General features: G+C 68.9%; 51 protein-coding genes and 1 tRNA gene (2 of these 52 cut by a window edge). 29 read left to right on the top strand and 23 right to left on the bottom strand.

Annotation, left to right across the window (positions count from 1 at the left end; all coding sequences use genetic code 11):
- From CCR79_RS06455 to CCR79_RS06445, 3 genes are all read right to left on the bottom strand, one after another.
- Positions 1-399, bottom strand: the 5' portion of a protein-coding gene (locus tag CCR79_RS06455) for an alpha/beta hydrolase (RefSeq protein ID WP_201170019.1). Its footprint begins 273 nt before the window's first position; the window shows 399 of its 672 coding nt (coding positions 1-399); its start codon is at positions 397-399; the stop codon falls past the left edge of the window.
- Positions 396-749, bottom strand: coding sequence for a metalloregulator ArsR/SmtB family transcription factor (locus CCR79_RS06450; RefSeq protein ID WP_201170016.1), 354 nt, complete (start codon positions 747-749; stop codon positions 396-398). Before CCR79_RS06450 ends, CCR79_RS06455 begins: the two co-directional genes overlap by 4 nt.
- Positions 750-855: 106 nt before the next feature.
- Positions 856-1,224, bottom strand: coding sequence for a phasin family protein (locus tag CCR79_RS06445; RefSeq protein WP_201170014.1), 369 nt, complete (start codon positions 1,222-1,224; stop codon positions 856-858).
- A 224-nt stretch (positions 1,225-1,448) separates the two neighbouring features.
- Here CCR79_RS06445 and CCR79_RS06440 point away from each other — a divergent pair, with 224 nt between their 5' ends.
- Both CCR79_RS06440 and glgP read left to right on the top strand, forming a co-directional pair.
- On the top strand, positions 1,449-1,658 hold the full coding sequence (locus CCR79_RS06440; protein ID WP_201170011.1) for a cold-shock protein: 210 nt from the start codon (positions 1,449-1,451) through the stop codon (positions 1,656-1,658).
- Between the two features lie 137 nt (positions 1,659-1,795).
- Positions 1,796-4,351: an alpha-glucan family phosphorylase gene (gene glgP / locus CCR79_RS06435; RefSeq protein ID WP_201170008.1), complete on the top strand. Its 2,556-nt coding sequence runs from the start codon at positions 1,796-1,798 to the stop codon at positions 4,349-4,351.
- 14 nt (positions 4,352-4,365) lie between these two features.
- Here the strand turns inward: glgP and malQ are convergent, their stop codons facing one another.
- The 3 genes from malQ to glgC are packed head-to-tail and all read right to left on the bottom strand — an operon-like array spanning position 4,366 to position 8,844.
- Positions 4,366-5,859, bottom strand: coding sequence for a 4-alpha-glucanotransferase (gene malQ / locus CCR79_RS06430; RefSeq protein WP_201170006.1), 1,494 nt, complete (start codon positions 5,857-5,859; stop codon positions 4,366-4,368).
- Complete coding sequence (locus tag CCR79_RS06425) at positions 5,856-7,520, bottom strand: glycoside hydrolase (RefSeq protein WP_370641507.1); 1,665 nt, start codon at positions 7,518-7,520, stop codon at positions 5,856-5,858. The genes malQ and CCR79_RS06425 overlap by 4 nt, the downstream gene beginning before the upstream one ends.
- Before the next feature lie 58 nt (positions 7,521-7,578).
- Positions 7,579-8,844: a glucose-1-phosphate adenylyltransferase gene (gene glgC, locus CCR79_RS06420; RefSeq protein ID WP_201170002.1), complete on the bottom strand. Its 1,266-nt coding sequence runs from the start codon at positions 8,842-8,844 to the stop codon at positions 7,579-7,581.
- A 126-nt stretch (positions 8,845-8,970) separates the two neighbouring features.
- Here glgC and glgB point away from each other — a divergent pair, with 126 nt between their 5' ends.
- The gene (glgB, locus tag CCR79_RS06415; protein ID WP_201170000.1) at positions 8,971-11,160 is read left to right on the top strand and encodes a 1,4-alpha-glucan branching protein GlgB; all 2,190 of its coding nucleotides are present in this window, start codon (positions 8,971-8,973) and stop codon (positions 11,158-11,160) included.
- Positions 11,157-12,590 carry a glycogen synthase GlgA gene (gene glgA, locus CCR79_RS06410; RefSeq protein ID WP_201169998.1) on the top strand — a complete coding sequence of 478 codons (1,434 nt, stop codon included), beginning with the start codon at positions 11,157-11,159 and terminating at the stop codon, positions 12,588-12,590. Before glgB ends, glgA begins: the two co-directional genes overlap by 4 nt.
- A gap of 30 nt (positions 12,591-12,620) precedes the next feature.
- On the opposite strand, the gene CCR79_RS06405 is transcribed toward glgA, so the two are convergent.
- Positions 12,621-14,642, bottom strand: a complete 2,022-nt coding sequence (locus CCR79_RS06405; RefSeq protein ID WP_201169996.1) for a YgiQ family radical SAM protein — start codon at positions 14,640-14,642, stop codon at positions 12,621-12,623.
- Between the two features lie 127 nt (positions 14,643-14,769).
- Here CCR79_RS06405 and CCR79_RS06400 point away from each other — a divergent pair, with 127 nt between their 5' ends.
- Positions 14,770-15,189 carry a secondary thiamine-phosphate synthase enzyme YjbQ gene (locus CCR79_RS06400; RefSeq protein WP_201169994.1) on the top strand — a complete coding sequence of 140 codons (420 nt, stop codon included), beginning with the start codon at positions 14,770-14,772 and terminating at the stop codon, positions 15,187-15,189.
- A gap of 91 nt (positions 15,190-15,280) precedes the next feature.
- Here CCR79_RS06400 and CCR79_RS06395 read toward each other — a convergent pair.
- From CCR79_RS06395 to CCR79_RS06370, 6 genes are all read right to left on the bottom strand, one after another.
- Positions 15,281-15,356: transfer RNA gene (locus CCR79_RS06395), tRNA-Ile, on the bottom strand.
- A gap of 86 nt (positions 15,357-15,442) precedes the next feature.
- Positions 15,443-17,254 (bottom strand): RNA polymerase sigma factor RpoD, encoded by a 1,812-nt coding sequence (rpoD, locus tag CCR79_RS06390; RefSeq protein ID WP_201169992.1) that lies wholly within the window; start codon positions 17,252-17,254, stop codon positions 15,443-15,445.
- 101 nt (positions 17,255-17,355) lie between these two features.
- The gene (dnaG, locus tag CCR79_RS06385) at positions 17,356-19,200 is read right to left on the bottom strand and encodes a DNA primase (protein WP_201169991.1); all 1,845 of its coding nucleotides are present in this window, start codon (positions 19,198-19,200) and stop codon (positions 17,356-17,358) included.
- Positions 19,201-19,254: 54 nt separating this feature from the next.
- Positions 19,255-19,719, bottom strand: coding sequence for a GatB/YqeY domain-containing protein (locus CCR79_RS06380; protein WP_201169990.1), 465 nt, complete (start codon positions 19,717-19,719; stop codon positions 19,255-19,257).
- 19 nt (positions 19,720-19,738) lie between these two features.
- A complete protein-coding gene (gene rpsU / locus CCR79_RS06375) occupies positions 19,739-19,954 on the bottom strand; it encodes a 30S ribosomal protein S21 (protein WP_011813897.1) in 216 nt (71 codons plus the stop codon).
- 99 nt (positions 19,955-20,053) lie between these two features.
- Entirely contained in the window at positions 20,054-20,965 is a 912-nt protein-coding gene (locus CCR79_RS06370; RefSeq protein WP_201169989.1) for a lysophospholipid acyltransferase family protein, read from the bottom strand.
- Between the two features lie 166 nt (positions 20,966-21,131).
- Between CCR79_RS06370 and CCR79_RS06365 the strand changes: the two genes are divergently transcribed.
- From CCR79_RS06365 to CCR79_RS06285, 17 genes are all read left to right on the top strand, one after another.
- A complete protein-coding gene (locus CCR79_RS06365; RefSeq protein ID WP_201169988.1) occupies positions 21,132-21,674 on the top strand; it encodes a hypothetical protein in 543 nt (180 codons plus the stop codon).
- 269 nt (positions 21,675-21,943) lie between these two features.
- On the top strand, positions 21,944-22,408 hold the full coding sequence (gene dtd, locus CCR79_RS06360; RefSeq protein ID WP_201169987.1) for a D-aminoacyl-tRNA deacylase: 465 nt from the start codon (positions 21,944-21,946) through the stop codon (positions 22,406-22,408).
- 64 nt (positions 22,409-22,472) lie between these two features.
- Complete coding sequence (hisB, locus tag CCR79_RS06355) at positions 22,473-23,066, top strand: imidazoleglycerol-phosphate dehydratase HisB (RefSeq protein WP_201169986.1); 594 nt, start codon at positions 22,473-22,475, stop codon at positions 23,064-23,066.
- Between the two features lie 2 nt (positions 23,067-23,068).
- A complete protein-coding gene (gene hisH / locus CCR79_RS06350; protein WP_201169984.1) occupies positions 23,069-23,719 on the top strand; it encodes an imidazole glycerol phosphate synthase subunit HisH in 651 nt (216 codons plus the stop codon).
- Entirely contained in the window at positions 23,716-24,456 is a 741-nt protein-coding gene (gene hisA, locus CCR79_RS06345; protein WP_201169982.1) for a 1-(5-phosphoribosyl)-5-[(5-phosphoribosylamino)methylideneamino]imidazole-4-carboxamide isomerase, read from the top strand. The genes hisH and hisA overlap by 4 nt, the downstream gene beginning before the upstream one ends.
- Positions 24,446-25,210: an imidazole glycerol phosphate synthase subunit HisF gene (hisF, locus tag CCR79_RS06340; RefSeq protein ID WP_201169980.1), complete on the top strand. Its 765-nt coding sequence runs from the start codon at positions 24,446-24,448 to the stop codon at positions 25,208-25,210. Before hisA ends, hisF begins: the two co-directional genes overlap by 11 nt.
- Positions 25,207-25,551, top strand: coding sequence for a phosphoribosyl-ATP diphosphatase (locus CCR79_RS06335; protein ID WP_201169978.1), 345 nt, complete (start codon positions 25,207-25,209; stop codon positions 25,549-25,551). The genes hisF and CCR79_RS06335 overlap by 4 nt, the downstream gene beginning before the upstream one ends.
- Positions 25,552-25,596: 45 nt before the next feature.
- A complete protein-coding gene (tatA, locus tag CCR79_RS06330; protein ID WP_201169976.1) occupies positions 25,597-25,887 on the top strand; it encodes a Sec-independent protein translocase subunit TatA in 291 nt (96 codons plus the stop codon).
- A 44-nt stretch (positions 25,888-25,931) separates the two neighbouring features.
- Positions 25,932-26,285 (top strand): Sec-independent protein translocase protein TatB, encoded by a 354-nt coding sequence (tatB, locus tag CCR79_RS06325; RefSeq protein ID WP_201169974.1) that lies wholly within the window; start codon positions 25,932-25,934, stop codon positions 26,283-26,285.
- The gene (tatC, locus tag CCR79_RS06320) at positions 26,282-27,076 is read left to right on the top strand and encodes a twin-arginine translocase subunit TatC (protein WP_201169972.1); all 795 of its coding nucleotides are present in this window, start codon (positions 26,282-26,284) and stop codon (positions 27,074-27,076) included. Before tatB ends, tatC begins: the two co-directional genes overlap by 4 nt.
- 91 nt (positions 27,077-27,167) lie before the next feature.
- Entirely contained in the window at positions 27,168-30,005 is a 2,838-nt protein-coding gene (locus CCR79_RS06315) for a 2-oxoglutarate dehydrogenase E1 component (protein WP_201169970.1), read from the top strand.
- Between the two features lie 51 nt (positions 30,006-30,056).
- Positions 30,057-31,364 (top strand): 2-oxoglutarate dehydrogenase complex dihydrolipoyllysine-residue succinyltransferase, encoded by a 1,308-nt coding sequence (gene odhB / locus CCR79_RS06310; RefSeq protein WP_201169967.1) that lies wholly within the window; start codon positions 30,057-30,059, stop codon positions 31,362-31,364.
- Between the two features lie 73 nt (positions 31,365-31,437).
- Positions 31,438-32,859: a dihydrolipoyl dehydrogenase gene (lpdA, locus tag CCR79_RS06305; protein ID WP_201169965.1), complete on the top strand. Its 1,422-nt coding sequence runs from the start codon at positions 31,438-31,440 to the stop codon at positions 32,857-32,859.
- 113 nt (positions 32,860-32,972) lie between these two features.
- Positions 32,973-33,818 (top strand): META domain-containing protein, encoded by an 846-nt coding sequence (locus CCR79_RS06300; RefSeq protein WP_201169964.1) that lies wholly within the window; start codon positions 32,973-32,975, stop codon positions 33,816-33,818.
- Positions 33,815-34,468, top strand: a complete 654-nt coding sequence (locus CCR79_RS06295; RefSeq protein WP_201169963.1) for a methyltransferase domain-containing protein — start codon at positions 33,815-33,817, stop codon at positions 34,466-34,468. The genes CCR79_RS06300 and CCR79_RS06295 overlap by 4 nt, the downstream gene beginning before the upstream one ends.
- A gap of 125 nt (positions 34,469-34,593) precedes the next feature.
- On the top strand, positions 34,594-35,520 hold the full coding sequence (locus tag CCR79_RS06290; RefSeq protein WP_242510846.1) for a patatin-like phospholipase family protein: 927 nt from the start codon (positions 34,594-34,596) through the stop codon (positions 35,518-35,520).
- A gap of 8 nt (positions 35,521-35,528) precedes the next feature.
- Positions 35,529-35,798, top strand: coding sequence for a hypothetical protein (locus CCR79_RS06285; RefSeq protein WP_201169961.1), 270 nt, complete (start codon positions 35,529-35,531; stop codon positions 35,796-35,798).
- 3 nt (positions 35,799-35,801) lie between these two features.
- Here the strand turns inward: CCR79_RS06285 and CCR79_RS06280 are convergent, their stop codons facing one another.
- Genes CCR79_RS06280 through CCR79_RS06255 form a run of 6 tightly spaced genes read right to left on the bottom strand, consistent with a single transcriptional unit; the run spans position 35,802 to position 43,362 of the window.
- Positions 35,802-36,383, bottom strand: a complete 582-nt coding sequence (locus CCR79_RS06280) for a methyltransferase domain-containing protein (RefSeq protein ID WP_201170306.1) — start codon at positions 36,381-36,383, stop codon at positions 35,802-35,804.
- A gap of 5 nt (positions 36,384-36,388) precedes the next feature.
- Positions 36,389-37,411 (bottom strand): ABC transporter ATP-binding protein, encoded by a 1,023-nt coding sequence (locus tag CCR79_RS06275; RefSeq protein ID WP_238634687.1) that lies wholly within the window; start codon positions 37,409-37,411, stop codon positions 36,389-36,391.
- Positions 37,408-38,385 carry an ABC transporter ATP-binding protein gene (locus CCR79_RS06270; protein ID WP_201169959.1) on the bottom strand — a complete coding sequence of 326 codons (978 nt, stop codon included), beginning with the start codon at positions 38,383-38,385 and terminating at the stop codon, positions 37,408-37,410. The genes CCR79_RS06275 and CCR79_RS06270 overlap by 4 nt, the downstream gene beginning before the upstream one ends.
- Entirely contained in the window at positions 38,385-39,719 is a 1,335-nt protein-coding gene (locus CCR79_RS06265) for an ABC transporter permease (RefSeq protein WP_201169957.1), read from the bottom strand. The genes CCR79_RS06270 and CCR79_RS06265 overlap by 1 nt, the downstream gene beginning before the upstream one ends.
- Positions 39,716-40,828 carry an ABC transporter permease subunit gene (locus CCR79_RS06260; protein WP_201169953.1) on the bottom strand — a complete coding sequence of 371 codons (1,113 nt, stop codon included), beginning with the start codon at positions 40,826-40,828 and terminating at the stop codon, positions 39,716-39,718. Before CCR79_RS06260 ends, CCR79_RS06265 begins: the two co-directional genes overlap by 4 nt.
- A 2-nt stretch (positions 40,829-40,830) precedes the next feature.
- Positions 40,831-43,362: an ABC transporter substrate-binding protein gene (locus tag CCR79_RS06255; RefSeq protein ID WP_201169950.1), complete on the bottom strand. Its 2,532-nt coding sequence runs from the start codon at positions 43,360-43,362 to the stop codon at positions 40,831-40,833.
- 277 nt (positions 43,363-43,639) lie between these two features.
- On the opposite strand from CCR79_RS06255, the gene CCR79_RS06250 reads away from it, so the two are divergent.
- The 4 genes from CCR79_RS06250 (at position 43,640) to CCR79_RS06235 (ending at position 48,257) form a co-directional block, all read left to right on the top strand.
- The gene (locus CCR79_RS06250; protein ID WP_201169948.1) at positions 43,640-44,644 is read left to right on the top strand and encodes a YhdH/YhfP family quinone oxidoreductase; all 1,005 of its coding nucleotides are present in this window, start codon (positions 43,640-43,642) and stop codon (positions 44,642-44,644) included.
- A 46-nt stretch (positions 44,645-44,690) separates the two neighbouring features.
- Positions 44,691-45,596, top strand: coding sequence for a methylisocitrate lyase (gene prpB / locus CCR79_RS06245; protein ID WP_201169946.1), 906 nt, complete (start codon positions 44,691-44,693; stop codon positions 45,594-45,596).
- Complete coding sequence (gene prpC / locus CCR79_RS06240; protein WP_201169944.1) at positions 45,593-46,714, top strand: bifunctional 2-methylcitrate synthase/citrate synthase; 1,122 nt, start codon at positions 45,593-45,595, stop codon at positions 46,712-46,714. Before prpB ends, prpC begins: the two co-directional genes overlap by 4 nt.
- A gap of 97 nt (positions 46,715-46,811) precedes the next feature.
- Complete coding sequence (locus CCR79_RS06235) at positions 46,812-48,257, top strand: bifunctional 2-methylcitrate dehydratase/aconitate hydratase (protein WP_201169942.1); 1,446 nt, start codon at positions 46,812-46,814, stop codon at positions 48,255-48,257.
- Between the two features lie 49 nt (positions 48,258-48,306).
- On the opposite strand, the gene CCR79_RS06230 is transcribed toward CCR79_RS06235, so the two are convergent.
- Both CCR79_RS06230 and CCR79_RS06225 read right to left on the bottom strand, forming a co-directional pair.
- Positions 48,307-48,672 carry a hypothetical protein gene (locus CCR79_RS06230; protein ID WP_201169940.1) on the bottom strand — a complete coding sequence of 122 codons (366 nt, stop codon included), beginning with the start codon at positions 48,670-48,672 and terminating at the stop codon, positions 48,307-48,309.
- Positions 48,673-48,866: 194 nt separating this feature from the next.
- Positions 48,867-49,643: a class I SAM-dependent methyltransferase gene (locus CCR79_RS06225; RefSeq protein WP_201169938.1), complete on the bottom strand. Its 777-nt coding sequence runs from the start codon at positions 49,641-49,643 to the stop codon at positions 48,867-48,869.
- 118 nt (positions 49,644-49,761) lie between these two features.
- On the opposite strand from CCR79_RS06225, the gene CCR79_RS06220 reads away from it, so the two are divergent.
- The 3 genes from CCR79_RS06220 to CCR79_RS06210 are packed head-to-tail and all read left to right on the top strand — an operon-like array spanning position 49,762 to position 53,597.
- The gene (locus tag CCR79_RS06220; protein ID WP_201169936.1) at positions 49,762-51,198 is read left to right on the top strand and encodes a PLP-dependent aminotransferase family protein; all 1,437 of its coding nucleotides are present in this window, start codon (positions 49,762-49,764) and stop codon (positions 51,196-51,198) included.
- Between the two features lie 49 nt (positions 51,199-51,247).
- A complete protein-coding gene (locus CCR79_RS06215; protein ID WP_201169934.1) occupies positions 51,248-52,915 on the top strand; it encodes an ABC-ATPase domain-containing protein in 1,668 nt (555 codons plus the stop codon).
- A 37-nt stretch (positions 52,916-52,952) separates the two neighbouring features.
- Entirely contained in the window at positions 52,953-53,597 is a 645-nt protein-coding gene (locus CCR79_RS06210; RefSeq protein WP_201169931.1) for an SDR family oxidoreductase, read from the top strand.
- 9 nt (positions 53,598-53,606) lie between these two features.
- On the opposite strand, the gene CCR79_RS06205 is transcribed toward CCR79_RS06210, so the two are convergent.
- Together CCR79_RS06205 and CCR79_RS06200 are read right to left on the bottom strand one after the other, a co-directional pair.
- The gene (locus CCR79_RS06205) at positions 53,607-53,798 is read right to left on the bottom strand and encodes a YgaP family membrane protein (protein ID WP_201169928.1); all 192 of its coding nucleotides are present in this window, start codon (positions 53,796-53,798) and stop codon (positions 53,607-53,609) included.
- A 54-nt stretch (positions 53,799-53,852) separates the two neighbouring features.
- Positions 53,853-55,643: the 3' portion of an FAD-dependent oxidoreductase gene (locus CCR79_RS06200; RefSeq protein WP_201169925.1), read on the bottom strand. 1,704 nt of this gene lie beyond the right edge of the window; the window shows 1,791 of its 3,495 coding nt (coding positions 1,705-3,495); its start codon lies beyond the right edge, outside the window — the gene reads right to left on this strand; the stop codon is at positions 53,853-53,855.

Raw genomic sequence — 55,643 nt, 5'->3', positions numbered from 1 at the left:
GTTGAGCGCCGTGTAGAGGGCGGTGGCGGCGCCCTGCGAGAAGCCTGCGAGGAACAGGCGCTCGGCGGGGGTGCCGCGTTCCACCTCCCGGCGCATCAGCGCCTCGATCTGCAGTCGTGCTCGCTCGAGCCCCGGCGTATCCTCATCGATGCCGCCGCCGCCAAGGCCCCGGATGTCGTACCACGCCGGCATGGACATGCCGCCGTTGACCGTGACCGGCTGGACCGGGGCGTGGGGGAAGATCAAGCGCACGCCGTAACCGGCGCTCTGGCGGAGTTCATCGACGATGGGCGCGAAATCGTGGCCGTCGGCGCCCAGGCCGTGGAGCCAGATGATGCTGGCGGAAACGTTCTCGCCGGTGCGCTTCTCCACGCACTCGAGCAGGGAGGTCTCGTTCATGCTTGATCCTTGGTGGTGACTCGGTTGGCCATACGCTCCAGCCGTTCACGATCCTCCTGGTGCCAGGCCAGGGCGTCGCTGGCCTGGACGGCGGCGTCGAGGATCGGCGCCACCCACGGGGGCTGCTCGGGGCTGATGCGGTAGTGGACCCATTGCCCGCGGCGTCGACACTCGACCAGCCCGGCCTCGCGGAGCATGGCCAGATGGCGGGAGATCTTGGGCTGAATAATGCCCAGTGCTTCAGTGAGCTCGCAGACGCATAACCAGCCCTCGCGGCGCAGCAGAAGCAGGCAACGCAGCCGCGTGGGGTCGCCGAAGAGTCGGAACAGGTGGTCGGGCGTCAGGGGCATGCGCTCAGGGTAGGGGGCGCGCGGTATTCGTTCAAGCGAATAGCTATGGCGCCACGCGCCGCCTCTGCCCGGCAGAGGCGGCGCGTGGCGCCGTCTTAGCGTCCGCTCACGCGGCCTTGGTGGTCTTCGCGGCCAGGCTACTGGTGCTCTCGCGGACCGACTGCTGCAGGTCCTCGGTCATCGCCTGGCTGAGCTGGGCCAGAGTCCGGGCGTCCTTGGCGAGGCTGTCCGAGGTCTCGCGGGCCGCCTCCACGCTCTTCTGCAGGTAGTTCTGCAGCTGCTCCGGCGACTGGACCTCGCTTGCCTCGCGCAGGTTGCCGAGGGTGGCGTCGGTGTAGCGCCGGGCCATGTCCAGCTGGTAATCGGTCATCTTCTCCCAGTGCTCGAGCATCTTGCTGTTCACACCGTGGAAGGGCTCGGCATAGGGCCCGAACTGGGTCTGCATCTGCTTGATCATCTCTTGGTAGTTCATCATTGCCACCGCTCCTTTCGCGCCGTTCCGGGCTTTGTCTCGATTGTTGCCATGCAGCATAGCAGCGGCCATGTTGCGTCGCAACAAAATCGGTTGAAAAAAACTCGTGGGTGGCAGGTTGCGAGGCCCCCAACTTGTGCCAATATATGGGGTGCGACCGACAGCAAGACCTGACCCTGGTCCTCATGGAGGTCGCGTCACGATGATTAATACAGAGGTTGTTTGAGATGTCAGAGCGTCAACAAGGTACGGTTAAGTGGTTCGACAACGCCAAGGGCTACGGCTTCATCAGCCGCGAGGGGGGTGAAGACGTGTTCGTCCACTTCCGTGCCATCCGGGGCGACGGTTTCCGCTCCCTGGACGAGGGTCAAGCGGTCGAGTTCAGCGTGACCCGCAGCCCCAAGGGCCTGCAGGCCGAGGACGTCGCAGCGCTTTAAACCGCCGCCAGAGCGGCAGTAAGCTGCCATTGAGAGAAAGGCCCGCCCCTGGCGGGCCTTTCTCGTTGTGGGACGTGCGTGTGCGCCCCGGCGACATGTGCTAAACAGAGGGGTCCACAGAGGGAGTTGCCCCACCCATGTCCGAACGCGTCTTCACCCTGGAAGTCCACCCCTGCCTCCCGCCGTCACTCGCCCGCCTGCGCGAGCTGGACGATGACCTCTACTATTCCTGGGACCGGCGAGTCCGGGGGCTGTTCTACCAGATTGACCCCGAGTGCTGGGAGGCCAGCGGCCACAACCCCAAGGTTTTCCTGCGCCGGGTTCCCCAGGAGGCGTTAGAGCGTGCCGCCGAGGACCCGACCTTCCTGGAAGACTACAACCGGACCCTTTCCGCCTACGACACCTATCTGGAGCAGGACACGTCGCCGGAGGTTGCCCCGCACCTGGATCCGGACCAGGACCTGGTGGCCTACTTCTGCGCCGAGTTCGGCCTGCACGAGAGCCTGCCCCTTTACTCTGGCGGCCTCGGCATCCTCGCCGGTGACCACTGCAAGGCGGCCAGCGATCTGCGCGTGCCGCTGATCGCGGTCGGGTTGCTCTATCGCCAGGGCTACTTCATCCAGAGCATCGATCACGAAGGGCGCCAGGTGGCGCACTACGTGCCCACCGAGGTGGCGCAGCTGCCCGCCTACCCACGCCAGGATGGTGACGGCGAGGAGCTGCGGGTGGCTGTCGACTTCCCCGGACGATCGGTGCAGCTGCGCATCTGGTCGGTGCGGGCCGGCCACGTGCGTCTGTACATGCTCGACAGCGATGTGCCCGAGAACACCCCCGAGGATCGCTCGATCACCTATCAGCTCTACGGCGGCGGCACCGAGATGCGCATCAAGCAGGAGCTCTGCCTCGGCATCGGGGGCGTACGGGCGCTGCGCAAGCTTGGCGTGGCGCCGACGGTCTGGCACTTGAACGAGGGGCACTCGGCCTTCCAGCTCGTCGAGCGCTGCCGCGAGTGGGTGGCGGCCGGCGTCGATTTCGTCACGGCGATGGAGGCCGTCGCCGGGGGCTCGGTGTTTACGACGCACACGCCGGTGGCGGCGGGTCACGACATCTTCGATCCGGAGATGGTCCGCGAATACCTGGGGGCTGCGCTCGGGGACTCCGGGCTCGATATCGATGCCCTGCTGGCGCTGGGCAACGGGCGGGCTGAGCAGCCGGGTTTCAACATGACCAGCCTGGCCCTGCGCGGATCGCGCTTCCACAACGGGGTCAGCCGAATCCACGGCCGCGTGGCCTCGGAGATGGAGGCGCGCATCTGGCCTGATGTGCCGGCTCAGGAGAACCCCATCCACGCCATCACCAACGGCGTGCACGTGCCGACCTTCCTGGCCCAGGAGTGGGGCAATCTCTTCGATCAGCGCTGGCCGGCCTGGCGCAGCGAGCTGAGCAACGAGGCGTTCTGGAGCGTGGTCGACGAGCTGCCCGATCACCGCTACTGGAGCATGCGCCAGAGCCTGAAGTCGCAGATGCTCCGCGACGTCTGTGCCCGGGTCGAGGCGCGGTGCAAGCGCAACGGCATGGCCGAGGCGATGATCCGGCGCATGACCCGCTTCATCCGCGACCCCGAGGCCGATGTCCTCGTGCTCGGTTTTGCCCGCCGCTTTGCCACCTACAAGCGCGCTCTGCTGATCTTCCGCGACCTCGAGCGTCTCAAGCAGCTGCTCAACGATCCCGAGCGGCCGATGATCCTGATCTTCGCCGGCAAGGCCCACCCGCACGATGAGCAGGGCCAGGAGATGATTCGGCGGATCCACGAGCTGACCCTCGATCCCGATCTGATCGGGCGGCTTCTGCTGCTGGAGAACTACGACATGGCGCTGGCGCGCAAGCTGGTGACCGGTGTCGACGTGTGGCTGAACAATCCGGAGTACCCCCTGGAGGCGTGCGGCACCTCCGGTCAGAAGGCGGCCATCAACGGGGTGGTCAATCTCTCGGTTCTGGATGGCTGGTGGGATGAGGGCTACGCCGGGGACAACGGCTGGGCGATCTACCCCCACGCGCCGGGCTTCGATCCGGAGTACCGTGACGGCGAGGAGGCCCGCGACCTGCTCGATACCCTTGCCGGTGAGGTGGCGCCGCTCTACTTCGATCGCGGTGAGCGCGGCTACTCGGCCGGCTGGGTGCAGATGTCCAAGGCCTCGATGCGCAGTACGCTGCCCCGGTTCAATGCGCAGCGCATGGTGATGGACTATGTGCGCGATCTCTATGGCCCGGCCGCCCGACATCATCGGCGCCTGACCGACGAGGAGTTGGCCGGCGCCGCTGGTCTGGCCGCCTGGAAGGAGCATGTGCGGGCCTGCTGGGACGGGACGGCCCTGGAGCTGATCGACGAGGCCCCGGACGCCCTGCGCCACGGAGAGCCGCTGCGTCTGCGGGTGAAGGCGCAGCTCAACGGGCTGGGTGCCGATGATGTCACCGTCGAGTGCCGCTTCAGCCCGGTGCCCCACCCCCGGGATCCGGGCCAGACCCAGCGTTTCGTGTTCTCGCCCACTGGCGGTGATGACGACGGGGATCCGCTGTTCTCCCTGGACATTCAACCCCGCCTCAACGGCTTGCAGTACTTCCGTATCTGCATGTACCCGAGCCACCCGCTGCTCGGTCACCCGCTGGAGCTGGGGCGGATGCGCTGGCTCTAGGCGGCGACCGCCGCCTAGAGCCGGCCGTAGAGTTCGTTGAGGGCGCGCAGCTGCCCGGCCAGGGGGCCGGGCAGCCACTCCCATTCAAAACGCCAGCGCCAGTTGCCCTCGGCAACCCCGGGCACGTTCATGCGGTGCTCGCCGCCCAGCGCCAGCAGATCCTGCAACGGGATCACGGCCAGTCCTGCCACCGACGCCAGCGCTGCCCGGATCAGCGGCCACGGCATCGGTTCGCCGGGGTGGCCCAGGTAGGCGTGGAGCCGCTGCGCCGTCGCCTCCGGTAGGTCGGCGTACCAGCCCAGGGTGGTGTCGTTGTCGTGGGTACCGGTGTAGACGACGCAGTGCCGGTGGTGCTGGTGGGGTAGGTAGGGGTTGGCGGCGTCGCTGTCGAAGGCGAAGTGCAGCACCTTCATCCCCGGCAGGGCGAAGCGCTCGCGGAGCCGCTCCACGTCCTCGGTGATCACGCCCAGATCCTCGGCCACCAGCGGGACCCGACCGAAGCGCTCCTCCACCGCCTCGAGTAGGGCGTCCCCGGGGGCTGCCTCCCAGTATCCGTCCCGGGCGGTGGGCGCCTCGGCCGGGATCGCCCAGCAGGCGCTCAGCCCCCGGAAGTGATCGATGCGCACGAAGTCGAACAGGGCCAGCTGGGTGGCCAGCCGCTCGAGCCACCACGCGAAGCCGTCGCCCTGCAGGCGCTGCCAGTCGTAGAGCGGGTTGCCCCAGCGCTGGCCCTCGGCGGAGAAATAGTCCGGTGGCACGCCGGCGACGAGGGCCGCATGCCCCTCGTCGTCGAGTCGGAAGTACCGCCGGTGGGCCCAGGTATCGGCGCTGTCGTGGGCGACGAAAATGGGGACGTCGCCGAAGAACTGGACACCGCGCTCGGCGGCGTAGTCGCGCAACGCCTGCCACTGGCTGAAGAAGAGGTACTGTTCAAAGATGTGGCGGTCGATCCGCCCGGCCAGCCGGTGGGTGGCTGCCTCCAGCGCCGCCGGTTCGCGGTCCCGCTCGGCGGCGGGCCACGTCCACCAGGCCGCGTCGCCGTGCTCCTCGCGCAGGGCGGCGTAGAGGGCGTAGTCCTCCAGCCAGTGGCCCTGCTCGCGCCGGAAGGCGTCGATCTGCGCCTCGGTCGGTGCGTCACCTTGTTCGCGCAGCCGCTGGTGGGCGCGGTGCAGGCAGGAGCGGCGCCAGGCCCGCAGCGCGACAGGATCGTCTCCGGTCTCTGGGGGGTGAAGCTCCTCCGGCGTCAGCCACCCCCGCTCGGCCAGTGCGTTTAGGTCGATGTAGCACGGCTCGCCCGCGTGAACCGACAACCCCTGGTAGGGGCTGAGGTCGTCGTGGGTGGGGCCGAGCGGCAGCATCTGCCAGATGGTGAAGCCGCTTGCCGCCAGCCAGTCCACGAAGCGGTAGGCGTGCTGCCCCAGGTCGCCGTTGCCTGCGGGCCCAGGCAGGGCGCTGAGGTGAACCAGCACCCCAGCCCGGCGCCGCTCGGCCAGCTCCGCGCCGCTCACGGCTCGGCGCGTCCGTGGCGCATCACGCCGCCGCGCTCGGGCGAGCCCCGGCCCTGGCGCGCGAAGGCGTGGCTCAGGTGCTCCGGCGGCTCCTGGCCCAGGGCGTGGTACAGCGCGGCGAGTTGGATCCGATAGAGGTGGTCGAAGTCGCGGATCACGTCGGCGGGGTTGTAGTCGCCGAACCACCAGAACCAGTCCGAACTCTCGCAGATGGCCAGCTGCGCCTCGGCGCGTTCCCGGGCGGCTTCGTCGAGCGCGCCGATACGCTGATCGAACGCCTGCTTGGCCTCGGCAAGCAGCTCCCAGGCCCGATCCTTGTCCACCTCGCCGATCCAGGTGGAGAGGGTGCCGTAGACCCAGCTGCCGGCCACCAGTCGTGACAGGGGGCGCGGCTCGAGTTCCTCGGCCGCCTCGGCGAAGGTGGTCAGCACCAGTCCCGGGTGATCGCCGAGCCGCTGATACAAGCCGTTGAGAAAATGGAAACCGTTGGCGGGGTAGTGCTCCCAGGCGTTCTCGCCGTCCATGATGATCGGGATGACCGTCTGTTCCGGTGCCTCGCAGCCGGCGGCGATGGCCTCCATGCGGCTGATTAGATTGGCGACGGCGTCGTCGCCGTGCCAGTCGGAGAACTCGAAGCCGATGGCGTCGGACAGCCCGTCGTCGCGGAAGAAGCAGCGGGTTCCGTCGCCGCTGTCGCCCTCGGCGTCGAGGGCGTAGGCCCGGTGCCACTGGCCGTTGCCGGTGCCCTCCGGGCCGAGGCTGTTGTCCAGGACCGCGCCGCCGCTGGCCGCCCAGCGGAATCCGAACTCCTGCAGTAGCCTCAGGGTGGCCTGGCTGATCGCCCCCTCCGACGGCCAGCACCCCCGCGGACGGTGGCCGAAGGTGTGCTCAAAGCGCCGTATGCCCTGCTCGAGGTGCCAGCGCGCCCGGTCCTCGCCGCCGGGATAGCGGTCGACCACCGGCATGGAACTCTCGGGCCAGGACTCGCGGGCGCACTGCAGATCCTGGAGCAGTGGCAGGATGGGGTGCCCATAGGGGGTCATCGACAGCTCGACCCGCCCGGTCTCGGCCAGGTGGCGGTAGCGGTGGGGCAGGCCGGCGAGCAGCTCGCCGATTACGCCGAGCAGTTCGCGTCGGTCGTGGAGGGTAAAGCCCTTGCCCTGGTCGATCAGCCGCTGGACCCGCGGCTCGCCGCGGCGGACGGTCTCGCCCATCCAGCCCAGGTGGTACCAGGTGATCAGATCCACCAAGAAGGCGTCGCTGAGGTAGCGCATGCTCGCCGGGTGGGCGCTGACCATCTCGGCGATCTCGAGCAGGTGCCGGAATGCCGGGAACGGGTCCGCTAGCCGCTGGCGGTTGATGCGCTGGCACTGCTCGACCAGGCGGCGCCGCTCGTGCTCGTTGACCGGCAGGGTGGGCATGGCCAGGGCGCGCAGCAGGGGGTCGCGCAGCCGTTCGCCGCTTTCCAGGAAGCCGGCGATCTGGCGGCTGTAGTCCTCCAGCTGCTCGAGGAGAACCGGGGAGAAGTTGACCACTGCGCGCGCCGCCGGGTTGGCCTCGAGGTGGGCGGCCATGTCGGCGTAGTCCTTGATCCCGTGCAGGTAGGTCCAAGGTAGTAGGTAGTCGCCGGTGCCGGGGTCGAGGTAGCTCGGCTGGTGCATGTGCCAGCACAGCACCACGCGCACGGGCTGGGTCTCTGTCGCGTTCGGGTCGCTGGCATCAATAGACAACGTGGATCTCCTGGCCGAGCATTTCCGGGGTGACGAGGACAACACCGCTGGGGCTGACCGTAAAGCGCCGCGCGTCCTCCTCGGGATCTTCGCCGATCACGGTCCCCGCCTGGATGTGGCAGTACTTGTCGATCACCGCGTTGCGGATCCGACAGTCGGGCTCGATATGGGCCTCGGGGAGGATCACCGAGTCCTCAACCCGGGTGCGTTCATCGACGATCACCGACGAGAACAGTAGCGAGCGCCGTAGCCGCGCCCCGGAGATGATGCACCCGCCGGAGACCATGGAGTCGACTACGGTGCCGCGGCGGCCCTCCTCGTCGAAGACGAACTTGGCCGGGGGCAGCTGCTCCTGGAAGGTCCAGATCGGCCACTTGCGGTCATAGAGGTTGAGCTCCGGGGTGACGTCGATCAGCTCAAGGTTGGTCCGCCAGAAGGCGTCGATGGTTCCTACGTCCCGCCAGTACGCCTGGTCCCCGGTGGTCGGCTCCCGGAAGGGGTAGGCCATGACTCGGGCCTGGTCGATCAGCTGCGGGATGATGTCCTTGCCGAAGTCATGCTCCGAGCCGCTGCGGGCGTCCGCCCCGAGGGTTCGGAAGAGGAAGTCCCGGTTGAAGACGTAGACCCCCATGGAGGCCAGCGCACGGTCGTCGCGGCCGGGGATCGGGGTGGGGCTGGCCGGCTTCTCGTCGAAGCGAACCACCCGGCTGTCGTCATCGATGCCCATGACGCCGAAGGCGCTGGCTTCCTCGATGGGGACCTCGAGGCAACTGACGGTGACGTCGGCGCCGCTCTCCACGTGGTAGGCAAGCAGCGGCCCGTAGTCCATCTTGTAGATGTGGTCGCCGGCGAGGATCAGGACGTAGTCGGGATCGTGCAGCCGGACGATGTCCAGGCTCTGATAAACCGCATCGGCCGTGCCTTGGTACCAGGAGTCGGCGATGCGCTGCTGGGCTGGCAGCAGTTCGACGAACTCGCCGAAGTCGCTGCTCAGCGAGCTCCAGCCCTGACGGATGTGCCGGATCAGGGAGTGGGCCTTGTACTGGGTGAGTACGCCAATGCGCCGCACGCCGGAATTAATGCAGTTGGACAGGGGGAAGTCGATGATGCGGAACTTGCCGCCGAACGGAACCGCCGGTTTGGCACGCCACTGGGTGAGCTCGCGCAGCCGCGTGCCGCGGCCGCCGGCGAGGATCAGGGCCAGGGTGTCTCGGGTCAGGCGGCTGACGAAACGGGGAGAGCGATGGGATAACACGTCGGATCTTCCTGGTGACAGAGGCCTGAAGGGCAGTATGGACGGCTTTTCCGGCGATCGACAGGGTATTGCGTGCCAGCGCCCCTTCCGGCAGGGTCCATTGAAGCCGGCGAGCGGGGTGTGCGCGTGAATCGATCCATTCAGAAGGATGCCGGGGGTGACGACCGGCAGCGTATCGCGGAGGGCCGTCACGCCGACCCCTTCGCCTACCTCGGCGGGCCCCACGGCGCCGAGCGCCGGGTGCGGATCTACCACCCGGAAGCCGTGGAGGTAACCTTCAAGGACGGCACCGCGGTGCCCCGTATCGCGGGTACCGACTTCTTCGAGGCGCCGCTGCCCGCCGCCCTGCAGGCGCCGTACGTCTTCTGCTGGCGCGACGCTGGCGGGAGCTGGCGCAGCACCTACGACCCCTACAGCTTCCCGCCGGTGCTCTCCGAGTTCGATCTGCACCTCTACGCCGAGGGGCGGCACTGGCACGCCCAGCGCTTTCTAGGCGCGCACTGCACCACGGTGGAGGGGGTGGCGGGCGTGGCCTTTGCCGTCTGGGCGCCCAACGCCGAGCGGGTCAGCGTGGTGGGCGACTTCAACCGCTGGGACGGGCGTCTTCACCCCATGCGGTTGCGCCTCGAGGCCGGGGTGTGGGAGCTGTTTATCCCCGGGCTGGAGCCGGGGGCGTTGTACAAGTTCGAGTTACGCGGTCACGGCGGTTGTGGCCCCATGCTCAAGACCGACCCCTGTGCCCGGCGTTACCAGCAAAGGCCCGAAACGGCCGCCGTGGTCGAGCCGCCGGAGGCCTACGCCTGGGAGGACGGCGAGTGGATGGAGCGCCGGCGCCGGGAGGGCAGCGCCTGGCAGCAGGCGCCCTGGTCGATCTACGAGGTCCACCTTGGCTCCTGGCAGCGCGATGCGCAGGGCGGTTTCCTCGACTACCGCACCCTTGCCCACGAGCTGGTCGCGTACGTCCAGCGCACTGGGTTTACCCACATCGAGCTGCTGCCGATCACCGAGCACCCGCTGGACGACTCTTGGGGCTACCAGACCACCGGCTACTTTGCCCCGACCAGCCGCTTCGGCGGCCCGGATGATTTCCGCTACTTCATTGACTACTGCCACCGCCACGGCATCGGAGTGATCCTGGACTGGGTGCCCGCCCACTTCCCGCGGGACGCCTGGGCGCTGGCCCGCTTCGACGGTACGCCGCTCTACGAGCACGCCGATCCCCGCCAGGGGGAGCACCGCGACTGGGGGACGCTGATCTTCAACTTCGGCCGCAACGAGGTGCGCAGTTTCCTGCTCTCCAGCGCCGTGTACTGGCTCGAGGCCTACCATCTGGATGGGCTGCGCGTCGACGCAGTGGCCTCCATGCTCTATCTGGACTACTCCCGCGAGGACGGTGACTGGGTGGCGAACGTCCACGGCGGCAACGAGAACCTGGAGGCCATCGCCTTCCTGCGCGAGGTCAACACCGTTACCCACGGCGAGCAGCCTGGGACCTGCATCATCGCGGAGGAGTCCACCTCTTGGCCGCAGGTCACGCGCCCGACCTACCTCGGTGGGCTGGGGTTCACCATGAAGTGGAACATGGGCTGGATGCACGACACCCTGACCTACCTCGGCGAGGACCCCGTCCACCGCCGCTACCACCACGACCAGCTGACCTTTGGTCTGCTCTACGCCTTCACCGAGAACTTCGTCCTGCCGTTCAGTCATGACGAGGTGGTCCACGGCAAGGGCAGCCTGCTTGACCGCATGCCCGGCGACGACTGGCAGCGCCTGGCCAACCTGCGCCTGCTCTACGCCTACCAGTTCACCTATCCGGGCAAAAAGCTGCTGTTCATGGGCTGCGAGATCGGCCAGCGCAGCGAATGGGATGCCGATTCTACGGTGGACTGGGCGGCCCTATCCGATCCACGCCACGCCGGCGTGCAGCGCCTGATCGGCGATCTCAACGGGCTCTACCGGGGCGAGCCGGCGCTGCACCGGCACGACTTCTCCGAGGCGGGCTTCGCCTGGGTGGACTGCCACGACGCCGAGCAGTCGGTGTTCAGTTACCTGCGCTGCGGTGACGCCGGCGAGCGGGCAATGGTGGTTCTCAACTTCACGCCGGTGCCACGCCACGGCTATCGGCTGGGCGTGCCGGTCGCTGGGTACTGGGCGGAGCGGATGAACACCGATTCGGCCCTCTACGGCGGCTCGGATGTGGGCAACGCCGGTGGCGTGATCGCCGAGCCGGTGCCGTGGAGCGGCCACCCGTATTCGGTGGTGCTGACCCTGCCGCCGCTGGCCGGCCTGGTGCTGGTCGGGGAGGGTGCGTGAGGATCCTGTTCGCCACCGCCGAGGCTTGGCCGCTGGCCAAGACCGGGGGCTTGGGCGACGTGGCTTTCGGCCTGACCCGGGGGCTGGCTGAGCTCGATTGCGACGTACACCTGTTGATGCCCGCCTATCCGGGTGCCGCCGAGCAGCTGGAGGGCACGGTCCGCCGGCGTCAGGTGCCGTGGGCCGACGGGGATGTGGCGCTGATTGAAGGGCGGCTGCCCGGCACCGGGGTTGGGGTCTGGCTGCTCGACGATCCGCCGCTGTTCGCACGCGTCGGCGGTCCCTACGCCACGGCTGGGGGCGATGCCTGGCCGGACAATCATTGGCGGTTCTGCCGTCTGTCGCAGGTGGCTGCGGCTCTGGCAGCGGGGGATTTGCTGGACTGGCGCGCCGACGTGCTCCACGGCAACGACTGGCAGACCGCGTTGGCCCCGGTGTTCCTGCGCGAGCGCAGCGAGCGGCCGGCCACCGTGTTCGGTATCCACAATCTGGCCTACCGCGGGCTCTTTCCGGCGGAACTCTATCCCCGGCTCGGGCTGCCAGCCGAGCTCTGGCACCCCGAGGGGTTGGAGTTTTTCGGCCAGCTGGCCTTTATCAAGGGCTCGCTGGTCTTCGCCGACGCCCTGGTGACGGTCAGCCCAACCTACGCTCGCGAGATCCAGACCCCGGCCTTTGGCTGGGGGCTGGAGGGGCTCCTCCACCACCGGCGGGACCGGCTGTTCGGCATCGTCAACGGCATCGATACCGAGACCTGGGACCCGGGGCGTGACCCCCATCTGGCCGCCCGCTACGCCGAACCGGACGACCCGGCCCGGTGGGCCAATCGCGGAGCCGTGGCACGGGCCGTTGGCCTGGCGGAGGGCGACGGGCCCGTGCTCGGTTTCGTCGGTCGGCTGGTGGAGCAAAAGGGTGTGGACCTGATCCTGGCGGCGTTGCCGCGTCTGCTGGCCAGCGGCGCGCGGCTGGCCCTTCTCGGCTCGGGGGATCATAGGCTGGAGGCCGCGCTGCGTGCCGCGGCCGAACAATATCCGGGGCAGGTCGGGGTGGTGATCGGCTACGATGAGGCGCTCGCCCACCAGATCGAGGCCGGCAGTGATCTGTTTCTGATGCCCTCGCGCTTTGAGCCGTGCGGGCTCAACCAGCTCTACTCCCTGCGCTACGGGACGCCGCCGGTGGTCCACCCCACCGGCGGGCTGGCGGATACGGTCGTGGACGTGGATGCCCACCCCCAGAGCGGTAACGGTTTCCACCTGGCTGCGGCGGAGGGCGCCGCCCTGGCCGAGGCGGTGGAGCGGGCCTTGGCGCACTGGCGGGATCGGTCGGCTTGGCACGCCATCCAGGCCCGCGGCATGGCCGGGAGCTACTCGTGGGAGGCCTCGGCGCGGGCGTATCGGGATCTGTATCGCGAGCTGGGGGCAGAGCGGGGATGACGACCGCTCCGCCGGGTCAGCGCCCGCGGATTAGCGCTGGCGCCTGCCCCGCCCCCGGCCCTTTCGCTGCCGGGCCGGGGGGGCGCCCGCGGGCGGCGTCTGCCGGCGGGGGTGCTTGCCCGTCGGGGTCCGCCGCCCCTCGCCGGCGGATCCGGTGCCCGGCGGCTGGTGGGCGGGCACCAGGTGACGTTTGCTGTTGCCGATCAGGTCCGCGCGGCCCATGCGCTGCAGGGCCTGGCGCAGCAGCGGCCAGTTCTCCGGGTCGTGGTAACGCAGGAAGGCCTTGTGGAGCCGACGCGTGCGCAGACCCCGGGCGGTGTGCACCGGGGCGCCGCCCTCCGGCCCGACCCGGCGCAGCGGGTCGCGGCCGCTGTGATACATGGCGGTGGCCAGCGCCATGGGCGTGGGCAGGAAGGCCTGCACCTGGTTGGGCCGGAAGCCGTTGCGCTTGAGCCACAGGGCCAGCTGCAGCATGTCCTCGTCCGTGGTGCCCGGGTGGGCGGCAATGAAGTACGGGATCAGGTACTGCTCCTTGCCCGCCCGCCGGCTGTAGTCCTCAAACAGCGCCTTGAAGCGATCGTAGGTGTCCATGCCCGGTTTGAGCATCTGCCCCAGGGGCCCGGGCTCCGTGTGCTCCGGCGCGATCTTCAGGTAGCCGCCGACGTGGTGGCTGACCAGCTCCCGCACGTAGGCCTTGGAGTGGATGGCCAGGTCGTAGCGCACGCCCGAGGCCACCAGGACCTTCTTCACGCCGGGGCGTTGCCGGGCCTGGCGGTAGAGGTCGATCAGCGGCTCGTGATCGGTATCAAGGTTGCGGCAGATGCGGGGGTAGAGGCACGACATGCGCCGGCAATGGGCCTCGGCCTGCGGGTCCTTGCAGCCCATGCGGTACATGTTGGCACTGGGGCCGCCGAGATCCGAGATGACCCCGGTAAAGCCCTCGGTGCGCTCGGCGATCTCGTCGATCTCGCGCAGGATCGACTCCCGGGAGCGGGACTGGATCAGCCGCCCCTCGTGCTCCGTAATCGAGCAGAAGCTGCAGCCGCCGAAGCAGCCGCGCATGATGCTCACCGAGAAGCGGATCATCTCCCAGGCGGGGATCCGGCGTCCGGCGTAGTCTGGGTGCGGCCCCCGCTGGTAGGGCAGTTCGTAGAGGGTGTCCAGCTCCTCGGTGCTCAGCGGCAGCGGAGGCGGCGTGATCCAGACCTCCTGATCGCCGTGGGCCTGCACCAGGGTCCGGGCGTTGTGCGGGTTGGTCTCCTGGCGGGTGATGCGCGCCAGCTCGGCAAAACGATCCGCGTCCCGGCGCACGCTCTCCCAGTCCGGCAGCCGCAGCACGCCCTGCTGGTCGGCCGGGTCGTCCTCCGCGGGGCCGGGAGCGGGGCGGGCGTAAGCGATGCCGCGCACGTCGCGGATCCGCTGCGGCGGCTCGCCGGCGGCGATGCGGTGGGCGACCTCGACCAGGGCCCGTTCCGCGTTGCCGTAGAGCAGCAGGTCGGCCTTGGCGTCGAGCAGCACCGAGCGCCGGACCTTGTCGGACCAGTAGTCGTAGTGGGCCAGGCGGCGCAGGCTGGCCTCGATCCCGCCCAGGAGGATCGGCGTGTCGCGGTAGGCCTGGCGCAGGCGCTGGCTGTAGACGATGGTGGCCCGGTCGGGGCGGCGTCCGCCCTCGTCATCGGGGCTGTAGGCGTCGTTGCTGCGGCGCCGACCATCGGCGGTGTACCGGTTGACCATGGAGTCCATGTTGCCGGCGGTGACGCCAAAGAAGAGGTTCGGTGCCCCCAGGGCCTGGAAGTCGGTGGTGTCGCGCCAGTCGGGCTGGGCGATAATACCCACGCGGAAGCCCTGGGCCTCGAGCAGACGGCCGATGATGGCCATGCCGAAGCTCGGGTGATCGACGTAGGCGTCGCCGGTGACCAGGATGATGTCGCAGCTGTCCCAGCCCAACTCGCCCATTTCTCGCCGGGACATGGGCAGAAACGGCGCTACGCCGAAGCGGGCCGCCCAGTAGGGGCGGTAGGAGAACAGTGCGGGGGGCTTCGAGTCGTTCACGCCGTCATGGTAACCGGCGCAGCGGGGCGCGTCATGGACGTTTTATGTGCCGCGGCCGCAACTTGAGCGGATCCCGGGGCGGCGCTAGGGTGTCGGGCTCGAATCATCGCCCCGGAGTCCATGTGTCATGAAGATCGAGCAGCAGACCCTCACCGTGCAGACCCGCGGCCGTGGGACCCATGAGCTCACCCGTCGCCTCGCCGACGCCATTGGTGAGTACGGCGTTTCGCGTGGCCTCGCGCATGCCTTCTGCCACCACACCAGCGCCTCGCTCATGATCACCGAGAACGCCGATCCCAGTGTCCGCGCCGATCTGGAGCGGTTCATGGCCCGTGTAGCGCCGGACGGCGACCCCATGTACGAGCACGACATGGAGGGCCCTGACGACATGCCGGCCCACATCCGCAGCATGCTCACCGGCAGCGGCGTGACCATCCCGATCAGCGGCGGTCGCCCGGCGCTGGGGACGTGGCAGGGGCTCTACCTCTGGGAGCACCGCAGCGGGGGGCATGCTCGACGCGTGACGCTGACGCTGATCGGGGAGTGACGGGAAGAGTCACGATCGAGTCACGCGGGTCGCCGGGAGGCTGGACGCAGTACGTGGGTTTTTGCGTAACGATGGATTGGAGGGCGGGAAATGGTGGGCCCGGTCGGATTCGAACCGACGACCAAGGGATTATGAGTCCCCTGCTCTAACCACTGAGCTACAGGCCCGTCGGAGGGGATAGGGATCCCGCAGGGATCAAAACACAACCCCGGGGCGCCGGCAACGGCACCCCGGGGATCGGCTCGGGCGCGGGTTACTCCTCCAAGAAGCTGCGCAGTCCCTCCGAGCGGGTCGGGTGGCGCAGCTTGCGCAGCGCCTTGGCCTCGATCTGGCGGATGCGCTCGCGGGTGACATCGAACTGTTTGCCGACCTCTTCGAGGGTATGGTCGGTGTTCATGTCGATGCCAAAGCGCATGCGCAGGACCTTGGCCTCCCGGGGCGTCAGCCCGGAGAGTACCTCGCGCACCGACTCGCGCAGGCCTTCGGAGGTGGCCGAGTCCACCGGCGAGGTGACGCTGGTGTCCTCGATGAAGTCGCCCAGGTGGCTGTCCTCGTCGTCGCCGATGGGCGTCTCCATGGAGATCGGCTCCTTGGCGATCTTGAGGACCTTGCGCACCTTGTCCTCGGGCATCTCCATGCGCTCGGCGAGCTCCTCGGGGGTGGCCTCGCGGCCCATCTCCTGAAGCATCTGCCGCGATACCCGGTTGAGCTTGTTGATCGTCTCGATCATGTGCACCGGGATGCGGATGGTCCGCGCCTGGTCGGCGATGGAGCGGGTGATGGCCTGGCGGATCCACCACGTGGCGTAGGTGGAGAACTTGTAGCCGCGCCGGTACTCGAACTTGTCCACCGCCTTCATCAGGCCGATGTTGCCCTCCTGGATCAGGTCCAGGAACTGCAGGCCGCGGTTGGTGTACTTCTTGGCGATGGAGATGACCAGGCGCAGGTTGGCCTCGACCATCTCCTTCTTGGCGCGGCGGGCCTTGGCCTCACCGATGGACATGCGGCGGTTGATCTCCTTGATCTCCGCCACGGAGAGGCCGTTCTTGTCGGCGATCTCCTTGAGATCCGCCTGGGCCTTGCGGATGGTCTCGGCGTGCGGCTTCAGTCGCTCGGCGCGCTCGCCCCCCTCGGCCAGCAGGTCGTCGAGCCAAGTGGGGTCGGTTTCGCGATCCTGGAAGCTCTTGACGAACTCCTTGCGAGCCATTCGCCCTTCGCGGGTGCACAGATTCATGATCTCGCGCTCTCGGGCGCGGATCGTATCCACCGTGCCACGCAGCCGGTCGGCCACAGCGTCCACCACCTTCGGGGTGAACTTGATGCTCAGGAAGATCTCCTCCAGCTCGCCCCGCAGTTCGGCGATGCGCGGTGCGGCCGAACCCTCGCTGGCCAAAACCTCCTGCATCTCGTTGTAGGCGGCCCGCAGGCGCTCAAAGAGCTCCGCCACCGCCTCGGGATCGGGGCCGGTTTCGGTGGCGGTGGTCTCCTCCTCGTCCTCGGTGGCGGTCTCCGGGGCGGCAGCGGGGGCCTCCGGAAGCTGCTCGGAGCCGTCCTCGCGGTCACGGAAGCCGGCAAGGATGTCGGTCAGCCGGGCCTCGCCCTCCTGGGCGCGGTCGTAGAGCATGATCAGCTGCCGGGCCGCCTCCGGGTAGGAGGAGAGGGCCATCAAAGCACGGTCGAGCCCGTCCTCAATCCGCTTGGCCAGCTCGATCTCGCCCTCGCGGGTGAGCAGCTCGACGCTGCCCATCTCGCGCATGTACATGCGCACGGGGTCGGTGGTCCGGCCGAACTCGGCGTCCACGGCGGCGAGGGCGGCAGCGGCCTCTTCGGCCTCGTCCTCGTCGGTGGCCACGGTGGTTTCAGCCAGGAGCAGCTCGTCCGAGTCCGGGGCCGTCTCGTGGACGTTGATCCCCATGTCGTTGATCATGCCGATGATATCGTCGATTTGATCGGGGTCGACGATATCGTCGGGGAGGTGGTCGTTAACCTCCGCGTAGGTCAGAAAGCCCTGCTCTTTGCCCTTGGCGATGAGCTGCTTGATTTGCGACTGTTGATCCTGTGACATAGGCGATCGGTCTGATCCGCGGTTGCTCGGGGAAGGCGCCGCTGGGCGGAACCGTACAGTGTAGCGTCCAGGTTCGGGTTCCTTCAAGGGCGCGTCAGGTTTTAGAGGCGAAACGCCGCGCGAAGTTCCTCCATCTCCTGCTGTTCATCGGCGCTGATCCGGCCCCGCTTGAGCCGGTCCATCAGCAGCTGCAGTCGTGTCGCCTGACGCAGCCGCTCCTGCTCCAGGTCCATGGTCTGCTCATCCCGTTCCTCCTGCTCGAGCTCACGGACCAACCGCTTCTGCTCGTTGTGGATGATCTGCTCCTCGATCCGCATGAGGGCGTCCTGGAGTTCCTGCTGGTGGTCCCCCTCGGCCATGGCGGTTCGTTGCCAGGCCGCCAGCCGGTGTAGCGGGGTCTCGTGCGGGGTGTCGCGGAACCGCTCCAAGACCCTTGCCGTTGTGATATTGGGTTCCGTGCGCGCCAGTTCAAGGAGCTGTTGCAGCAAGTCTAGTCCAGGAATGTCTCGATCGGCGAAGCGGTCCGGGTCGCCGGCGTACGCCGCGAGCTGCGGCTGCTGCAGCAGCAGGGCGATGGCGTGGCGCACGGGGGTGCGCTGCAGGCTTGTCTCGGGACTGCGTGGGGCGCTGCGCGGCTGCGCGGCGCCTTGGTTGCGGGTGGCTTCGCCCCGTCCTTCGAGGATGCGGTCGATGCGTTCGGGCTCGGTGCGCGTCAGCTCGGCGAGCTGGCCGATCAGCGTCTCGCGCACGATGCCCCGTGGTAGCCGCCGCAGCGGGTTGCTGGCCCGTTCCAGCAGGCGGGCGCGGCCGTCGACGGTGGTCAGGTCGCACTCCTCGCCGAGGTGGGCCAGGAAGAATTCGATGACCGGCGTGGCGGCATCCAGGCGTGCTTCGAAGGCCTCGCGGCCCTCGCTGCGCACCAGGTCGTCGGGGTCGCTGCCCTCGGGCAGCAGCAGCACGCGGACCTCGCGGTCGCCCTGCAGGACTGGGAGCAGGTTCTCGACGGCGCGCAGCGCCGCGCTGCGGCCGGCGTCGTCGCCGTCGAAACAGAGCACCAGTTCGTCCGCGGAGCGCAGTAGCAGCGTCGCCTGCTCGGCGGTGGTGGCGGTACCCAGGGTGGCGACGGCGCCAGGGATGCCCTGCTGGGTCAGGGCGATGACATCCATGTACCCCTCGACCACGATCAGCCGGCCGGGGCGGCGCTCGGCTTGAAGGGCTTGGTAGAGGCCGTAGACTTCACGGCCCTTGTGGAAGACCGGGGTCTCCGGGGAGTTGAGGTACTTGGGCTCGCCGTCGCAGACCACTCGGGCGCCGAAGGCCACCACGCGACCGCGGCGATCGTGGATCGGGAAGGTAATGCGATCGCGGAAACGGTCGTAGGTCTTCTGTTCCCGTTCGATGATCAGTCCGGCGCGGATGGCCGGTCGCGGGTCATCGAGCTGGCGCAGGAGGTTGTCCCAGCCCGGCGGGGCGAAGCCGAGGCCGAAACGGGCGGCCACCTCCCCGGAGATCCCGCGCCGACGCAGGTATTCTACGGCGCTCTGGCGCGCGGGGTGGTTGCGCAGTGCGTCGCGGAAGAACTGGTGGGCGTGGGCCAGAGCGCGGTACAGCGGGGCGTATTCGTCGGCGGCCCGGCGGGCCCCGCCGCCGTCCGGGATTTCCAGGCCAACCCGGCCGGCCAGCTCCTCAATGGCCTCACGGAACTCCATGCGGTCGTGTTCCATGAGGAAGCGGATCGCCGTGCCGTGGGCACCACAGCCGAAGCAGTGGTAGGTCTGTCGTTCAGGATTGACGTTGAACGAGGGGGTGCGCTCGTCGTGGAAGGGGCAGCGCGCCTTGTAATTGCTGCCGGCCGGGCGCAACGGCACGCGCTCGCCGATGACGGCGACGATGTCGGTGCGTTGCAGCACCTCATCGATGAACTCATCGGGGATCCGCCCGGCCATCGGCCAGCCTCCGGGGTCTGGAAGGCTCCAGACGGTATCGCGGCGAGGGCGGGGTCAGCCGCCGAGGCGGTTCTTGACGCGAGCGCTGACTGCGCCGAGGTCGGCCCGCCCCTGGAGCTTCTCTTTGAGAGATCCCATGACGCGGCCCATGTCCTTGATCGATGCGGCCCCTGAGTTGTTGATGGCCTCTTCGATCAGGGCGTCGATCTCTTCATCGCTGGCCGCTTGGGGAAGGAACTCGGAGAGGATCTCGATCTCTCGTTCCTCGGCCTCGGCCCGGGCGGTCTGGCCGGCGTCGCGGTACTGCTCCGCGGACTCCCGCCGCTGCTTGACCGCCTTGGCCAGGACATCGATGGCCGCGCTGTCGTCGGTGGCGAGGTCACAGCGCTCGTCCACCTCACGCTGCTTGAGTGCCGCGCTCGCCGAGCGCAGGACCGCCAATCGCTCCTTGTCGCCGGAACGCATGGCGGATTTCACTGCCTCGAGCACGGTTTCCTTGACGCTGCTGGGTGCGGCCATCGGTTCCTGGGTCCGGGGGTCAGTAGGGCCGCTGGCGCCGCTGCTGCTCGCGGTTGAGCCGCTTCATGTGCCGCTTGACGGCGGCGGCCTGCTTGCGCTTACGCACCTGCGTGGGCTTTTCGTAGTACTCGCGCCGGCGGATCTCGGACAGCACGCCCGCCTTCTCGCAGGAACGCTTGAAGCGGCGCAGGGCCACCTCGAATGGCTCGTTTTCGCGGACTTTCACAATCGGCATGCGCTCGTCGACCCCTTCGTCGTTGTCCATGGCAAATGATTATCCGGGCATTTCAGCCCAAAGATAAACGAGCAGTCTAGTTGCCATGAGGGGGGTATTTCAACCTCGCCGTCGGCGTTTTTTCGGGTAGGGGCGACTGCCATCGGGCTGCGTGTTGAAGCGCTTGTAGGTCCACTGGTACTGCGCCGGAGCGATGCGCACGCACTGCTCGACTCCCCGGTTGATCGCCGCCGTGGCCGAGGTCGGGTCGCGGTCGGCGACGTCAGGGTCGGCGGGCAGGAAGTGCAGATCGTAGCCGCGACCGGCGGGGAGTCGCTCGGCGAACGCGAATAGTGGCACGGCGCCGGAGCGCTGGGCGATGCGCCCGGCCAGGGTCATGGTCTTGGCGGGGACCCCGAAAAACGGCGCGAAGGGTTCACTGCCGTCCGGCTCCTGGTCGGGCAGGATGCCGACCACCTCCCGGCGGGCGAGGGCGCGCAGTACGCCGCGCACGCCCTGGGGGCCGGCGGGGAGCAGGCGGGCTCCGTTGCGCGAGCGCCCGGCGAGCAGGATGGGTTCCAGAGCGGGCTGGCGGGGGGGGCGGTACAGGGCCGTGAGCGGTTGTCGCGCAGCCACCCAGAGGTTGAGCAGTTCCCAGCAGCCGATATGGGGGGCGAGCAGGAGCACGCCCCGACCTTCATCCAGGGCCTGGTCGAAGTGGGTTCGGCCGTGGACCTGGCGCACCCAGCCGACCACCCGTTCAGGCGGGCGCTTAAAGACCGGCGCGATCTCCAGCGCGGTCTTGCACGTCTCCTGCAGGGCGTTGCGAACCAGGCGGCGCCGCGCGCCCGCGGCCAGATCCGGGAAGCAGAGGCGCAGGTTGATCTCGGCGACCTGCCGCGTCCGATTGGGCAGGTAGGCCAGGGTGGTGCCGACCGCCGCACCGACGGCGTGCAGTACGGGCAGGGGCAGTCGGGCCAGGACGGAGAGGGTCCATTCCAGGCTGCGTGGTGGGGCTGGCTCTTCGGTCATGGCGATAGCTAACCTGTTCCCGGGGCGGCAAGGCAACCCGGGCGGTGGTGTTCGGGGGCAGGCTCGCTACACTTTCCCGGTGGGGTGCCATGCGCGCCCGGGACGAGCCTTTACCCATGTGGCCGTGCCCGGAGTTCTTCGTGAGGACATACAGGAGAGGATTCCAATGAGCGGTAACCAACCGATGGAAGAAATGGTCCGGAACTGGACCGAGATGCAGCAGCGCATGTGGGATACGTGGCTGCAGACGGTGCGTGGCATGCAGATGCCCACCGGGGTGTCCCAGGGCGATGAGTGGCAGCGCCACTATCAGCAGAACCTGGAGGCCTGGGAGAAGGCGGTCCGCGAGGCCCTCGACGCCCAGGTGCAGTGGGCGCAGAAGTGGGCACAGCAGGCCGGTGCCGGAGAGCATGCCAGCGAGGGGATGCAGGAGGCGGTTAAGCAGACCCAGGAGATGATGAAGTCCTGGACCGAGGCGCAGAGCAAGCTCTGGAACGCCTGGTTCGACAGCGTGAAGAACATGGATCCGTCCCGCATGGCGGAGCAGTGGGACTCGGAGGGCCAGCGCGTGCTCCAGGCCTGGCAGGATGCGACCAAGCGGGCCCAGGAGGCGATGCAGGAGCTATCCGGAACCGCGACGTCGGGGGCTGCCGGCTCGCAGAAATCCTCTGCAGGGCGAAGCACCTCGGGCGGCAGCAAGAAGGCCTGATCGGACGAAAAAAAAAGCCGACGCATCCTGCGTCGGCTTGAACCCGCTTCCCTCGGGCTAATGGGCGGGGGCCTTACTCTTCCTTGAGCGGTCCCTGAAGGCCGAGCGATCCATCGCCCCACCCAGGCTCCCGCACAATCGACTGGGCTCTTCCGTTAAGCCTCAGGAGTTCGACTGCCGGTAGCCGTGGTCTACAATGCCCCAGCGCCCGTAGCAGGGAAATCAGGGGCAGCCGCAGTGCGTGTAAGACAAATCTGACATCGTCGGCGATGATCACCGTTATTCAGCGTTCAGGAAGGGCCCGGGTTTGGGTCGAGGGCGAGGTTGTCGGGCAGATCGGGCACGGGCTGGTCGCCCTGGTCTGTGCCGTGCGCGGGGATGGCCCGCAACAGGCCCGGCGCCTGGCCGAGCGGGTGCTGGGCTACCGAGTGTTTCCGGATGACGCCGGGCGCATGAACGCCTCCGCCCTCGATCGGGCCTGCGGTGTGCTAGCTGTGCCGCAGTTCACCCTGGCCGCGGATACACGCAAGGGCATGCGGCCGAGCTTCGGACCCGCTGCCGACCCCCAGACCGGTCAGGACCTGTTCGGTATCTTTCTGGATGCTCTGCACGCCCGGGCGACGGGGCCGGTGGCCGCCGGGGTCTTTGGCGCGGACATGCAGGTTGAGCTGGTCAATGACGGGCCGGTGACCTTCTGGCTGGAGGCGCCGCCGGGGCCGGCCGGCGCCGTGTGATATCCTCGTTCGCCCGTCGGGCGTCAGGCCCGGATCGATTCCAACCTGCGAGGGCGTTACGGCCATGGCCAAGCGAACGGCAGAAGTCGAGCGCACCACCGGCGAGACCGCCGTGCGGGTGCGGGTGGATCTCGACGGCGAGGGGAGCGCAGAACTCGACTGCGGGGTCCCCTTCTTCGAGCATATGCTCGCCCAGGTGGCCCGTCACGGCGGCTTGGATCTGCACGTCCAGGCCAAGGGGGACACCTGGATCGATGACCACCACACCGTGGAGGACGTGGGCATCGCGCTCGGGCAGGCGCTGGCTCGTGCGTGGGGCGACAAGGCCGGGCTGACCCGCTACGGGTACGCCTATGTGCCCCTGGACGAGGCGCTATCGCGTGCCGTGCTCGACCTCTCCGGCCGGCCCGGGCTCGTCTATGAGGCCGAGTTCCCGCGGGCGCTGATCGGACGCTTTGATACCGAACTCGTCGAGGAGTTCTTCCGGGCCCTGACCAGCCACGCTGCGGTGACCGCGCACCTGGACGTGCTGCGCGGACGCAATGCTCACCACATGGTCGAATGCCTTTTTAAGGCCTTCGGGCGCGCGCTGCGCCAGGCCGTCAGCCTGGATGAGCGCGCCGCGGGTCGGATCCCTTCCACCAAGGGGGCCCTCTAGCCATGAGCCGGGTGGCCATCGTTGACTACGGTATGGGCAACCTGCGCTCGGTCTACCGGGCCCTGGCCCACGCCGCCGGTGACGAGTCGGGTCTCGAGGTGACCGCCGACCCCGCCCGGGTCCGGGATGCCGAGCGTGTTGTACTCCCGGGCGTCGGCGCCATCGGCGACTGCATGACCGAACTCGACCGCCTCGGGCTGACCGCTGCCCTAATCGAGGCCGCGCAAAGCCGTCCCTTCCTCGGTATCTGCCTGGGGATGCAGGCGCTGCTGACCCACAGCGAGGAGAGCGGCGGGGTGGACGGCCTGGGTGTGCTGCCCGGACGTGCCGTACGATTCCCAGACGGCGAGCGCGACGGCCGCGGGCGGCCGCTGAAGGTGCCGCACATGGGCTGGAGCCGGGTGCACCGGCCTTGCCGGCACCCGCTGTGGGCCGGCATCGAGGACGGGACTTGGTTCTATTTCGTGCACAGCTACTACGTCGTGGCCGACGATCCGGGCATCATCGTCGGCCAGGCCGAGCACGGGTGCCGTTTCGCCGCCGCCGTGGCGGACGGGCCCTGCTTCGCCGTGCAATTCCATCCGGAGAAGAGCCAGGACGCGGGCCTGCGCCTCTACCGCAACTTCCTCGACTGGGACGGGAGCTGGACGTGATCGTAATCCCCGCCATCGATCTCAAGAACGGCCACTGTGTGCGGCTGCGCCAGGGCCGGATGGACGACGAGACCATCTTTGACGCCGACCCCGTGGCAGTGGCCGGGCGCTGGGTGGCGGCCGGCGCCAGGCGCCTCCACCTGGTCGACCTCGACGGCGCGGTGCAGGGCCGGCCTGCCCACGAGGAGACGATCCACGCGATCGCCCGCGCCTACCCCGATACGCCGCTGCAGATCGGCGGTGGCATCCGCAGTCGGGATACGGCCCTGCGCTACCTGGACGCCGGCGTGGGTTACGTCATTGTCGGCACCCGTGCCGTGCGCGAGCCGGCTTTCGTGGAGGAGCTCTGCCGCGAGATCCCCGGGCGGGTGTGCGTGGGGCTGGATGCGCGGGGCGGGTACGTCGCCACCGATGGCTGGGAACAGACCTCCGAGGTGGCCGCCGTCGACCTCGCTCGCCGGTTCGAGGACGCCGGCGTGGCGGCGTTGATCTTCACGGACATCGGCCGGGACGGGATGATGCAGGGCTGCAACGTCGAGGCCACCCGCGAGCTGGCCCGGGCCGTTTCCATCCCGGTGATCGCATCCGGCGGTGTCAGCAGCCTCGAGGACGTGCGCAGCCTGGCCGCGAGCCCGGAGGGCATCGCCGGGGCCATCGTGGGGCGGGCCATCTACGACGGCGGCCTTGACCTGGCCGCCGCTATCCGCACGGCGCGGGAGGCCGGCGATGACCGCTAAGCGCATTATCCCTTGCCTGGATGTGGATGGCGGCCGGGTGGTCAAGGGCGTCCGTTTCGTGGACATTCGCGACGCTGGCGACCCCGTGGAGATCGCCCGGCGCTACGACGCCATGGGGGCTGACGAGCTGACCTTCCTGGATATCACCGCCAGCCACGAGGAGCGCGATACCATCTACGATGTGGTGGAGGCGGTGGCCGGGCAGGTCTTCATCCCGTTGACCGTCGGTGGCGGCGTGCGCACCGTGGCCGACGTGCGCCGCCTGCTCAATGCCGGCGCCGACAAGGTGGCTATCAACACCGCGGCGGTTCACCGCCCGGAGTTCGTCCGCGAGGCCGCCGAACGCTTCGGCTCGCAGTGCATCGTGGTGGCGGTGGACGCCAAGCAGGTTGAGGAGGATCCGCCGCGCTGGGAGGTCTTCACCCACGGCGGGCGCAATCCCACCGGGCTCGAGGTCATCAGCTGGTGCCAGCGCCTGGTGGCGCTGGGAGCCGGCGAGATCCTGCTGACCAGCATGGACCGAGACGGCACAAGGGCCGGTTTCGATCTCGGCCTGACCCGCGCCGTCGCCGATGCGGTGACCGTGCCGGTGATCGCCTCCGGCGGCGTGGGGGATCTGGAACACCTGGCCGATGGGGTCGACGAGGGGGGAGCCGATGCCGTTCTGGCGGCGAGCATTTTCCACTTCGGCGACCACACCGTCGGCGAGGCCAAGGCGTACATGGCGGAACGCGGTATCGAGGTCCGACAATGAGCGAAGCCGGAACCGGGCGGTCGGCGGCCGACACCCTGCGCGAGCTGGCCGAGACCATCGAGCGGCGCCGCGGTGCATCGCCGGATGCCTCCTATGTGGCGCGGCTTCACCACAAAGGCTTGGACGCCATCCTCAAGAAGGTTGGCGAGGAGGCGACCGAGACGGTGATCGCCGCCAAGGGCGGCGAGCGGGAACAGATCGTTTATGAGACCGCCGATCTGTGGTTCCATACTCTCGTCATGCTCTCCGCCAGTGGGGTGTCGGTGGATGAGGTGCTGGCGGAGCTGGAGCGACGGGTGGGCCGTTCGGGCCTGGACGAGAAAGCGGCCCGCGGCGAGTGAGCAACGCATAACGGAAGGCGCCGCACGGCGTCGGAGGGTGAGGAGATGGGATTCAATATCTGGTCGCTGCTGATCATTCTGCTGATCGTGGCGCTGCTGTTCGGCACCAAGAAGCTGCGCAATATCGGCGGGGACCTTGGTGGTGCCATCCGCGGCTTCAAGGAGTCGATGCGGGAGGGCGAAGAGGAAGAGGCGCAGAAGCGCGCCGATGGGGAGTCGTCGGAGGAGCCCGAGCCGCTGGAGCACCAGGGCGACCCCGCCTCCGAGCAGGGCCACGCCCGGGAGAGCAGTGCCACCCGCCAGAGTGCCGAGCAGCACGACCGTAGCGCCTCCTGAGAGGCGCCGGCGCGCCTCCGGTACGGCCCTGACGCAGGATCGCCATGTTCGACCTCGGCTTCTGGGAAGTTCTGATCATCTGCCTGATCGGCTTGCTGGTGCTCGGCCCCGAGCGCATGGCTCGTACCGTGCGCGTGCTCGGCCGATGGGCCGGGAAGGCGCGCTCTTCGTTCAACGCGACGCGCCGCGAGGTCGAGCGCGAGCTGCGGGTCGAGGAGATTCGCAAGGCGGGCGAGTCGGTTCGGCGCGATGTCGAGCAGACCCGCCGCGCCTTCACGGGGGCTGAGGAACACGTCGAGCGGGAGACCCGGGAGGCCCGGCGCGCCGCCCGGCTCCGCAGGGCCGAGGAATCCGAGGGCGGTAAGCCGCGCGGCGCCGACAAGGAGCAGGACCAGTGAGTGCCGGCGAGCCCGACGAGAAAGAGGGGGGTGACGAGAAGCTTCAGGAGGCACCGCTGCTTAGCCACCTGAAGGAGTTCCGCGACCGCCTGCTGCGCATCGTCGTGGTGGTCCTTGGGGCGTTCCTGCTCCTCTACCCCTTCCGGGACACACTCTACCGCTGGATCTCCGGGCCGCTTCAGGAAGTCCTGCCCGAGGGCACCTCGATGATTGCTATCAAGGTGGCCTCGCCGTTTCTGATTCCCATGAAGCTGGCCCTGGTGGCGGCCATCTTCATCACCATCCCCTACATCCTCTACCAGCTCTGGGCCTTCGTGGCGCCGGGGCTGTACCGCCACGAGCGGCGGATGATCTGGCCGTTGCTGATCTCCAGCACCGGGCTGTTCTATCTTGGGGCGGCCTTCGCCTACTTCGTGGTCTTCCCGATTGCCTTCCGCTTCTTTGCACTGGTCTCCCCGGAAGGCGTGCAGATGATGACGGATATCGGCGAATACCTGTCGTTCGTGCTGACCCTGTTCTTCGCCTTCGGTGCGGCCTTTCAGGTGCCGATCGCGACCATCCTTCTGGTGCGCAGTGGCATCTCCACCCGGGAGAGCCTGGCGGCCAAGCGCCCCTACGTGATTGTCGGTGCCTTCGTGGTGGGTATGATGCTCACCCCGCCCGATGTGCTCTCGCAGGTGCTGCTGGCCGTGCCGGTGTGGTTGCTCTACGAGATCGGCATCCTGCTCGCCGGACGGACGCAGCCCGCCGAGGCCGCCTCACCGGACGGCGGCGGAGGCGATCACGGTTAGCGGTGGCGCCCGGGGTGCGCCGGCCCGCCGGGGCCGCCGCGCCCCGGGCGCACGGGTTCTCTCCGTTCGCTCCGAGCCTTAGAGTGGTGGCATGACTGATCGCGGCCTTTTCGAACACCTTCGCAACACCTCCTACCTGCACGGGGCCAATGCGGCCTTCATCGAGGACCTGTACGAGACGTACCTGGCCGATCCGAGCCGCGTGGACCCGGAGTGGCGCGCCTACTTCCACAGCCTGACCCGGGAGTCCGGCACCGGTGAGGACATCCCGCACAGCCCCATCCGGGCCCGCTTTGAGCAGCACGCGCGGGACAATGGCGGCACTCCGGCGCGGGCCTCCGGCGCTGTCCAGGGCGGGCTGAGCGCCGAGGCGGCCGAGAAGCAGGCGGCGGTGCTGCGGCTGATCAACTCCTACCGTTTTCGGGGTCACCAGGCGGCGGATATCGACCCCCTGGACCTGCGCCCGAAACCGCCGGTGCCGGATCTCGATCCGGCCTTCCACGGCCTGTCGCCGGCGGAGCTGGACCAAACGTTCAACACCGGGTCCCTCTACGCGCCGACGCAAATGACGCTGCGCGAGATCATCGCTCAGCTCGAGGAGGTCTATTGCGGGTCCGTCGGTTCGGAGTACATGCACATCACGGATACGGTGCAGAAGCGCTGGATCCAGGAGCGGCTCGAAGGGACCGGTTGCCGTCCGCGGCTGAGCGCCGCGCGCAAGAAAGAGATCCTCGAGCGCCTGACTGCGGCCGAGGGTATCGAGAAGTACCTGCATTCCAAGTACGTGGGCCAGAAGCGGTTCTCCCTGGAGGGTGGGGACTCGCTGATCCCCCTGCTCCACGACCTGATCCAGGGCGCCGGACGCGAGGGCGTCAAGGAGATGGTGCTGGGCATGGCCCACCGGGGCCGGCTCAACGTGCTGATCAACATCATGGGCAAGGACCCGGGCGACCTGTTCGCCGAGTTTGAGGGCCATCAACCCGACGGGCTGCAGGGCTCCGGCGACGTCAAGTACCACATGGGCTTCTCGTCGGACATCCAGACCCCGGGCGGTCCCATGCACGTGGCTCTGGCCTTTAATCCGTCGCACCTGGAGATCGTCAACCCGGTGGTCGAGGGCTCCTGCCGCGGGCGCATGCGCCGGCGTCGCGATCCCCAGGGCGAGCAGGTCCTGCCCCTGCTCATCCACGGTGACGCCGCCTTCGCCGGGCAGGGCGTGGTCATGGAGACCTTCCAGCTCTCCCAGGCCCGCGGTTTCTATACCGGGGGTACGGTGCACGTGGTGGTCAACAACCAGATCGGCTTCACCACCTCGCACCCGCAAGACACGCGCTCGAGCCACTACTGCACCGAAGTGGCGAAGATCGTTCAGGCGCCGATCTTCCACGTCAACGGCGATGACCCCGAGGCGGTAGCCTTCACCACGGCCCTGGCCCTGGATTACCGCAACACCTTCCACCGCGATGTGGTCATCGATCTGATCTGCTACCGCCGCCACGGCCACAACGAGGCCGACGAGCCGGCGGCCACGCAGCCGATGATGTACCAGAAGATCCGCAACCAGCCGACGGTACGCCAGCGTTACGCCGAGCGGTTGGTGCAGGAAGGCATCCTCGGGCCGCGGGAGTCCGAGGAGATGGTCGCCGCCTACCGCGAGGCCCTTGAAAACCGGGAGGTGGTGGCGTCGAACATCCTCACCGGCGTGCGCAACGACTACGCCGCGAACTGGACCCGGTTCGTCGGCGGCGAGTGGAATGAGCCGGTGGAGACCGCCGTGGACAAGGAGCGCCTGCGCGGGCTGCAGCAGATTCTCGACGCCCTGCCCGACGGCTTCGAACTCAATCCGCGGGTGGCCTCCATCATGGAGAGCCGGCGCAAAATGGTCGCCGGTGCGCTGCCGCTGGACTGGGGCTTTGCCGAGACCATGGCCTACGCCACGCTGCTGCAGGACGGCTACCGCGTGCGTCTGACCGGCCAGGACTCCGGCCGGGGGACCTTCTTCCACCGCCACGCCGTGCTGCACAACGCCCGTGACGGCTCCAACTTCGTGCCGCTGCAGGACGTGACCACCGAGCCGCAGGACTTCGTAGTCATCGACTCGCTCCTCTCCGAGGAGGCCGTGGTCGGTTTCGAGTACGGCTACGCCACCACTGAGCCGGACACCCTGACCATCTGGGAGGCGCAGTTCGGTGACTTCGCCAACGGCGCGCAGGTGGTCATCGACCAGTTCATCGCCGCGGCCGAGGCCAAGTGGGGGCGGCTGTCGGGGTTGACCATGTTCCTGCCCCACGGCTACGAGGGGCAGGGGCCGGAGCACTCGTCGGCCCGCCTGGAGCGCTACTTGCAGCTGTGTGCCGAGAACAACATGCAGGTCTGCGTGCCCTCGACGCCGGCGCAGTTCTTCCACATGCTGCGCCGGCAGATGCTGCGCCGCTACCGCAAGCCACTGGTGGTGCTGACGCCGAAAAGCCTGCTTCGGCACAAGCTCTCCACCTCCGGGCTTGACGACCTGACCGGCGGCCACTTCCACAACATCATCGATGAGGTGGACGGGCTCGATCCCGCTGCCTGCCGCCGGGTGGTGCTGTGCGCCGGCAAGGTCTACTACGACCTGCTCGAGGCCCGCCGGCGGGAGGCCCGCAATGACATCGCCATCATCCGGGTCGAGCAGCTCTACCCGTTCCCGGAGAAGGCGCTGCGCCGGCTGCTGACCGAGCGCTACGCGGCCGCCACCGAGGTGGTCTGGTGCCAGGAGGAGCCGAAGAACCAGGGCGCCTGGTACTCCACCAACCACCACCTCTACAACTGCATGGGGCCGGATCAGCGGCTGCGCTACGCCGGGCGCTCGGCGGCGGCATCGCCGGCGGTCGGCTACCCCAAGCGCCACCACGAGCAGCAGCGGGCGCTGGTCGAGGATGCCCTTGGCTAGGCGGCACGCGGCGATCGAGCCCGGACGAGAACACCAGAGAAGGGGACCTGCATGAGCGTCGAGATCAAGGTGCCAGCGCTGCCCGAGTCCGTCAGCGAGGCGACGGTGGTGGCCTGGCATAAGCAGCCCGGCGAGGCGGTGAGCCAGGACGAGAACCTGGTCGATCTGGAGACGGATAAGGTGGTGCTGGAGGTCCCGGCGCCCGCCGACGGTGTGCTGCAGGGGATCGACCGTGCGGTGGGCGATACGGTCACCCCGGACGATATCCTCGGGCACGTCGAGGCGGGTGCCGCACCCGCCACCGATGACCCCCCGGCCGCCGAGACCGCCGCGGCGGCCGCGGCCGGCGGACAGGCGTCGGACGACGCCGAGCCGGCCCCCCAGGGCGGGGAGGACACGGCCCCCGAGGCGCCCGTCGCGGCCGCGGACGCGGAGGCGGCACCGGCGGCGAGCCTGGACGGGCTCAGCCCGGCGGTGCGCCGTCTGGTCCGCGAGCACGACCTGGATCCTGCCCGGATCGAGTCCTCCAGTGGCGACGGTCGCCTGACCAAGGAAGACGTGCTCCGCCATCTGGAGCGTCGGGCCGAGGCCGAGGCAGCGCCCACCGCGGTTACAGCACCGCAGAGCGCCCCCGCCGCCGAGGCCGCCCCGCTGGGCGACCGACCCGAGCAGCGGGTGCCCATGACCCGGCTGCGCCAGCGTATCGCCGAGCGTTTGGTCGAGGCGCAGCAGACCGCGGCCATGCTCACCACCTTCAACGAGGTGGACATGCAGCCGGTGATGGATCTGCGCGCCCGTTACCGCGAGCGTTTCGAAAAGGCCCACGACGTGCGCTTAGGCTTCATGTCGTTCTTCGTCAAGGCGGCGGTCGAGGCCCTCAAGCGCTATCCGGCGGTCAACGCCTCGATCGACGGCAATGACATCATCTACCACGGCTATTACGACATCGGCATCGCCGTCTCCTCGCCGCGGGGGCTGGTGGTGCCGGTGCTGCGCGACGCCGACCGCCTCTCCTTCGCCGAGATCGAGTCACAGATCAACGAGCTCGGCAAGCGTGCCCAGCAGGGCAAGCTGAGCATGGACGAGCTTACCGGCGGGACTTTCACCATCACCAACGGCGGGATCTTCGGGTCGCTGCTCTCCACGCCCATCCTCAACCCGCCTCAGAGCGGCATCCTGGGGATGCACAAGATCCAGGAACGACCGGTGGTCGAGGACGGTGAGATCGTGGTCCGGCCGATGATGTACCTGGCCCACACCTACGACCACCGCATCATCGACGGCCGCGAGGCGGTGCAGTTCCTGGTGGCCGTCAAGGACTGCATCGAGGATCCCGCCCGGCTGCTGCTCGAAATCTAGCGGCGCGGGCCCAGGATCCGCCCGGGGCCGGAGGCCCTCGAGCGCACATACAACCACAGAACAGGGTCGCAACATGTCCAATCACTACGATGTCATCGTTATCGGTGCCGGCCCCGCCGGATACAGCGCTGCCATTCGCTGCGCCCAGCTGGGCATGCGCACTGCCGTGGTCGACGCCTTCGTCTTCAAGGACGGCGAGCCCGCCCTCGGCGGCACTTGCCTGAACGTCGGCTGCATCCCCTCCAAGGCGCTGCTCGACAGCTCGGAGCAGTATCACAAGGTCACCGAGCAGCTCAGCGCCCACGGCATCACCGCCCAGGGGGTGGAGCTGGATGTGGAGAAGATGATCGCCCGCAAGGACAAGGTGGTTAAGGATCTCACCGGGGGCATCCGTCAGCTGTTCAAGGCCAACAAGATCGAGTGGATCCACGGTCACGGCCAGTTGGTCGAGGCGAAGACCGTGGAGGTCCGCCGCTCGGATGGCACCAGTGAGCGCTACAGCGCCGACTCCGTCGTACTGGCCACCGGCTCGCGCAGCGTCGAGATCGGCGCCGCAGCGCTGGATCACGAGCGCATCGTCAACTCCGACGGGGCGCTGGACTTCACCGAGGTGCCGCAGCGGCTCGGCATCATCGGCGCCGGGGTCATCGGCCTCGAGATGGGCTCGGTATGGAGCCGCCTCGGCTCGGAGGTGGTGCTGCTCGAGGCGCAGGACGAATTCCTCGGGCCGGTGGACCGCCAGGTGGCGCGCACGGCCCAGAAGGAGTTCAAGAAGCAGGGGCTGGATATCCGCCTGGGTTGCCGGGTCACCGGCACCCGGGTCGACGGTGGGGTCACGGTCTCCTACGAGGACAAGAACGGTGGGCAGGAGCTGGAGGTCGACCGCCTCATCGTCTGCGTCGGCCGGCGACCCAACACCGATGACCTCTGCTCGAAAGAGGTCGATCTGCTCCTCGACGAGCGTGGCTTCATCAATGTCGACGAGGACTGCAAGACCAACCTGCCCGACGTCTACGCCGTCGGCGACGTCGTGCGCGGGCCGATGCTCGCCCACAAGGGCCAAGAAGAGGGCATCCTGGTGGCGGAACGGATCGCCGGCAAGGGCGGGCACCTCAACTACGAGACCATCCCGTGGGTGATCTACACCGACCCCGAGATCGCCTGGGTGGGTCGGACCGAGGAGCAGCTGAAGAAGGCCGGCATCCCCTACAACACCGGGGTTTTCGGCTTTGCTGCCAACGGGCGGGCCCGTGCCATGGACCAGACCGCTGGGATGGTCAAGCTCATCGCCCACGCCGAGACCGACCGGTTGCTCGGGGCCCACATCATCGGTCCGCAGGCCTCCGAACTCATCGCCGAGGCGGTGGTGACCATGGAGTTCGCCGGCTCCGCCGAGGACATCGCGCGCACCATCCACGCCCACCCGACGCTCTCCGAGTCCGTCCACGAAGCGGCCCTGGCCGTGGGTAAGCGGGCCATCCATAAGGCCAACTGAGCCGGTACGCGCCGTGCGCCGCCCCCGCACGGGGCGGCGCCGCCGCGTGCGGTCCGGATTCCGTTGCACCGAGGCAGTGCCGCTGGAGCACCGCTTTCGGGTATTCTGGACCCATGACCACCATCCGTACCGTCGCGACCACTCTTCCGATCCTTCTCCTGCTGGCCGCGTGCGCTACTCCCGAGCGGGCGCAGGACCGCGAGCCGGCCGGGGTCCGTGAGGATCCCCCCGCCCCCTTGGCCGAGGCCGAGCCCGAGCCCATCGAGGCCCCCGAGACTGTCCCGGAGCCGGCACCGGGGCTGGGTACCGCCGATGAACCGTTCATTGCCCGCGGGCAGGAGCCGGGGTGGATGCTGCGCATGGACGGCGAGCGCATGCGGCTGCTGGCCGATTACGGCCGCCTCGAGGTGGCCGCCGCGCAGCCGGACCCGGAGGTAACGGACACGGCCCTGCGCTATACGGCGGAGACCGATAACGGCCGCGCGCTGGAGGTTGTCGTCGAGCAGGCGCTGTGCGCCGATGTGGCCACCGGCATGCCGCACCCGTACCGCGTCGACTACACCCTGGACGGTACGCAGCATCGCGGTTGCGGCGGCGATCCCCGGGCGTTGCTGACCGGGGGTGAGTGGCAGATCGTGGCCGTCGACGGCGAGATCCCCGAGGCAATCATCACGCTCGATCTCGATGCCGAGGGGCGGGTTCACGGGCAGGCGCCGTGTAATCGCTACGCCGGCGCCTACCGGCTGACCGGCGAGCGGATCGTGTTCAGCGGCCTGGCCGCCACGCGCATGGCCTGCCGCGACGCGGGCCTGGCGGAAGCCGAGCAGGCGTTCCTGGATGTGCTCGCCGGGGTGTACTTCCTCTATATGCCCGAAGTCGACCGTCTGCGCCTGCTGACCGCGGATGGCAGGCGCCTGGAGGCGGTCCGCGCGGAGGAGGCCGGCGGGGTGGCGCCGTGAGCGTTCGCCCCTGCCCCCTGTGCGGCAGCTCGGCGGTGCTGTTCCATCGGGCCGAGCGCACGTATTACCGATGCCCGAGCTGCGCCCTGGTCCACGTACCGCCCCAGCAGCACCTGTCGGCGGCGGACGAGAAGGCTGTCTACGACCAGCACCGGAATGCGGTGAACGACCCGGGCTACCGGCGCTTCCTGGCCCGGATCGCCGATCCGCTGATGGCCGCGGTGGTGCCGCCGGCGCGCGTGCTGGATTTCGGTTGCGGCCACGGCCCCGCGCTGGCGGCGATGTTCCGTGAGGCAGGCTATCAGGCCGAGGTCTACGATCCCTTCTACTTCCCCGATCCGTCGCCGTTGCGCGATCGCTACGAGGTGGTTACCGCCACCGAGGTGGTCGAGCACCTGGCCGAGCCGGCGGCCGAGCTCGACGGGCTCTGGGGGTGCGTGCGACCCGGGGGTTGGCTGGGTATCATGACCAAGCGCCAGCCGTCCGCCGAGGCGTTCGGTGCCTGGCACTACCTGCGCGACCCGACCCACATCGCCTTCTTCGCCGAGGTGACCTTCTGCTGGTTCGCCCGACGCTGGGGCGCGGAGCTGCACCTGCCGCGGGACGATGTCGCCCTGTTGCGCCGCCCGGTCGCCGGCGGCGCGGGCTGAGGACAGTCGGGGCCATGCCTGCTATGTTCACCCGAGACCGCTGCACCTTCAGCGGCAGCCTGAAGCGAGGATTCGCAGTGCCACACGACCTCCCCGACCGCCCACGACGCCACACCCTGAAGATGATGATCAGCGCATCCCTGATGCCCCTGGTGGGCATGTCGGCCACCCCGGTTGCCGGCGCCCGGGGCGGCGAGGTGGACCGGGACGGGAGGCCGCGTATCGGCCTGGCGCTCGGCAGCGGCGGGGCCCGCGGCCTCTCCCACCTGCTGGTCTTCGAGGCGCTCGAGGAGCTCGGGGTGCGTCCGCACCGGATCAGTGGCTGCAGCATCGGCGCCATCATGGGCGCGCTCTATGCCGCCGGGCTTAGCGCCGAGGAGATCCGAGCCGGAATCGATGAGCTCGTCGCCGATCAGGACGAGAACTGGCTGCAGACGCTGATGGGCGGCAAATGGCGGCAGTGGCTCGACTTCGTGCAGCCGTCGGATCGCGACGGCGGGCTTGTGGAGTCCGACGCCTTTATCGCCCACCTGCGCAAGGAGACGGGCGTGTCGCGCTTTGGCGAGCTGGAGATTCCGCTGCAGATTGTGGCCACCGACTACTGGAAGCGCGAGGCGGTGGTCTTCGATTCGGGTGCGTTGTGGCCGGCGGTCCAGGCGAGCATGGCCATGCCGGGGCTGTTCAGCCCGGTCTCCTATCAGGATCGGGTGCTGGTCGACGGCGGCCTGACCAATCCGGTGCCGTTCGACCTGCTCGCTAAGGATTGCGACGTGGTGGTGGCGGTCAATGTGCTCGGCACCCGTGAGGAGGGCAAGGACGAGGCACTGCGCAACCCGGCGTACCTGGACAACATCTTCAACACGTTCCAGGTCATGCAGTACTCCATCCTGCAGGAGAAGCGGCGGCGGGAGGAGCCCGATATCCTGATCAGCCCGGCGATCCGCGATATCCGCGTGCTCGACTTTCACAGGGTGGATACGATCCTTGAGCAGGCCCGCCCTGAGGTGGACATCCTCCGGGACGAGCTGCGTGAACGGCTGGCCGAGTGGTGAGCGGGATGATGGCGGAATGGTTTGCCAGCGGCCGCGTCATCGACGCCATCCTGGTGCTGATGCTCCTCGAGGGGGCCCTGCTTTACGCGCTCTACCGGCGCACCGGTCATGGCCTGGCGCCGGCAACCATCGTGACCACCCTGGCGGCCGGCGGCTTCCTGCTGCTGGCGCTGCGCGCCGCGCTGACCGGTGCCCCGTGGTACTGGGTCTCGGGGTGGTTGCTGGCTGGCCTGGCGGCCCACCTGGCGGATCTGTGGCAGCGTCTGGGCCGGTCCTGACTGTTACGCTTTGTAGGCGGCGAAGCAGCGCATGACCCCGCGCGCCCGTCGCGAGGTGCCGTCGATGCGGAACCCCGCCGCGCGCACGGCTGCCTCGGTATCCCGGTTGAGGTGGCAGCCGCCGCTGACGGCGGTCCACACCGGCTGGATGCGGTCCTGCACCCGGCCCGCCAGCCCCGGTGAGCGCACGTGCTCGAGCATTCGCAGCACCCCGTGATCGTCGAGGACCCGGCGGATCTCCCGCAGCCCCGCCGCGGTATCGCCGACGCTGCAGAAACTCAGGCTGGTGGTGACCGTGTCGAAGCTGCCGTCGGCGAAGGGCAGTGCCTCCGCGCGGCCAACGTACAGCGGGACCTGCGGCGCCCGGCGCCGGGCGCGGCGCAACGCGGCGGCGTCCGGATCCACTGCCCACACCGCGGTCTCGGCGGGATAGAGCGGTAGGGTCCGTCCCGTCCCGCAGCCTACCTCCAGGACACGGCCGCGGACCCCGTCGACGAGCGCCTCGCGCCAGCGGTGCATGCCTAAGCGTTCGCAGACGGCCATACCGGCGTCGTAGAGCCACGGGATGTGCTCGACGCCGCGCACCGGGGTCACTCGCGAAGCCAGCAGGCGGCTCGATGCTCCGGGCGGGGCCGGAAGTCCGGCGGCGGCGGATCGAGCTCGCACCGACCCGCCATGGCGTGCGGGCAGCGTGGGTGGTAACGGCATCCGGTGGGTGGCTGGATCAGGCTGGGCGCCTCGCCCCCGGGGACTGGGCGGGGGCGGCCGGCGTTGGCGGCATCGGGGTCGCCGAGGGCGCTGAGCAGGGCCTCGGTGTAGGGGTGCTGGGGCCGCTGCAACAGCGCGTCCACAGGGGCCTGCTCGACGATGCGTCCGCCGTACATCACCATCGCCCGGTCCACATAGTGGCGGACCGTCGAGAGGTCGTGGGTGATGTAAAGCAGGGCCAAGTCGTGCTCCTGTTGCACCCGGTGGAGCAGGTTGAGGATCTCCACCCGGACCGAGGCGTCGAGCATGGAGACGGGCTCGTCGGCGATGATCATCGCCGGCCGCAGCAGCAGTGCCCGGGCGATGACCACGCGCTGCTGCTGACCGCCGCTGAGTTGGTGGGGAAACTTGCCGGCCACCTCGGCCGCGGGGCTGAGGCCAACCTCTTCGAGGGCTGCCTCGATGCGCCGCCAGCGCTCGGCGCGCGGGCGGACGCCGTGGATAATCAGCGGCTCGGCCAGGATCCGCTGCACCTCCATGAACGGTGGCAGGGCCCCGTAGGGGTCCTGCTGGACGTAGCCGACCTGCGCGCGGTATGTCTTGAGGGCCGCGCCGTTGAGCTCACCCACCTCGGTACCGGCGAAACGCACCGAGCCGGCGGTCGGCCGGTGCAGCCCGAGCAGGGTGCGCGCCAGAGAGCTCTTGCCGCAGCCGCTCTCGCCGACCACCGCAATGGCCTCACCGGCGTCCAGGCTGAAGGCTACGCCGTCGACGGCGCGCACCGTGCCGGTCCGCAGGAACCCCCACTGACGCAGTTCGAAGTGGGTGTGCAGGCCGTCAACGCACAGCAGTGCCTCATCGGTGCTGCCGGTGGTGCGCGCCGCGATGGGTGAGTGCAAGCTCATGGTCCCCCTCCCGAGCGGTGGTGAAGCCAGCAGCGGACTCGGTGCCGGGTATCGTAGGCAACCTCGGGTGGTGGCTCGCTGCAGCGCTCATAGGCCTTCGGGCAGCGTTCGGCGAAGCGGCAGCCGGTCGGCGGCTCGAGCAGGCTCGGGGGGCGGCCCGGTATGGCGCGTGGCGGCTGCTCCTGGTGCAGCCGGGGCACCGAGTCCATCAGCAGCCGCGAGTAGGGGTGGGCGGGATGGCCGAAGAACGCCTCGGCGCTGGCGGTCTCCACCACCTGCCCGGCGTACATCAGCGCCACCCGGTCGGCCAGTTCGCTGGAGGTGGCGATATCGTGGGTGATCAGCACGAAGCTGACCCCGCGTTGGGCCTTGATGCGCTTGAGCACGTTCATGATGGATGCCTGGGTGAGCACGTCCAGCGCCGAGGTGGGCTCGTCGAGGACGACCAGGTCCGGTTCGGTCACCAGCGCCATGGCCAGCACCGCGCGCTGGCGCATGCCCCCCGAAAGCTCGTGGGGGTAGCGGCGCAGGAAATCCGTGGCGATGCCCACCTCCTCGAAGGCGGCGCCGGCGCGACGGTGTGCCTCCCGCCGGCCCAGCCGGTGGTGCACGCGCAGCGGTTCAGCCACCTGTTCCCCGACGCGCACCACCGGGTTGAGGGCGTTCATGGCCGCCTGCATGACCAGGGCGATGCGCACCCAACGCACTTCGCGGCGGAAGCGCTCCTCCGGAAGGCCGAGCACGTCGCGTCCGTCCAGGCGCATCTGGCCGCTGGGGGCATGGGCGTTGCGCGGCAGCGTGCGCAGCAGGGTACGCGCCAGCGAGCTCTTGCCGCAGCCGGACTCGCCGAGCACGGCCAGGGCCTCGTTGCGGCGCACCTCCAAGTTCACGCCGTCCACCGCCCACAGGGTGCCGCGCGCGGTGGCGTAGCCCAGGCGCAGGTTCTCGATCTCGAGCAGCGGGGCACCGGCCATCAGAGGTTCCTCAGCCGCGGGTTGAAGATCCGGTCCAGGGCGAAGCCGAGCATGGCAAAGCCGAGTCCGGTGAGCATCAGCAGCGTCGCCGGCGACAGCACCCAGTAGTAAAAGCCGTGGTAGAGCGCACTCTGGGCCTGGGCATCGTGCAGGACCTTGCCCCACGTCGGCAGCACCGGGTCACCCAGGCCGAGAACCGCCAACGACGCCTCCAGGAAGACGTAGGTGGGGATCAGGGTGACGAAGGTGGGGATGAGCACTGGCAGGATCCGCGGCACCATGTAGCGCAGGATGATCCGGCCGCCCCCGGCCCCATAGGCGCGCGCCGCCTCGATATAGGGCGCTTCACGGATGGGCAGCAGCATCGAGCGGTACATCTTGATCCCGGCGCTGAATATGCCCAGCACCACGACGACGCCGAGCATCAGCCAGATGCTGGTCGAATAGAGGGTGCCGATCATCACCAGGATCGGCAGCAGCGGCAGGATGATGTTCACCTCGGTGAGCCGCTGGATGGTGGCGTCCACCCAGCCCCCGTACCAGACCCCGGTGGCGGCGATGATCAGGGTGGTCACTGTGGTGCCCACGGCGGCGAGCAGTCCGAAGGCGAGGGCGACCGGCGTGCCCCAGAGCAGGGCTACGGCCAGGTCGCGGCGCTGGTGGTCGGTGCCGAAGGCGCCGTGGACCTGCCCGTAGACGACCAGCTCGGCGTGCAGCCGGGCGGACTCTTCGAAGTGCACCGTCTCGATAACCAGCTCGTAGGTGCCGGTGCGCACTGTCGGGTCCGGGGTTCCGGGCTCGGCGTCGGTGAACAGGCCGACCTGGGGCGCGCGGCCCAGCCGACTCTCCAGTTGCCGGTCCTGGGAGATGGAGAAGCGCTCCCGCTCCCCCACCCGGCGGGCGTCGATGGGGATCTCCTCGCCGTCCGGGGTGCGCCAGTGCACCCGCGTGAAGGGCTGGCCCTGCTCGAACTCCGCCTCGAGGAAGAGATTGATCTCCGAGGGGAAGCCGTCGTAGGGGAAGTCGACCTCCAGGGTGGTTGTCTCGAGCCGTGCTGCGCCCAGATCCTGGCGCTCGGTGGGCGCATCCTCGCTGGAGACGGTGATGGTGCGCGGGGCATCCCCGCCGAGAAGCCGGTCGGTCCACGCCGGGCTGGCGTTGACCGGCAGGTCCTGCCAGGCGTCGCCGCCGCGCCAGAGCTTCTGCGCCTCGGAGTAGGGGATGGCGGTCACGGCATAGATGGCCGTGGCGATCAGCATGGCGATGATCAGCAGCCCGGCCACGGCGGACGGGTAGCGTCGTACCTGGGTGAGCCCATCGCGCCAGCGGATCATCCCTGCCCCCCGTCGATGCGGACCCGCGGGTCCAGGATGGCGTAGAGGAAGTCCAGCAGGAACACGGTCACGGCCAGCAGGTAGGCAAAGATGACCACCGAGCCGATGATGACCGGCGTGTCACGGTGCCCGATGGCCTCGAAGAGTAGCGTGCCCAGGCCCGGCCAGTTGAAGACCTGTTCGAGAATGATCGCACCGCTCCATAGGCCGATGAGCATCAGCAGGAAGCTGGTGATGATCGGCGAAAGTGTCGGCCGGAGGATGTAGCGCTGCTCCACCAGGGCGTCGGGCAAACCCTTGGCACGGGCCATCTCCACATAATCCTCGCTGGAGTGGATGAGGAAGAACGTCCGCCACGAGTAGATCGATATGAAGATCTGGGCGATGAACATCGCCGCCACCGGTAGCGCCATGTGGCGGATCACGCTGGCTGCATAGGCCCACGGATCCTCCGGCGGCGGCACCGCCACCATGCCGCCGGACGGCAGCAGCGGGAAGATGAACGCAAGCAGCAGGATCAGGAAGATGCCGTAGAACCACGCCGGCGCCGCCGAGGTGGGTGCCAGGCCGATCACGGTCTGGTCCAGCCGGCTGCCGTAGCGTCGTGACAGCGACAGCGCGGCGAAGACCGAGACGAAAAACACCAGCAGGTTGGCGGTGCCGAAGAGCAGCAGCGTCGCCGGCAGGCGCTCGGCAATGATGTTGTAGACCTGCCGGGAACCGGCATCGCTGTGCATCTGCTCCGCCCGCCCCAGGTCGAGGGTCATGGCCGCGCGCAGGTAGTCGAAGCTGCGCACGATGAACGGCTCGTCCAGGCGCAGGCGCTCGACCTCTAGGTCGATCTGGCGCTGCATCAGTTCCTCGCGCTCCTCCGAGTCGAGGTCCTGGAAGGCCGGGTCTCCCCGGACCTGTTCGGCCACTTCGCCCTGGATCTGGGCCATGCGCAGCTCATCCACCTGCCCGCCCATGTTGGCGATGAGGATGGTCAGGTAGACACCGATCAGCACGGTCAGCAGCAGGGCGATGAGCCGCTTGGCGGTGAAAACCCCAAGATGACGGAGGTCGCGGAGCAAGGAGGCGGTGCGGCTGACGGGGGCGGCGCTGGCCACGGCTACTCCTCCTCCTGGCTGTCTGCTTCGGGGCCGCCGGCCGGTAGGGTGGCGAAGGCGTGGGTGGCGAATGCCGGCAGGGCCACGCTTCGTGAGGTGACGGCCAGTTCCATGCTGTTGGCTCCGGTGCCCAGCGTCTCCAGCGCCTCGGCGGGGACGCGGATGCGCCACTGTCCGTCGCCGTCCGGCTCGCTCTCGCCTTTCAGCGCCAGCCGGTCGTCCCGGTCGAAGAGGAGAAAGCGGGCGGTCTCGATCTCCTCGTCCGGGTAGGGTTCGCCGGCGTAGGTGATGCGGACCGTCAGCTCGAGATCCTCGCCGTGCTCGACCAGCAGCGGTCCGTCGATTTCCAGCTCCGGGATGCGCGGGTCGGTGAAGCGCAGCCACTTGTCGGCCGGATCCGGGTGATCCGGGTAGCGACGCAGCACGATGCTGCCCTCCACCGGGCGGACCGAGTGCAGGTAGAACGGCCCATCATCCACCCAGAAGTGGCCGCGTTCCTGCTGCCAGGTGTCGAGGGCGCGGTAGCGCTCGGCGGCCTCGCCCTCACGCAGCCATTCGCCAAGGGCCTGCTCGAAGGGCACCTGCTCGGCCTCAGCGGCAGCGCGCAGGTAGCCGCGGAGAACCTCCAGGCTCGGCCCCGAGACCAGGTTGAGCCACTCCACATCCATGCGGTCGGCCTTGCTCGAGGAGAAGGCGAGCTCGCCGCGGCGCTCGGCCTGGATGCCCAGGTTGACCACGTGCCAGGGCTGAGCGGCCGGGATGCGGGCGGCGACCAGGTTCTCGGCGTCCGGGTAGACCTGGTCGCTGTAGACCTCGACGGTCAGGGGGTCGGTATCGGTAATCCGCCAGCCGCGGAAGTTGCGTTGATAGACCTCGAACTCCGGCAGGTGGGAGGGATCGAACAGCGGGCTGTCCTCGTCGGCTCGGGCGAAGCTCAGGATCCAAGGCAGCACCACGTCGGCCACGGAGACCTGCGAGCCGTCGTGCCAGCGGCGCTCGAGGTAGTCGTCCTCGTAGTGGAGGACTACCCGCGAGCGGGCGGTCAGTCCATCCTCGTGGCGATCGTCCACGGTCAGGATGCGCTGCTCCTCCGGGTCCCAGTCGATCCAGGCGTCACCGGGGATCTCGATGGTCTCAGCGGTTTCCAGCGAGACCCAGTCCAGGGTGCGGTTGACCGGCGCGTCCTCAGTGACCGTGACCTCCGCCGAGTCGAGTCGCTGCGGCCAGTAGAGGCCGGTGAAGGGGTCGGGCAGCACCGCCGAGTCGGTCAACCCGCGCAGGATCATGCGGTCGAAGATCCAGTTGCTGCCGGCGACGTGGTTCCACGGTTCGGTGAGCATGCTCGGCGTGGCTGCCACCACGCGACCCCCCACGCGATCGCTGAAACGCAGGGTAAAGGGCCACAGCTGCGACCCGGAGAGCCCGCCGGCCAGGTCGCCGGCCACCTCAAGATCGGCGGCGTGGGGCCAGACACTGAGCTGATCCGCCAGCCAGATGCGCGCCGAGTTTTCCATCGCCAGGGTCAGGCCCTCCTCCATGAGTTCCTGGCGTTCCCCGACGCTGGTGTAGTCGCGGCGCTCCAGGCGCTCGGCGGCCTCGCTGAACGCCTCGGTGGGCTCATACGCCTGCCATAGCGGGTCGGGGCGGCCTCGGGGGGTGTAGTAGTAGTTGAAGTTGTCGCCGATGTCGCGGTTGATCACGGTCGAGACCCAGGCGCCGGTGTAGATGTGCCAGCGTCCGGCGGCCGGGTCGCCGGTCATCCAGATGCGGGAGGCCTCCTCGGCCGTGCGGTAGAGGCGCTCGACGGTGAAGCCGAGATCCTCCATCAGGTTGGCGATGTAGTCCCCGACCCGCTCACGGTTGTCCTCGGTGCGGATGAGCACGGTGAGGGTCACCGGCTCGTCGGCGTAATACCAGCGGCCCTCCCGGCGCTCGGCGCCGAGCGCCTCCATGGTTTCCGCGATGGTCGCCTCGGCGCGCTCCGGGTCATGGCGGTACTTGAGTTCCAGCGAGCGTGCGGTCTCCGCCAGCCGGGCGTAGTCGGGGAAGGCCGTGTTGATCGGCAGATAGCGGGGCACCGCAAGACCGCCGAAGAGTTCCTCGGCCACGTGGCGCCGGTCGATCAGGCGATTCAGCGCCTCGCGGATGCGCGGCTCGCGGAATGGATTGAGTCGCTGCTCGTCCTCGAAGGCGGCCGGGTTGAGGGTCAGCTCGATGGCCGTGCCGTGGGAAAGGAAGTGGTCGACCTGCTCCGAGTCCTGCGCCTGGCGGAAGATGGTGGCGCTATCGATACCCTGGGTGAATAGGTGGTGCGAGCCGTGCTCGATGAGCGCGGTGAGCCGGCCCGGGTCGGACTCCTCGGTGAAGATGATCTCATCGACTAGTGCACCGCGGCGTTCGGCCGGGTCGCCCGGTTCGCCCCGGTTGCTGGCGTCGGTGTCCGCGCCGCGCTGTTCGCCGATGATCAGCACGGTGGCGATTGCCCCGGCAATCAGGGCCAGCGCGGCCAGGGGGATATAGGAGCGCGGCGCCATGGGTCGAGCCTGTGAGTCCTCGCTGCGGGGTCGGTTTTTGACCGCAGCTCATGGTGCACCAAGCTTTGCGTGGGGTCCAACCTGCCCTTGGCCCGGGGCGCGCGCAATGCAGCGTGAGCCGGATCATTGTTGAACATAATGCTGCTCCCGTACGAAGCGCGCGGAGAACACGCAGAAAACGCCATGAGAGCTCCTAACATATTGGTTGTTATATGATTTGGGAGGCGGTGAAGCGCTGTTGTAAACTCGCTGAACTGGCCGTCAGAGGTGATAAAAAATGCAGGAATTCACGGCGTGGCGGGTCCCGGAATCCGGCAGGGAGGATCAGGGCGGGGTCGTGACCCTCGGTGCCGCCGATCTGCCCGCTGGCGATGTGCTGGTCCGGGTGGCGTACTCCTCCGTCAACTACAAGGATGCGCTGGCCCTGACCGGCCAGGGCAAGATCCTGCGCCGTTTCCCCATCACCCCGGGGATCGATGCCGCCGGCGTCGTGGTTGAGAGCGACAGCGACGATGTGAAAGTCGGGGCGCAGGTGCTGATCACCGGCTGCGGTCTGGGTGAGGTCCACGACGGCGGCTTCGCCGAGTACGTGCGGATCCCTGCCGACTGGGTCGTGCCGCTGCCCGGAGGGCTGACGCCCCGCCAGGCGATGGCACTCGGTACCGCCGGATTCACGGCGGCGCTGGCCCTGATTCGCATGGAGGCGGCCGGGCAGACCCCGGCGCTGGGCGATGTGCTCGTCACCGGGGCTTCGGGGGGCGTGGGCAGCATCGCCGTGGATCTGTTCAGCAACGCCGGTTACCGCGTGGTAGCGGTTTCCGGCAAGAAGGATGCGGCGTCATATCTCCACGCGCTGGGCGCCGCCGAGGTGGTGAGCCCGGAGGCGATCGGGCTCAGCGAGCGGCCGCTGGATCGCGCCCGCTTCGCCGGCGTGGTCGACAACGTTGGCGGTCCCCTGCTCGCCGGGCTGCTGCCCCAGGTCGAGGAGTACGGCAACGTCGCCTCCATCGGTCTGGCCGGGGGCGTGAAGCTCGAGACCACCGTCATGCCGTGGATCCTGCGCGGCGTGAGCATGCTCGGCGTCAGTTCCGCCAACTGCCCGCGCCCCCTGCGCCTGGAGAGCTGGCGGCGGCTCGGCGAAGACCTGCGTCCGCAGGACCCGGAAGGCTTCGTTACCCGCGAGGTGGAACTCGACGGGCTGCGCGATGCCGCCGAGGCGATGCTCGCCCGGCAGGTGACCGGCCGCACCCTGGTCCGCGTGGGCGGCGACGCCGTCGCCTGACCCGTCCGGCCCGCCCACCCGATCACGACACGGAGCGAACGAAAACATGACCGATCAGTCATCCGCGGGACGCCGCTTCCGCGACGCCGTTACGCAGGAACAACCGCTGCAGGTGGTCGGCGCCATCAACGCCTATTCGGCGCTGCTCGCCGAGCGGGCCGGGTTCCAGGCGCTGTACGTCTCCGGCGCCGGGGTGGCCAATGCCTCGTACGGCCTGCCGGATCTGGGGATCACCCAGCTGGCCGATGTGGTCGAGGACGTCCGGCGCATCACCGACGTGACCCGCGCGCCGGTGCTGGTGGATATCGACACCGGCTTTGGCGGTGCCTTCAGCGTCGCGCGGACTATCCGCGAGCTGACGCGCGCCGGGGCGGCCGCGGTGCACATCGAGGACCAGGTCCAGGCCAAGCGCTGCGGTCACCGCCCGGGCAAGGAGCTGGTCTCCACCGCCGAGATGGTCGATCGGGTCCGAGCGGCGGTGGACGCGCGGCCCGATCCGGAGCTGGTGGTCATGGCGCGCACCGACGCCCGCGCCTCGGAGGGTCTGGAGGCCGCCCTGGAGCGCGCCGAGGCGTACGTGGAGGCTGGTGCCGACATGGTCTTCGCCGAGGCCATGCACAGCCTTGAGGACATCCGCACCTTCACCGACCGGCTCTCGGTGCCGGTGCTGGCCAACATCACCGAGTTCGGCAAGACGCCGTACTTCACGGTGGCGCAGCTGCGCGAGGCGGGGGCGGGGCTCGTCCTCTATCCGCTTTCGGCCTTCCGGGCCATGAGCCGGGCCGCCGAGGAGGTCTACGGCGCCATTCGTGCCGAGGGAACCCAGGAGGGCATGCTCGATCGCATGCAGACGCGCGAAGAGCTCTACGAGGTGCTCGGCTACCACGACTATGAGCGCAAGCTCGATGAGCTCTTCGGGCGCGACGTACGAACAGGAGGAGAGAAGCGATGACGGGAAAGAAGACCGGTGCCGGGCTGCGTGGCCAATCCGCCGGGGAGACGGCGCTGTGCACGGTCGGCCAGGAGGGGACGGGCCTGACCTACCGCGGCTACGACGTCCGTGACCTGGCGGCACAGTGCGAGTTCGAGGAGGTGGCCTACCTGCTGCTCTACGGCGAACTCCCCGACCGCGCCCAGCTCGAGGCGTACAAGCGCCGCCTCTCCGGCATGCGCGAGCTGCCGCCGGCGGTCAAGGCGGTCCTTGAGCAGATCCCGCGGGATGCCCACCCCATGGATGTGATGCGCACTGGCTGTTCCATGCTCGGCACCCTGGAGACCGAGACCGATTTCTCGCAGCAGGCCGAGGTGGCGGACCGTCTGCTGGCGGTCTTCCCGTCGATCATCACCTACTGGTACCGATACAGCCACGAAGGTGTGCGCATCGATACCGACAGCGACGAGGACTCCATCGGCGCCCACTTCCTCTACCTGCTCCGCGGTGAGCGGCCCAACGCGCTGCACAAGAACGTCATGCACGTCTCGCTGATCCTCTATGCGGAGCACGAGTTCAACGCCTCCACCTTCGCTGCCCGGGTCTGCGCCTCGACGCTGTCGGACATGCACTCGGCCATCACGGGGGCAATCGGGACCCTGCGCGGCCCGCTCCACGGTGGCGCCAACGAGGCTGCCATGGAGATGCTCGAGCAGTGGTCTAGCCCGGAGGAGGCGCGACGCGAGCTGGCCGGAATGCTCGAGCGCAAGGAGAAAGTCATGGGCTTCGGCCATGCGGTCTACACCGAGGTCGACCCGCGCAACGCCGTGATCAAGGAGTGGTCCCGCGAGCTCGCCGCGGAGGTCGGTGACGAGACCCTGTTCCCGGTCTCCGAGGCCGTGGAGCAGTTGATGTGGGACGAGAAGGGGCTGTTCGCGAATGCCGACTTCTACCACGCCTCGGCCTACCGCTTCATGGGCATCCCCACCAAGCTGTTTACGCCGATCTTCGTGATGTCCCGGCACAGCGGCTGGGCGGCCCACGTCATGGAGCAGCGGGCCAAGAACCGCATCATCCGCCCCAGCGCCGATTACACCGGTCACCATCTGCGCACGGTGCCGCCGATCGACCAGCGCTGACGCGGTTCGCCCGCCAGCCAACACCGCCGCCGCAACGCCATCGCGCCCGGCGGCGGTGCCACGATCAACCTGCAACTGGTTCTTGAGGAAGCTTCCCATGTCCGGAGACATCCGCAGCGCCCAGCGCCCCGATCCCGATGCCGAGCTGGTGGCCATCGCCGACTACGTCAGCGCCACCGACATCGACTCCGCCGAGGCGTATCAGACTGCCCGGCACTGCCTGATGGACAGCCTCGCCTGCGCCATGATGGCGCTCGACTACCCGGCCTGCACCAAGCTGCTCGGACCGATCGTCCCCGGCGCCGAGATGCGCGACGGGGTGGTGGTGCCGGGCACCGCCTATCGCCTCGACCCGGTGCAGGGCGCGTTCAACATCGGCGCCCTGATCCGTTGGCTGGACTTCAACGACACCTGGCTGGCTGCCGAGTGGGGCCACCCCTCGGACAACCTCGGCGGCATCCTCGCCGCCGCCGACTACGAGAGCCGCCGGCGGCTCGCCCGGAGCGAGACGCCGCTGACCATGCGCGAGGTGCTCACCGCCGCCATCAAGGCCCATGAGATCCAGGGCGTGCTGGCGCTGGAGAACAGCTTCAACCGCGTCGGCCTCGACCACGTCCTGCTGGTACGGCTGGCCACCACGGCCGTGACCACCCGGCTGCTCGGCGGCAGCCGCGAGGATGTCATCAACGCCGTCTCCAACGCCTGGATCGACGGCGGGGCGCTGCGCACCTATCGCCACGCGCCGAATACCGGCTCGCGCAAGAGCTGGGCCGCCGGTGACGCCTCGGCGCGCGGCGTGCGGCTGGCGCTGATGAGCCTCACCGGCGAGATGGGCTACCCCTCCGCCCTCTCCGCCCAGGGGTGGGGCTTCCAGGACGTGCTCTTCCGCGGCGAGCCGATCCGTCGCTCCCAGGCCTACGCCAGCTACGTTATGGAGCACGTGCTGTTCAAGATCTCGTTCCCGGCCGAGTTCCACGCCCAGACCGCTGTCGAGGCTGCCCTGCAGCTCCATGCCCAGGTGGCGCCGCGACTTGACGAGGTCGACCGGGTCATCATCGAGACCCAGGAGGCTGGGGTGCGGATCATCGACAAGACTGGGCCGCTGAACAACCCCGCCGACCGCGACCACTGCCTGCAGTACATGGTTGCGGTCCCGCTGATCTTCGGCCGCCTCACCGCCGCCGACTACGAGGACGCCGTGGCCGCCGATTCGCGGCTCGACGCCCTGCGCGAGCGGATGGAGGTCACCGAGAACGAGGCGTTCTCGAGGGATTACATGGACCCCGACAAGCGCTCGATCGGCAACGCGGTGCAGGTTGTGTTCAAGGACGGCTCGAAGACCGAGCGCATCGCCGTGGAATACCCCATCGGCCACCGCCGTCGTCGCGATGAGGGCATCCCGGTGCTTGAGGAGAAGTTCCGCAACGCCGTATCGTCCCGCTTCGCGCCGCGGCAAGCTGGCGCGATTGAGGCTGCGCTCGGCGAGCAGCAGCGGCTGGAGCAGATGCCGGTCCACGAGTTCATGGACCTCTGGCGGGTCTGAGCCCGCTGCCGGCGCCACCCCGGCGGGCAGCCGCCCGCCGGGGGGTGGGTCAGATGTCGAAGAACCCGCCGAAGCCGTCGAACAGACCACCGTCGTCGCCGCCGACATCGCCCACGTCGCCCTCCATCGCGGCGGGGCTGAGGCCGAGATCCCCCGGGCTAAAGCCCATGTCCTCGGCAACGGCGGCAAAGGCCCGCTGCATCTCGGCGTTAAGGGTCATCCCGGCGAGCAGGGTGCCCAGATAGGCACCGCCGCCGACGGCCGCCGCCGTTCCGAGCAGTCCAGGTCCACGTCCGCCACGTCCCGCCCGGGCCTGGCTCGCCTCCAGCAGGTGTAGCCGGTTGATCAGCTCCTGATCGCCCGACTCCAGGATCCTGCGCCGCGCTTCTTCCGCTCTCTTTTGCCGCCGGTTCATCATCGACCTCCTGCGCTGTCCACGCGTGGGTCAGCTTTCAACATCTGAAGCTAGATGCACCGGTGCGTGGCTTCAAGGCAGCCGCGGTACGGTTATCGGGTGGGAGCAGGTCCGGCGAGTGGGCACAAAAAAACGCGGCCCCTGGGGCGGGGCCGCGTCCGTGCATCCGGGCGCCCGAGGGCGCCGGAGGTGTCTCAGGACTCCAGCGGGCGGTAGGCCACCTGCTGGATGAAGTCCACATCGTTGCGGTAGTACGGCTTCTGCAGGTCGCCGTAGCGCTCCACGTTGATGAACCCGGCGTCCTCGAGCAGGTGGGTCATGTAGTCCTGCCGCAGCGGATACATCTTCAGCTGGAAGGTGGAGCCGTCGGCAAAGACGTACTGGAAACGCGCCATCGTCCGGTGCAGCTCGGCCGGGCCCACGTCCACACCCTCGCCGGTGTAGCAGTAGGCGTGCTTGGAGCTGTAGCCGTTGTCGAGCATGTCGTCGTAGTTGCGCTGATCGATGATCAGCATCCCGCCCGGACGCAGCACGCGGTACATCGCCAGCAGCGCGGTGCGGCGGTCCTCGTGATCGAACAGGTGGGTGAAGGAGTTGCCCAGGCACACCGCAGCGTCGTACTGCTCGGTGCCCATGACCTTGTCGAGCTCCAGCCAGTCGACGGCCCGGGTGTCGCTGAACTCCACGCCGTACTTGCTGGCGTTCTCGCGGGCCTTGATCAGCATGTTCTCGGAGCCGTCGACGGCGGTCACCTCGAAGCCGGCCTGAGCCAGCGAGACGGCGTTGACCCCCGTGCCGGTGGCCAGGTCGATGACCTTCTTGGCGCCGTGGGCGCCCACCAGGCGGTTGTAGAAGGCGCCTTCGCGGGCCAGACGCGTCTCCCACCCCACCAGGTCATCCCAGTAGTCGGCAAAACCGGGGGTATACTGCTCGTACTGCCAGCCTGCTTCGGCGTTTAGGGCCTGGGACATTATTGCATTCCTGCGTTGCTTCTCGGGATCGATGACTATGATCGTCGCGATCCATCGGGCGATACAGAATCAGTTTTGGACATTATGAACCGGTACAGTTGCGTTAGACTGGACCGTGATGACCACACCGCTCTACGAACGAGTGGCCGAGACCCTCGCCGGGCAGATCGAACAGGGCGTCTATGCCCCTGGCGACCGGCTGCCCGGACTGCGACGGCTGCGCCGGCACTTCGGGGTGAGCATGGCGACCATCGTCGCCGCCTGTGAACTGCTTGAGCAGCGCGAGATCCTCGAGGCGCGGCCACGCTCCGGGTTCTACGTCCGCGAACGCACCACCGCCGCCGCGGCGCCGAGCGAGCAGGTGGGCGAAGTGGACGCGCCCAGTCTGGTGCTCGGCCAGGAGCGTGTGCTCGATCTGGTCCGCGCCCACCACGAGCCGGACGTGGTCTCGCTGGGTGCTGCCGCGGCGCCCGCCGCTTTCCTGCCGGCGGCGGCCATGGACCGCAGCTTTGCCCGGGTGCGCCGCCGACAGCGCGAGCGCGTCAATGCCTACGACTTCCCGCCGGGCTGTGCTGAGCTGCGCACCCAGATCGCCCGGCGCATGGCCTACGCCGGCTGCAGCCTTTCGCCGGACGACATCGTGCTGACCGCCGGCTGCCAGGAGGCAATCACCCTCAGCCTGCGTGCCGTGGCCGAGCCCGGCGACGTGGTGGCCATCGAGTCACCCACCTTCTACGGCATCCTCCAGGCCATCGAGTCCCAGGGGATGCAGGCCCTGGAGGTCGCCACCGACCCCCACTCGGGGATGATCCCCGAGGCCCTTGAGCGGGCCCTGTCGCGTTGGTCGATCCGTGCCTGCGTGCTCATGCCCACTTTCGGCAATCCGCTGGGCCACGTGACCCCGGAGGCGCGCAAGCAGGAACTGGTGACACTGCTTAACGCCCACAACGTGCCCCTGATCGAGGACGACGTCTACGGTGAGCTGGCCTTCGACGGCACCCGCCCGTGGGCGGCGAAGGCCTTCGATGGCCAGGGCGAAGTGCTCTACTGCAGTTCGTTCTCGAAGATCCTCGGTGCCGGGCTGCGCGTCGGCTGGGTGGCGCCGGGGCGCTACCGGGATCGTCTCGTCTACCTCAAGTACGCAACCAGTCAAGCCACCTGCACCCTGAGTACGCTGGCCGTGGCCGACTACCTGGAGCAGGGCGGCTACGACCGCTTCCTGCGCCGGGCCCGGCGCAACTACGAGCGGCACGTGCGTTGGATCGCCGGTCTGGTACGCCGCCACTTCCCCGAGGGGACCCGAGTGACCCGGCCACGGGGCGGTTTCGTGGTCTGGGTCGAACTGCCGGCCGGCTGCGACAGCCTGGAGCTGCAGCGCCGGGCGCTGGCCGAGGGGGTCAGCGTGGCCCCGGGGCCGGTGTTCTCGCCCACCGGGCGGTACGGACGCTGCCTGCGGCTGAACTGCGCCCAGGCCGATGTGGCGGCCACGGAGTGGGCGCTGCAGCGGCTCGGTGCCCTCGCCGCCGGCGAGGACCGTGGCGACGTTCGCGGTTGAGCCGGCCCCTCTTGGCCGGCGCGGCCCGGCTCGGCTACCGTGAGGCGGCATGGAACAGCTGCAGAATACCCTCCAGCGCATCGACGGCCGGGGCTACAAGGCGTACAAGGACATCCAGGGCCGCCACGCTTTCCCCGGCTTCACCCTGTGTGTGGACAAGGTCCAGGCCGACCCGTTTGCCGCGCCTTCGCGGCTGCGGGCTGTGGTGCCGTGGGAGCGGGCGGGGCTGCCCGAAGCGGCCTTGATCGGCGAGCCCCGGCGCCGCGCGGCGCGTGACTACATCGCCCGGGCCTTCGAGCGTGCCGCCGCCAGCGAGCAGGCGGTCCGCATCGATTCAGGCGCTCAGACGGTGCTTGATCGCAGTGCCGTGCTGTTCACCGACGCCGGTGTCGAGCTGCGTTTCACCGTCGCCCTGCCGGCGCGCGGGCGGACCATCCTCGGTCGCCAGGCGGCCGAGATCCTTTGCCGGAAACTGCCGCGGATCGTCGCCGCTGCTGCCGAGGCGCAGCAACTCGACGGCGCTTCGCTGGAGCGCCACTGCGCCGCGGTGGAGGACCAGCAGGCGCTGCGTGCGCAGCTCGACGAGCGCGGCCTGGTGGCCTTCGTCGCTGAAGGGGCGGTCCTGCCGCGGCGCTCCGGCGTGGACGACCGGCCCCTGAGCGATGCCATCCCCTTCCACAGCCCCGATTCGCTGCGCCTGACGCTGCACGCCCCCAATGCCGGTCCGATCGCCGGTATGGGCGTCCCGGCGGGGATCACGCTTATCGTCGGCGGCGGCTTTCACGGCAAGTCGACCCTGCTCAATGCCTTGGAGCTCGGGGTCTATGACCACGTCCCCGGGGATGGTCGCGACGGCGTCGTCAGCGTCGAGGACGCGGCGAAGATCCGCGCCGAGGACGGGCGCGCCGTCCACGCCGTGAACCTGTCGCCATACATCGGCGAGTTGCCCTTTGGCAAGTCCACCACCGCCTTCTCCACGGACCTGGCCTCCGGCTCCACCAGCCAGGCGGCCGCCCTGCAGGAGGCCCTCGAGGCGGGGTCGCGCACCCTGCTGGTGGACGAGGACACCTCGGCGACCAACTTTATGATCCGCGATCGGCGCATGCAGGCCCTGGTGGCCCGGGATGCCGAACCGATCACGCCGCTGGTCGATCGCATCGCCGAGCTGCGCGATCGCCATGCGGTGTCCACGTTATTGGTGATGGGCGGCTCTGGCGACTATCTGGACAGCGCCGATACGGTCATCCAGATGCAGGAGTACCGTCCGGCCGATGTCACCGCCGAGGCGCGGCGGGTAGCCGCCGAGTACGCCACCGGGCGCCACGCCGAGGTGCGCTCGCCGCTGGCCTGGCCGACGACCCGCGCCGTGGAGGGGGGTACAGTGCGTACCGAGACCAAGCCCGGTAAGCGCAAGGTGCAGGGCCGCGGGCGCGATACCCTGCTGCTCGGCCGGGAGGCCGTCGACCTGCGCGCCGTGGAGCAGATCGCCGATCCCGCCCAGGTGCGGGCCATCGGCCTGCTGCTCGAGCGACTCTCGGACAGCGGCCGGGTCGAGGACCCGCCGGCGTGGCTGGCCGATCTGCTGAACCGCCACTGGGATCAGCTGCTGCCCCGCCCGGACGGGGACCTGGCCCGCCCGCGGACGATCGAGGTCATGGCTGCGCTGAACCGCCTGCGCGGTGCCCGTTTCGGCGGCGTCGCCGACGGCGTAGGCTAGGCCCAGGCAGGCCAGCGACGCGAGCGGAGGGCAGAGGATGCGGGTGTTGATCATCGGGGCCCACGGGCAGGTGGGGCGGCGACTGGTGGAGCGGCTGGCGCCGAGCCGGCACGAGGTGCGGGCCATGGTCCGGGATCCGGACCAGCAGCCGGCCCTGGCGGCCGCGGGGGCCACCGAGACCGTGGTGGCTGACCTCGAGCGTGACTGTAGCCAGGCAGTCCGCGGCGCGGACGCTGTGGTCTTCACGGCCGGTTCTGGCCCGCATACCGGTGCCGACAAGACCGAGGCGGTGGACCGTCAAGGCGCGTTGCGGATCATCGAGCTGGCCGAGGCGGCCGGGGTGCGGCGTTTCGTGATGGTTTCGGCGATGCGCACGGAGTGCCCCGAGCAGGCCCCGGAGCGGCTGCGGCCGTACCTGGCGGCCAAGCGTGAGGCCGATGACCGCCTGCGCGCGACGGCCATGGACTGGACCATCCTGCGTCCCGGGCGTCTGCTCAATGAACGCGCCCGCGGGCGGGTGACCCTCGGCGAGGGGCTGCCCTACGGCGAGATTCCGCGGGATGATGTGGCCGCGCTGCTGGCGGCCCTGCTCGACGCCGGGGTGACGTCGCGGCGCACGCTGGATGCCGTCTCCGGCGAAACCGCCGTACGTGAGGCGGTTCGCCGGCTCGGCGTTAGCTAGGCCTCGGTGCTACTTGGCGCAGGTCTTCAGGCCCAGCGGGATGTAGGCCGGGCAGACCCCGACGATGGCGGTCGCCAGCGGGACCAGGCCGATCCATCCCCAGGCGGTCTGTGGCCCGATGAACGCCAGAGCGATCAGGCAGATGCCCACCACGGCACGGATGGCGCGATCCACGGTGCCCATGTTCCTGCTTACGTCCATTGCGATTCCTCCTTGGGTATCGACGCTCGGGTCTGATATCCGAAGTATTGCATATCAGTCCGGTGCGCGTCGCTGCAGCAGCCGCTCCACCCAGGCGGCGGTGAGTCGGTCGAGGAGTCGGTTCTGCTGTTGCCGTGCAGCCAGGTTACCCAGGTCGATCCAGCCCAGTGGCTGATCCTGTTCGGCGCAGGAGAAGACGGCCCGGGTCCGCTCGCCGGTCTCCGGGTCCACCTGCCACTGCAGGCACTGGGCGCAGACGCCCTTGAGCATGCACTGCATGGGGCTGCCCACCGTGCCCACGGCCTCGAGGTGGTCCGGGAAGTATGCCGACAGGCCGTCCGCCAGTGCCTGCTGGAAGCCGAACAGGAGCCCGGTGCCGCCGACGACCAGGATCCGGTCGACCTCGGCCAGCGGTAGCCCCGGGGCATCGGGGGCGATCTCGCCGTCGCCGTAGCGGCGGACCAGGTCGACCATGTCGGCGCTGATCACTGCGCTGTCCTGGGGGCGGCGCGGCTCGAAGGCGGGCTCGCGGGCGGTAGCCCAGACGATCTGGTCGGCGCCGGCCTCCAGCTCATCGGGGTGATCGATCTCCTCGGCGCTGCCGAAGGCGGCGATGTAGAGCACCCGGTTGCCCGCCGCGCGCAGCGCCGAGCCGATATCGTGCATCACCGCCGCGCCCCAGCGGCCGGCCACCACCATCACCGTGCGGTCTTCGGGGATCTCCGTGGGCGCGCCGGTGGGGCCCATCAGCACCAACGGGTCGCCGGGCTGCAGGCGGGCGGCGATGCGCGGGGCGGCCCCCCACTGCAACAGCATCAGGCGGATGCAGTCGCCGTCGATACCGGTGCCCGAGACGGTCATCAGTGGTACCTGCAGGCGGGTGCCGTCGACCACCGGACTGTGCGTCTCCAGCGTCTGCAGGCGGAAGAACTGCCCGGGCCGAAAACGGGCTGCGGCCAGCGGTGCCCGGACCCAGATCTCGGCCACGGCCGGGCTCGGCTGCTCCACGGAGACCACCCGCGGGGTCAGCCGCGCGGCCAGGTTGTCGAGAAAGGCGCGAGCCTTGCGACCGGGCTGCATGGGAAGCCCGCCGAGGGCGGCGAGCACTTGCGGGTAGCTGCGTCGCGCCGAGGCGATGGCCTGCACCACGCTGCCGGCGAATACCGGGTGGGTGTCGCCGATGAACGAGACCGTGCGCCCGGCCGACTGGTAAGACGTGAACGGGCCGATCTCCGGTGCCTTGCAGTGCTCGCCGGCGGCGATGGGCTGCAGGCCCCTGCGCCGGTAGCCGTAGGGCCGGTAGTGGATGCCCTGCAGCTGAAGGCTGCCCGGGTGCTCGTGGGCGTAGATGGTATTGGGCACGGTCCCGGCGGCGACGAAGATCGAGCGGGCCGCGAGCTCCGTCTCGCGCCCGGTGGCGTACCAGCGGCCGCCGTCGTGGCGCATGCGCCGGAAGACCACCGAGTGGACGTGGTCGTGCTCGTCCAGGCGCACGTGCAGGGGCTCGAGCCCCTCGGCGTAGAGGATGCCTTCCTCCAGGGCCTTGGTGAGCTCCTCATGGTTGCGCACGTAGGCCGGCGAGGCGGTGAGGCCCTTGCGGTAGGCGATGGTGACGCCGCCCCAAGCCTGGAGCAGCGGCGCGAATCGCGGCGCCTCGCCGGCCGCATGGGCGCGCTCGCGCTCAGCACGCACGGCGCGCCCATGGGCCAGGAACTCCTCGAGGATGGCCTGGTCCTCGACGCCGAGCCCGGCCCCGAACCCGGCGCCTTCAGCCTCCAGGGCCTCGTAGTGGGCGAGGACCTTCTCCACCTGAGCGATGTAGTGGGCCTGTACCTCGGTGGCAGT

It is taken from the genome of Halorhodospira halophila (assembly GCF_016653405.1).
Lineage (GTDB): Bacteria > Pseudomonadota > Gammaproteobacteria > Nitrococcales > Halorhodospiraceae > Halorhodospira > Halorhodospira halophila_A.
Note: the sequence above shows the minus strand (reverse complement) of the source record. Positions and strands in the feature narration are given on the sequence as shown.

Excerpts from the sequence above, each read along its gene's own strand:
- CCR79_RS06285 (WP_201169961.1), top strand. The coding sequence starts at position 35,529 with ATGGCGGAATGGTTTGCCAGCGGCCGCGTCATCGACGCCATCCTGGTG.
- CCR79_RS06335 (WP_201169978.1), top strand. The coding sequence starts at position 25,207 with ATGAGCGAAGCCGGAACCGGGCGGTCGGCGGCCGACACCCTGCGCGAG.
- CCR79_RS06265 (WP_201169957.1), bottom strand. The coding sequence starts at position 39,719 with ATGATCCGCTGGCGCGATGGGCTCACCCAGGTACGACGCTACCCGTCC.
- CCR79_RS06380 (WP_201169990.1), bottom strand. The coding sequence starts at position 19,719 with ATGGCCGCACCCAGCAGCGTCAAGGAAACCGTGCTCGAGGCAGTGAAA.
- glgP (WP_201170008.1), top strand. The coding sequence starts at position 1,796 with ATGTCCGAACGCGTCTTCACCCTGGAAGTCCACCCCTGCCTCCCGCCG.
- CCR79_RS06250 (WP_201169948.1), top strand. The coding sequence starts at position 43,640 with ATGCAGGAATTCACGGCGTGGCGGGTCCCGGAATCCGGCAGGGAGGAT.
- CCR79_RS06275 (WP_238634687.1), bottom strand. The coding sequence starts at position 37,411 with ATGAGCTTGCACTCACCCATCGCGGCGCGCACCACCGGCAGCACCGAT.
- dtd (WP_201169987.1), top strand. The coding sequence starts at position 21,944 with ATGATCACCGTTATTCAGCGTTCAGGAAGGGCCCGGGTTTGGGTCGAG.
- CCR79_RS06400 (WP_201169994.1), top strand. The coding sequence starts at position 14,770 with ATGAAGATCGAGCAGCAGACCCTCACCGTGCAGACCCGCGGCCGTGGG.
- tatB (WP_201169974.1), top strand. The coding sequence starts at position 25,932 with ATGTTCGACCTCGGCTTCTGGGAAGTTCTGATCATCTGCCTGATCGGC.
- CCR79_RS06235 (WP_201169942.1), top strand. The coding sequence starts at position 46,812 with ATGTCCGGAGACATCCGCAGCGCCCAGCGCCCCGATCCCGATGCCGAG.
- CCR79_RS06210 (WP_201169931.1), top strand. The coding sequence starts at position 52,953 with ATGCGGGTGTTGATCATCGGGGCCCACGGGCAGGTGGGGCGGCGACTG.
- rpoD (WP_201169992.1), bottom strand. The coding sequence starts at position 17,254 with ATGTCACAGGATCAACAGTCGCAAATCAAGCAGCTCATCGCCAAGGGC.
- CCR79_RS06270 (WP_201169959.1), bottom strand. The coding sequence starts at position 38,385 with ATGGCCGGTGCCCCGCTGCTCGAGATCGAGAACCTGCGCCTGGGCTAC.
- lpdA (WP_201169965.1), top strand. The coding sequence starts at position 31,438 with ATGTCCAATCACTACGATGTCATCGTTATCGGTGCCGGCCCCGCCGGA.
- CCR79_RS06445 (WP_201170014.1), bottom strand. The coding sequence starts at position 1,224 with ATGATGAACTACCAAGAGATGATCAAGCAGATGCAGACCCAGTTCGGG.
- prpC (WP_201169944.1), top strand. The coding sequence starts at position 45,593 with ATGACGGGAAAGAAGACCGGTGCCGGGCTGCGTGGCCAATCCGCCGGG.
- CCR79_RS06440 (WP_201170011.1), top strand. The coding sequence starts at position 1,449 with ATGTCAGAGCGTCAACAAGGTACGGTTAAGTGGTTCGACAACGCCAAG.
- CCR79_RS06205 (WP_201169928.1), bottom strand. The coding sequence starts at position 53,798 with ATGGACGTAAGCAGGAACATGGGCACCGTGGATCGCGCCATCCGTGCC.
- CCR79_RS06215 (WP_201169934.1), top strand. The coding sequence starts at position 51,248 with ATGGAACAGCTGCAGAATACCCTCCAGCGCATCGACGGCCGGGGCTAC.
- CCR79_RS06220 (WP_201169936.1), top strand. The coding sequence starts at position 49,762 with ATGACCACACCGCTCTACGAACGAGTGGCCGAGACCCTCGCCGGGCAG.
- CCR79_RS06450 (WP_201170016.1), bottom strand. The coding sequence starts at position 749 with ATGCCCCTGACGCCCGACCACCTGTTCCGACTCTTCGGCGACCCCACG.
- hisB (WP_201169986.1), top strand. The coding sequence starts at position 22,473 with ATGGCCAAGCGAACGGCAGAAGTCGAGCGCACCACCGGCGAGACCGCC.
- CCR79_RS06230 (WP_201169940.1), bottom strand. The coding sequence starts at position 48,672 with ATGAACCGGCGGCAAAAGAGAGCGGAAGAAGCGCGGCGCAGGATCCTG.
- dnaG (WP_201169991.1), bottom strand. The coding sequence starts at position 19,200 with ATGGCCGGGCGGATCCCCGATGAGTTCATCGATGAGGTGCTGCAACGC.
- CCR79_RS06300 (WP_201169964.1), top strand. The coding sequence starts at position 32,973 with ATGACCACCATCCGTACCGTCGCGACCACTCTTCCGATCCTTCTCCTG.
- hisH (WP_201169984.1), top strand. The coding sequence starts at position 23,069 with ATGAGCCGGGTGGCCATCGTTGACTACGGTATGGGCAACCTGCGCTCG.
- CCR79_RS06425 (WP_370641507.1), bottom strand. The coding sequence starts at position 7,520 with ATGCACCAGCCGAGCTACCTCGACCCCGGCACCGGCGACTACCTACTA.
- odhB (WP_201169967.1), top strand. The coding sequence starts at position 30,057 with ATGAGCGTCGAGATCAAGGTGCCAGCGCTGCCCGAGTCCGTCAGCGAG.
- CCR79_RS06370 (WP_201169989.1), bottom strand. The coding sequence starts at position 20,965 with ATGACCGAAGAGCCAGCCCCACCACGCAGCCTGGAATGGACCCTCTCC.
- prpB (WP_201169946.1), top strand. The coding sequence starts at position 44,691 with ATGACCGATCAGTCATCCGCGGGACGCCGCTTCCGCGACGCCGTTACG.
- CCR79_RS06255 (WP_201169950.1), bottom strand. The coding sequence starts at position 43,362 with ATGGCGCCGCGCTCCTATATCCCCCTGGCCGCGCTGGCCCTGATTGCC.
- CCR79_RS06365 (WP_201169988.1), top strand. The coding sequence starts at position 21,132 with ATGAGCGGTAACCAACCGATGGAAGAAATGGTCCGGAACTGGACCGAG.
- rpsU (WP_011813897.1), bottom strand. The coding sequence starts at position 19,954 with ATGCCGATTGTGAAAGTCCGCGAAAACGAGCCATTCGAGGTGGCCCTG.
- hisF (WP_201169980.1), top strand. The coding sequence starts at position 24,446 with ATGACCGCTAAGCGCATTATCCCTTGCCTGGATGTGGATGGCGGCCGG.
- tatA (WP_201169976.1), top strand. The coding sequence starts at position 25,597 with ATGGGATTCAATATCTGGTCGCTGCTGATCATTCTGCTGATCGTGGCG.
- CCR79_RS06290 (WP_242510846.1), top strand. The coding sequence starts at position 34,594 with ATGATCAGCGCATCCCTGATGCCCCTGGTGGGCATGTCGGCCACCCCG.
- CCR79_RS06315 (WP_201169970.1), top strand. The coding sequence starts at position 27,168 with ATGACTGATCGCGGCCTTTTCGAACACCTTCGCAACACCTCCTACCTG.
- CCR79_RS06225 (WP_201169938.1), bottom strand. The coding sequence starts at position 49,643 with ATGTCCCAGGCCCTAAACGCCGAAGCAGGCTGGCAGTACGAGCAGTAT.